Origin of the sequence: Phreatobacter sp. (genome assembly GCF_022843985.1) — a bacterium.
Taxonomy (GTDB): domain Bacteria; phylum Pseudomonadota; class Alphaproteobacteria; order Rhizobiales; family Phreatobacteraceae; genus Phreatobacter.
Genome location: NZ_JALHMP010000022.1, coordinates 1 through 56687 on the forward strand (window position 1 = coordinate 1; position 56687 = coordinate 56687).

The window sequence follows — 56687 nt, forward strand, 5'->3', positions numbered from 1 at the left end:
TGACGTTGCCCCCAGTTTCTATCCAGCCTTGAGTTTGTCCCGGCGGTTGGTTGAAGCGCTACCCGTTTCTAAGCCAGCCGGAGCTGGAATTTTCCGGGGTTAAGGTCATGCCGGCGGGGGTGCCGGAGAGCCGTTCATCAGCGCGATCGGGGGCTTGTTGCCGATGGCGCTGTGTGACCGGACCTCGTTGTAGTCTCTACGCCAAGCCTCCATTTTCGAGCGGGCGTCGTCGAGTCTCTAACCGCCGCTGGATGACAAAGCAGTGGCAGGTCAGCACAACTTCCGTTCGGCGCGGTGCAAATTACTTGATTTCCAACGAAGCCGTCTGAGCCCCAAGCGGACATTCCCAGTTTCCGCTTTGGGCTTAAAAGCTGAACCAACTGGTCGGTTGCTAGTCTGCAGAAGGACCGTTTGTGAGACGCGCGGGGGAGCGGTCTAGGCTGAACCGCCACAGGCCCCTCCCAAGTCTCAAAAGACGTATTGAAATCATCGTCTCATTTCCTCATGCGCCCCACGAGGATTGACACAAACCGAAGCTGCCAACCGGCCTTATGTCTGAGAATCGATCCGGTCTACCTCGCATCTGCCGAGGTAGACGAGGCTTCCAGCTGATCGCATGGATCCCCGCAGGAGCAATTCTGAGTGCGGGACCAACAGGCGCATCGGCCGCCCCGTCCGGCATCTTCGCGCTACCAAGTACGAGCGCGACGGGCCGCATCCGCAGGGTCTTAGGGGCACCGGGATAAAATGGCAGCTTGAGAGGCTTACATCATCATGCGTCTGTGGCTTCGATCGGCGTCATCGCTGTGATCAACGCTTCGATCTCGGCAGATAGCGCTGCGTGAACGTCGACGGGCAGGCCGCGAGCCGACAACGAGACGACCAAAGCGTAGCGACCGTTAAGCGCATACCGCTTGTCCTTTCCTCGGGTCATCCACCACCCCTTCAGGGGGCGCACGCAGATCATGCGACGGCTTAGGAGCGATGCGACATCGCCGTTCCAGACATCGCATTGCAGGGAGCCGGCCCGGCTATGCTTGTTGCCAAGCAGCCAGCCCGAGTCATCTGGACCCTCCTCGTCGCCTTGCGGTTCGGCGGCGTTCGTCCGGGCCATGAAGACTTCTTCCGGTTCACCGGCCCTCTGGAGATCCCATTTGAGTCCATAACTGCGATAGATGTCGGGGTAGCGCGACCCCATCGCCCCGGGATTGGGCTCCACGAACCAAGACAACGTGACCTTGAGCGACACCTGCTCCTTGAAATGCTCTTCGAGAATATTTCTAGGCCATGGCAGCGTGTAGTAATGGGCTTCATTGAGGCCGATGCGGGATGTCTCGGCCCCAGTCTCCTCGTTCCTGCTCCTGATGCGCCTGAAGGGCTTGATCTCGGATTCTGCCAACAGCGCTAGGTCGTTGGTCGTGCTCGCGAGCGCCCGCGCTCGGTCAGGCACGCCGAACCCGAACTGCCGGATCATGGAGGCGCAGTGCTCTTTGGTGGGTCTTCCGCCCAACCGTCGCCGCATCTCGGGCGTCCAGTCAGCGGAATGGACCATCAAGGCGCGGACGGTCTCGGGCCAGAGGCCAGGGTTCGCGCTCAGGATCTCGGCTGCGAAACCTGCGGCTCGCGCGGCGGCAGGGCTTGTCATCTCTGTGCATTCAAGCGGCCGGTTGATAACGTCCCTCCCGGTCGTCAGCATCGACAGGCTGTCGATGCCGCTCACGAAACCGCCGGCAGGATCCTTGGCCCAGTTGCCGGCCTCAAAAACTACTTCGGGCTTCTGCGGTGCCTGGCTGCGATCCCACGCCAAGCTCGCCCTGCTGTAGGGACTGCGGTCGCCGGTTCGCGCCGCGACTTCCCAACCACGCATGGTGGGCTCGGAAATCTGCGTTCTCTCCGTGTAGCCCCCCACGGAAAGGGCGTTCCAGGCCTGCGCCGGGTCTTCAATCGGATGGTCGCGCAAGTCCTCATTTGCGGACCACTCGTGCGGAAGAATATTGCCCACCGCCTGCAACCAGAGACGTCTCGGGCCGATTTCCTCGATTTCGCAGGCCCCTGATGTCGCGGCGTCGATCGCTGCGCTCCACGTTGTGGCCAGGCCTGTCAACGAAGACTGCGCCGTTACTGTGCAGCAGTGGACTCGCTCGCGGTGCGGAGAGGCGACATCCAGATCGGACATCGCGTCCCTGACGACGAGCCCCCACGTCTCAGGCGGGTTGTGGCCGTTGGGCGGCAGCATCTTGTAGGACTCGAGCCGATGCGTTGGACGGATCGGGTCTTGATCCTGGAGCCTGAACTGAAGATCGCCGAAAGCCGCGATGCCGGCCATGTTTGTTCCATGTCCGTCATGATCGTCCGTCGACCATGACTGCGCTCGCGCATGCATGTCGCTCTCATCCAGCAAAGGCCGCAGCATAGGATGAGCCCGGTTCACTCCGGTGTCGTGCAAGGTCACGTAGGGGCCTTCCGGTGCGGCGCCTAGACGACGGACGGCGTCCTCCACCCACTCGATTGGGGCGACGCCATCAGACCTGACCGTCGTGAACACTGAGGCGTCGATCCGTGCGGGTCTGACCTCCGCCACGTAGACGTTCAGCTCGCGGACAAGCCGCCGCAACGAGCCTCCGGTCGCCCTGATGAACCGGACGACGAATTCTGGAAATTTCAGCTTTTCCTGGGAGAGGTGCAAGCCGAGGGCATCCTTGCGCCTGTCCAGATAGGCTTCGGCGTCAGGTGCGTCTTTCTTGGCTTTCCGACGCAGCCAAAGCTCGAACCAGCCGACTTCGTCGTTCCCGGGCAACGGATCAGGCGATGTCCATAAACCGGCAAGGCCATTGAAGGCGATCGCTTCGACCTCATCGAAGCGCTTATGCACGGCGTTCGGCTTGTTGGCCCCTTCGCTGTCGCGATACTGCTTGATCTGCTCCTTAAGACTCTCGCGCATGTCGTCGGGAACGAAGTAGGACACCCGCTCGAGAGTGTCGGCATCGGTGCGGCGCAGCATTTCCGTTACAGCCCCTACTAGAACGCCATAGGATTTCTGTTGCAATTTTTCCTGGGGCAGTTTGGCAGGGCGGTCGACCGATATGTAGGCGCCGGTTTTTCCAAGCTGTTCGGTCACGCCGAGGAGCGTCTTCTCGACGTCGGCCTGGCCGAAGGCCATGACAATCTGATCAAGCAGCCGCTGCCCGAATTCAGCGCGGTTCTCTCGCTTGAACTTGTCCTTGATGTTGACGCCCTGCCCCTTGAAGGCGCGCGTCTGGCGGAGCCGATCAATCCGCAAATGAGCCTTTCGACCACCGCCGCCTGCCGCCCCTTCCGACATCTACCTAGCCCCAACCGCTGCCGAATCGAACAGCCCTTAGGATAGTATAGAGGGTCAGAGCCTCTGAAGCGCGTCCCGCGATAACTTGCGGGCGATAAACGCATCCGCCAGAAGAGTCTCGGAAACCTTGCGGTTGCCGTCGAGAATGGCGTCCTTGATGACGTCATCGACAGCCGTCACAATGTCAGCTTGGGACAAACCAGTGGCCGCCTGCGTGATGCTGGGCCAGTCGAACGCCTTTGAGACGCGCCGGTCGACCAGTGAGGTCACGAGGCTGCAGATCTCCTCCGCCGTGGGGAAATCATATCGTAACACGTCGCCGAACCTGCGGAACAGCGCTCGATCAAGAAGCTCGGGATGGTTCGTGGCCCCGACGATCAAGCTGTCCGTGCCATTATCCTCTTCCAGGAACTGCAGGAACGAGTTCAGCACGCGCCGCATCTCGCCGACCTCGCCGGACTGGTTGCGCTGCGTCCCGAGGGCGTCGAATTCGTCGAAGAGATAAACCCCTCGGACAGAGTGGATCTGGTCGAAAACAAGCCTCAGTTTCGTGGCCGTCTCACCGAGATAGCGCGTAATTAGCGTATCGAGCCGGAGGCGGAACAAGGGAAGATGAAGTTCGCCCGCCAGCGCCGAAGCGGTGAGCGTCTTGCCCGTCCCCGGCGGTCCGACAAGCAGGATATGTGTGATGGGGCGCCGACCATGCTGCCGCAGGACGGCGCGCTGGGACTGATGGCGGATTAACCGCTCCAGGCGAGTCTTGATGTCCGGACCGAGGACGACATCCGTTAGCTTCGTTTTGGGATAGGAGGCAGAGATGATCTCCTCAAGCTCGGCGCGAGGACGCGCCAACGGGATCGGCTTTACCGCAGGAGCTGTTCCACTCCGTCCTTGATCGACCAGCTTCTTGATTTCGTCAGCTACGTCCTGGCGCCCTTGACGGGCTTCCGAGGCAGCAACCTGCAGCGCGAGAGACAAGAATTGCTCATCATCCCGTTGGACATGCCCTCTGATCAGGGCGACCATCTGCTTGGCCGTTGCCATCTCGTTGTGCTCCGCGCCCTCCCGCGCACTGAAGGCACTGTGAACGCTTATCCTCAAAGATCGGTTTCTTAATCGCTTGAATCGTAGCGCGAGAGGCCGGCAAGGAACAGATGCGGAGGTCGAGCGAGCTACGAATTTCGACGCAAGCCTCGCTTTGCTCGCTGGGTGTTGCAGAGATGTCTTGCAATGCCGACGGGTATCAACGCTCATCGCAGTCGAAAGCGTCAGAGGTCCCTCCCTCTGGGCATGTGATCGGCTTGAGCTCGATACGAGGCCCCTTTTTCTCAAGCGCTTCCATTCCCACGAGTTCACGCCGTAAGGCAGGTTTTTGCCGCCTCAAGGCAATTCATCTTATGCCCTAAGGAAATAAATTCCCGGCCCTGACACTCCGGCTGGAACCAGCCGCCGTACTCCAGCGCTCATTCCCGGACGCGGTGAGGAACATCATTCGGGAATTGAGGACACTCTTTCAGCATTTAAGGACAAACTTTCGAGCGCCTGACATTATCCTCAAAGATCGGTTTCTTAATCGCTTGAATCGTAGCGCGAGAGGCCGGCAAGGAACAGATGCGGAGGTCGAGCGAGCTACGAATTTCGACGCAAGCCTCGCTTTGCTCGCTGGGTGTTGCAGAGATGTCTTGCAATGCCGACGGGTATCAACGCTCATCGCAGTCGAAAGCGTCAGAGGTCCCTCCCTCTGGGCATGTGATCGGCTTGAGCTCGATACGAGGCCCCTTTTTCTCAAGCGCTTCCATTCCCACGAGTTCACGCCGTAAGGCAGGTTTTTGCCGCCTCAAGGCAATTCATCTTATGCCCTAAGGAAATAAATTCCCGGCCCTGACACTCCGGCTGGAACCAGCCGCCGTACTCCAGCGCTCATTCCCGGACGCGGTGAGGAACATCATTCGGGAATTGAGGACACTCTTTCAGCATTTAAGGACAAACTTTCGAGCGCCTGACAGTTGCTCCACACCACAATTTGACGCGCATCGCAGTTAGGCTCGCCGAGGTTTGGCGATCGGGGCATTCTGAGCGTGTTCCATTCCTCGCCAAGGGGCCCCGTCGCGCTGTAATTTTCTCACTTTCTGCTCTGATATTCTTACCTTTTGGTTGAGTGACCACCTATGCCGGGCGGGCACTCGGCCCGGATGCGGTGGTCCACGGTTTCCTGGTCGAGGGGGTGATGCGCGGCGCCGCGGAACTGCGGCTGATGCCCGGCCGGACCGGCGAGGTGGCGGTCACCGTCGAGGATGCCTGGCGGCTCACCGGCATCGGCTCGGCGCTGTTCGGCCGCCTGCTGCTCACCGCCCGCAATCGCGGCCTGACCGGACTGGTCATGACCTGCCTGTCCTCCAACCGCGGCATGCAGCGCCTTGCCGCCCGTTTCGAGGGGACGATCACCACCGCCTCCGGAGACAGTTGCGCCACGGTGACGGCGCGGCCGGCAACGCCGCTGTCGCTCTGGCGCGAGGTGGTCGCCGACTCGGCTGCGGCCACGGCGAGCATCATCGACAGGCAGATCGGATTGCTGCGCGAGGGCGCGGCGACGGTGCGCAGGCCGCTCGCCGGGGGCTGAACCCTCAGCGGGCCATGCTGACGGGGGCGCCGGTGGCGGTCGCGCCGGAATAGGCGCCACCGCCCTGCGGGGACAGGCGGGCGGCCACGCGGCCCCCCGGCTGCAACAGGACGATCTCCGCGCCGCGCTGCTCCCAGGCGTTGATCCGGGCGAGCGAGGGCGCCCGGCAGTTCTGCGGGCTGGCGCGGTAGAATTCGAAGAGCGGTGTGGAGGTCAGGGTGATGCGGCAGCGATCGCCCGCATCGGTCACCGTCCAGGTACCGGCAACGCTGGTGGCGCCGGACGCGGCGCGTTCCTGCCGCGGCAGGGCGGAGACGACGGCGGGCGGCGGGGCACCGCGCTGCTGCGGCTCGGGCTGCATGATCTGCGGCTGCGCAGGGGGCGCGCCGGGCGCCAGCGCGGTCTCCACCGCAGGGGGGCCGGTATCCGACCGCCCCGAGACGGAGGGTGGCGCGATCTCCTGGCTCTCGACGGCGCCGCCGGCGCCGGGCTGGCCGCCGGGAATGATGTCGTCGGACGGCGCCGGCCGGATCTGCGGCTGCACCTCGGTCCGCGCCATGGTGTCGGACCGGCCCCAGCCGACGGGTGCGCCGCCGGTATCGCCGAAGCGGGACGAGGAGGTGCATCCGGCGAGGGCGACGGAGCAGAGCAACAGTGCGGCGGGGCGCATACCCATGGAACGGTTCACCCAAGAGAGATCGCGCGGCGCGCGAGTCTGGCCACGATGATGCCCTGCAGCGGCAATTCCGTGGCAGGCCGGCGACAACCGGACGATGTTCAGGTTCTGGTTAACCGACCGTTGAGGCTGATGCAGCCTGTTTCTTGCGGCGGGACTGCGGCCAGGCGCCAGGTCCCGTGGCCGGCCGCGCGTCAGACCTGACGCGCCACCATCATCTTCTTGATCTCGGCGATGGCCTTGGCGGGGTTCAGACCCTTCGGGCAGGCCTTGGAGCAGTTCATGATCGTGTGGCAGCGATAGAGGCGGAACGGGTCCTCGAGATTGTCGAGGCGCTCGCCGGTGGCCTCGTCGCGGGAATCGATCAGCCAGCGATAGGCCTGCAGCAGGATTGCCGGACCGAGATAGCGGTCACCGTTCCACCAGTAGCTCGGGCAGGAGGTCGAGCAGCAGGCGCAGAGGATGCATTCATAGAGGCCGTCGAGCTTCTCGCGGTCCTCCTTCGACTGGCGCCATTCCTTCTCGGGACGGGCGGTCGTCGTCTTGAGCCAGGGCTCGATTGAGGCGTGCTGGGCGTAGAAGCGCGTCAGGTCGGGGACGAGGTCCTTGACCACCGGCATGTGCGGCAGCGGGTAGACCTTCACCTGGCTGCCACTCACCTCGTCCATGCCCTTGGTGCAGGCCAGGGTGTTGGTGCCGTCGATGTTCATGGCGCAGGAACCGCAGATGCCCTCGCGGCAGGAGCGGCGGAAGGTCAGGGTCGGGTCGACCTTGTTCTTGATCCAGATGAGGCCGTCGAGCACCATCGGGCCGCAATCGTCGCGGTCGACGTAGTAGGTGTCGATGCGCGGATTGGCACCATCGTCCGGGTTCCAGCGGTAGATGCGGAACTCGCTCAGACGGTTGGAGCCCGGCGGCTTCGGCCAGGTCTTTCCCTCGGTGATCTTCGAGTTCTTCGGAAGCGTGAACTGAGCCATGTGATATCTACTTGTCGTACGGGCCGAGCAAGGCTGGACTTCCCATCAAGCCTCGGAGGGCCCTTGTCAATCGGGTCTTTTGTCGGGGCCGGTGAGCGCGCCGCCTTCAGCCGCGCATCCACCAGACGACGATCGTTCCCAGAACGGCGGCGACGAGACCGACGACGCGCAATTGCTGGTCGGGCGTCACGCGCATGGTTTCAAGCGCATCCCGTATACGCGAGGGGAAGGCTGCGAGGATCAGCCCCTCGATCACGAGAACGAGACCTATGGCGACGAGAAAGTCTTGCATGGCGTTTGGCTATTGGGACAGGGCCGCCGCGAGGTTGTCGCGACGGCCCTGTCCTGAAGCGGGATCGGCTCAGTTGCCGGTGGCCGGTGCCGGTGTGCCCGGCGCCGGAGCCGGGGACCCGGGCGCTGCCGGGGCCCTCAGACCGTTCCGGCGCCCGGAGGGATCTCCGAAGTAGCGGAAGAAGTCCGAATTGGGCGACAACACCATGCGGGTATCGCCCTGCTTCATGCTCTGCTCATAGGCCTGCATGGTCCGGTAGAAGGAGAAGAAGTCCGGATCGCGGTTGAAGGCCTCGGCAAAGATCTTGTTGCGCTCGGCATCGCCGGCACCGCGCAGCTCTTCCGAACGGCGGTCGGCCTCGGCGAGAATGCCGACGACCTCGCGGTCGGCGCGGGCGCGGATCGTGACCGCGGCCTGCTGGCCGGTGGCCCGCAGGTCGGCCGCTTCCTGACGGCGCTCGGTCTGCATGCGGTTGAACACCGCCTCCTGGTTGACCTGGGGCAGGTCGACGCGGGTCAGACGCAGATCGACGATGGCGACGCCGAGGGTGGTCGCCTCGCGGTTCACCTCTTCCTGGATGCGGTTCATGAGCCGGTCGCGATCCGTGCGGATCAGCTGCGCCATGGTGGCGCCGGCGATGATGTTGCGCATTGAGGAATTGACGAAGCTCGCCAGGCGGGTGTTGGCGTTGGGAATGGTCCGCACCGTCTGGAAGAAGCGGAGCGGCTGGGTGATGCGGTAGCGAGCGAAGGCGTCGACATCGAGGTTCTGACGGTCGGTCGAGAGCACCGTCTGGACCGGCAGGTCGAGGTCGAGGATGCGCTTGTCGACCGTCACCACGTTCTCGATGAACGGGACCTTGAAATAGAGGCCCGGCTCGCTGATCGGCTCGCGCACGACCTGGCCGAAGCGCAGCACGATGGCATGTTGCGTCATCTGGACGATGAAGAAGGCGTTGGCGAGGGCGAAGAGAGCCAGCGCTGTGACGACGCCGAAGACGAGTTTCAGGGAAGAGTTCATCGCGGAGTCCTCGTGGCGGCCGCGCCGCCCGATGTTCCGGCCGCCGGGGCCGGGCGCATGATCTGGTCGAGCGGCAGGAAGGGCTGCACGGGATTGCCGCCGGCCTGGTCGATGATCACCTTCTCGGTGCCACCGAAGATGCGTTCCATCGTCTCGAGGAACATGCGCTCGCGCGTCACGTCCGGAGACAGGCGGTACTGTTCGAAGACCTGGGTGAAGCGGCTCGCCTGACCGCTGGCCTCGGCGACGACGCGGTCGCGATAGGCCTCGGCCTCCTGGAGGATCTGCGAGGCACGACCGCGCGCCTCCGGAACCACCTGGTTGGCATAGGTACGTGCCTCGTTCTGGACGCGCGTCTGGTCCTGCTGGGCCGCGTTGACGTCGAGGAAGGAGTTGCGCACCGGTGCCGGCGGCAGCGCCGACAGCAGCTGAACGACGCGGATGTTCACGCCGGACTGATAGTCGTCCATGATCCGCTGCATGATCTGGCGGATTTCGGCGGCGATCGCCGCCTGGTCGACGGTCAGGATGTTCTGGATGTTGCGCCGGCCGATGGACTCGCGCAACGCGCTCTCCGCCACGGCCTTCACCGTGCCTTCCGGGTTCTGAAGCTGGAAGACGAAACTGGCGACCTGCGCCGCGTTGACGTCCCACTGCACTTCGAGATCGATGTCGACGATGTTCTCGTCGCCGGTCAGCATCAGGCTCTCTTCGGGCACCTCACGGTTGGCGCCACGCGCGCCGCCGCCGGACCGGTAGCCGACCTCGGTGCGCCGCACGTCGGTGACGGGCACCTTGAACACCGCGCCGAAGGGCGCCGGCGGGTTCCAGTTGAGGCCCGGCGCGGCATTGCCGATATGCCGGCCGAAGACGGTGTTCACCGCGACCTCGTTCTGGCTGACCGTGAAGAAGCCGGTGAGGCCATAGATGATGACGCCGAGCACGCCGATCAGGGCGATGCCCTTGGCGCCGATATTGCCACCGCCCCCCGGGAGGACGTTCTTCAGGCGCTCCTGGCTCCGGCGGATCAGCTCCTCGAGGTCGGGCGGCTGGTTACCACCGCCACCGCCGCCACCGCCGCCACCGCCCTGAGGGCCCTGCCCCCAGGGGCCACGTGGCCCGCCGCCGCTGCCGCCGCCACCACCTGCGCCGCCGCCGCCGCCCCATGGGCCGCCGCCGCCTTGATTGTTCCACGGCATGAACTGTCCTCGCTTGAAGGCGGGGCCGAAGCCCCGCTCACGCCCGAAGGCGCGTGAAGTCAGGCACGGATATAGAAGACCGCTTCGCTGCTTTCAACGCGGCGTGGCTGCGCAGGCTGAGGAATAGGCGTCTTGGTGAAGATTGGCGCCTCTGCAGGCGGTTGCGCGGGCCTCAGCGGGCACCGTGTCGGCACCGGGCGTGGCGCCATGCGGCGTTCCGCCGCTGGCCCGGCGATAGGCGACGATGCGGAAAGGATGGTCGTCGTCGGGGCCGGCGGGGTAGCTGGCGCGCGTTTCGCCGGTCCAGACCGCCGGATCGATGGCCGGGAAAAAGGTGTCGGCCTCCGGAGTGGCATCGACATGGGTGATGAGGAGCCGGTCGGCGCGCGGCAGCGCCTGGGTGTAGATGTCGGCGCCGCCGAGGACGGCAATCGCGGGAGCGCCCGACCGCAGCGCCGCCGCATGGGCGATCGCCAGGGCCCGATCCAGCGACCCCGTGACCACCGCGCCCGGCAGTGACAGGCCGGGCTGGCGCGAGGCGACGATGTTGAGCCGCTTCGGCAGCGGCTTGCCGCCGAAGCTCTCGAAGGTCTTGCGCCCCATGACCAGCGGCAGTCCCGCGGTGGCGGCACGGAAATGCGCCATGTCAGCCTTCAGCCGCCAGAGCAGGCGGTTGTCGCGGCCGATGGCGCCGTTGGCGGCGACGGCGGCGATGAGCACGATGGGAGTCAAGTGAACAACCTCAGCGATCCATCTTCAGGATGATCGCCTCCGGGAGAAACACCCCGTTGAACATGCTGTTAGACAGCTGCACCTGACCTCCCGCACCGACCCGCATCATTCGTCCCAACGCATCTAGCGCCTTGTTGTTGGAGGCGACGAGGTCAATGTCACTCGTGTCGATGCCACCAATCTCGTGCTGATGGGCCGCCACAATGCTTGCGATCCGCCGATAAGCCTCCCGCTTGTCGGTAAAGGGCTCCGCAAACTCAAGCCAAAGCCGCCAATTGGACCCTTCCGGGGAAAGAACGAAGACGGCCGCTTTGATGGTGAGTCCATCGGCTTCGAGCAAGGACATCAAAGCACGCGCGCCACCGACGTCGGGGCCTACCAGTGCAATTTCAGCCATGGGAGCACTCCGTGGTCAGGATTGCCGACCGCATCCACCATGCCGGCCGCGGTCAGTTCATCGATCATCTGATACCGACTTTCTTCCGACCATTGTACCACGACAGACCAATTGGCGGCGAAATGGACGTCAGCGTTCTGCTGCCGCCTCATCTCGGCGGTCAGTCCAGCAAGATTGACCAAATCCTTCAGCGAATGGGTATAGACCGCCGTGACGAAACGTCGATCAGGGATAGCGTGAGCCGAAAATTGCAAAGCTATGCAAGCCTTGAGGCCTATCTCAACCGCATACCCCGCCAGATAGTGTGCGTTTGATGGCCGCCTGTGGGACAGAAGCAAGAGCGCATCATCATACTTGGCTTCGGCCAACCGATGGAGATCCGTTCGCTTCAAGCCGAAACTCATGTGGATCGCCTTACACCGCCACCGGCGCCTTGATGGCGGGATGCGGCTCGTAGCCCGTCAGCGTGAAGTCCTCGTAGGTGAAGGCGAAAAGGTCGGTCACATCAGGGTTCAGCGTCATGACCGGCAGGGGGCGCAGCGGCCGGCTGAGTTGCAGTTCGGCCTGTTCGATGTGGTTGGCGTAGATATGGGCGTCGCCGAGCGTGTGGACGAAGTCGCCGGGCTTCAGGCCCGCCACCTGCGCCAGCATGAGGGTCAAGAGCGCGTAGGAGGCGATGTTGAAGGGCACGCCGAGGAAAATGTCGGCCGAGCGCTGGTAGAGCTGGCAGGAGAGCTTGCCGTCGGCGACGTAGAACTGGAACAGGCAGTGGCAGGGCGGCAGCGCCATGGCCTCGACATCGGCCGGATTCCAGGCCGAGACGATGAGGCGGCGGGAATCCGGATTGGTCTTCAGCATCCTCACCAGCTGGGCGATCTGGTCGATGCTGCGCCCGTCGGGGGCGGCCCAGGAGCGCCATTGCTTGCCATAGACCGGGCCGAGATTGCCGTCCGCATCGGCCCATTCGTCCCAGATGCTGACGCCGTTGGCCTTGAGATAGGCGATGTTGGTGTCGCCCTTCAGGAACCACAGGAGTTCGTGGATGATCGACTTCAGGTGCAGCTTCTTGGTGGTGACCATCGGGAAGCCCTCCGACAGGTCGAAGCGCATCTGGTGGCCGAAGACCGAGAGCGTGCCGGTGCCCGTGCGGTCGTCCTTGCGCGCGCCGTGCCTGAGCACGTGCTCCATCAGGTCGTGGTACTGGCGCATCGCGGCCTCCGAGGGGAGCGAATCCGTGGAGGCTTCTTATAGCGCGGTTCGCCACCCGGCGGCAGCAGCGGGGCGGGTGACAAGACCTGCTTCCACACGAAAACGCCGCCCCGGGGGCGGCGCTCGTGGTCTTGGTCGGCTCGTCAGGCCGTCACTTCTTGATGAAGAGGTCGAGTTTCTTGAAATGGTCGGCGAGCAGGTAATAGACGGTGACGCGGTTCTTGGTCTTGTCGGCCTTCATGGCCGCACCGACCTTGGCCAGGGCGGCGTCGATGGCGGCCTCGTCGGTGAGGGCCAGCTTCTTCATGCAGAAATTCTTCTTCACCCGGGCGACCTCTTCCGGGTCGCTGAAGGAGACGAGGGAGGAATCGCGGTTCCTGAGCGCGATACCGAGATAGCGGACCAGACCGGCGACAGCCGCCTCGTCCGCTTTCGGCGCATATTTCTTCACATCGGCCAGCCAGTCGCTCACGTCGATTCTCCCCTGCTCTGTGGCATCGCCCGGCTTCAGCTGCCGGAACGGCAGGAGACTACCATCGGCCCGGTCGCGCCGTCCCTGCCCGCCGCCTCCGTCAAAATCCCGATGGGCGACGCGGTCGCACGGTCAGCGCGCGGCGAGCGTGGGCCATTTGCTGTCGGCGGCGGCGATGAAGCCGGGGACATCGGTGAGCCAGGTCCGATGCACCCGGGCGTCATAATTGAGATAGAGGCGGCCGGCGACGATGTGCCAGTGGCGGGGGTCGCCGGCGGCCCGGTAACCCTGCGCGGCGGCCCAGGCGCAATGGCCGCCATAGGCCGGCGCATAACGCTCCGGTGCGGCGGCGAAGGCGTCGCGCGCAGCGGCACTGGCAAAGCGCCAGGTGGCATTCTTCCAGCGGTGGGTGAACCGGCTGTCGCCACGCACCGGGCGGCCCTCGGTGTGGAAGGCGACGACATCGTAGCCGTCGGCGGCCAGGCTGGACAGGGTGCCGGTATAGATCTCGGGCCCGGCCAAGGAGGACACCGTCGACAGGCCGGACACTGAGAGAACGACGAGGGCGCCAAGGGCGCGGCGGGACAATGTCGCGGTGCCGGTCATGGCGAGGACCTCCGGGCGGTTGCGAGGGCAACATGCCCTCTATCGCCCCTGTTCGGGTCCGGACCGGCCGGTGTTACGCCGCCGCGGCGTGGCGACCGGCGGCGCGCGGGGCGCCGCCGGCGAGGACGGTCACTCGACGAAGACGGTGTTGCGCTTCTTGGTGATCGCCGGCAGGAAGGAGATGACCAGCATCAGCACCGCAATGGCGATCAGGAAGGCCGAGATCGGCCGGTTGACGAAGTCGACGAAGACCGACCAGTCGCCGCGCGACATCAGGATGGAGCGGCGGAGATATTCCTCCATCAGCCTGCCGAGAACGAAGCCGAGCAGCAGCGGCGCGACCTCGAAGCCCATCTTGATGAAGGCGTAGCCGACCAGGCCGAAGAAGGCGGTGATCATGACGTCGAAGGGGTTGTTGTTCACCGAGTAGATGCCGATGCAGCAGAACATCAGGATCGAGGGGAACAGCATGCGGTAGGGCACCTTCAGCAGCTTCACCCAGATGCCGATCATCGGCAGGTTGATGATGAGCAGCATGAGGTTGCCGATCCACATCGAGGCGATCATGCCCCAGAAGAGATCGGGCCGCTTCTCCATGACCTGCGGACCCGGCACGATGCCATGGATGGTCATGGCGCCGACCATCAGCGCCATCACCGCGTTGGGCGGGATGCCGAGGGTCAGCAGCGGGATGAAGGAGGTCTGGGCGCCGGCATTGTTGGCGCTTTCCGGACCTGCGACGCCCTCGATGGCGCCCTTGCCGAAGCGTGAGGGATCCTTGGCGATCTTCTTCTCCAGCGTGTAGCTGGCGAAGGGGCCGAGGACGGCGCCGTTGCCGGGCAGGATGCCGAGCGCAGCGCCGAGGCCCGTGCCGCGCAGGATCGGCGTGACCGACCGTTTCATCTCCTCCCAGTTCGGGAGCAGGCTGCCGATCTTGCTCTTCAGCACATCGCGCGTCTCGGGCGATTCCAGGTTCCGGAGGATTTCCGCGAAGCCGAACATGCCCATGGCAATGGTGGTGAAGTCGATGCCGTCCGACAGTTCCGGCCAGCCGAATGTCATGCGGTCGGCGCCGGTTTCCAGGTCCTGGCCGACGGTTGAGAGCGTCAGGCCGAGCAGCACCATGGCGACGGCCTTGATGACCGAGCCACGGGCGAGCACCACCGCGAAGATCAGGCCCATGACCATGAGCGAGAAATATTCCGCCGGTCCGAAGAGGAGGGCGACGCGGGTCAGCGGCGCGGCGAGGGCGGCGATGACGATGGTGGCGACGGTGCCGGCAAAGAAGGAACCGATAGCGGCGATGCCGAGGGCGGCGCCGGCGCGGCCGTTGCGGGCCATCTGGTGGCCGTCGAGAACGGTGACGATGGAGGTCGCCTCGCCGGGGATGTTGACCAGGATCGCCGTGGTCGAGCCGCCATACTGGGCGCCATAATAGATGCCCGCCAGCATGATGAGGGCGCCGACCGGGTCGAGGCCGAAAGTGATCGGCAGCAGCATGGCGATGGTGGCGATGGGGCCGACGCCGGGCAGCACGCCGATCAGCGTGCCGATCATGCAGCCGAGGAAGCAGAGGCCAAGATTCTTGATGGTGAAGGCGACGCCGAAGCCGAGCGCCAGATTGGCAACCATATCCATGTGACGCGCCTTACCAGCCGGCCCAGGGGGCAACCGGGATCGGCAGCCTCAATGCGACTTTGAACAGGAGGATGCAGAAGGCCGTCATACAGGCCGAGAAGATGAATGTCTGCGTCCAGTTGCGCTCGGTTGAAGCGAGACTTGCGACGATGAGGGTCAGCGGCCCGGCGACAATCAGACCGAGCGGCGGGAGCAGATCCGTGCGGCCAATGCCGGGGATGTTAAGTGTCGTGCCGCGGATCGTCATGGCGAAGATGAGCACCGCGCCAAGGACAAAGACGGGACCGCGGATCGACCAGGCTTCCAGGCGCGGACCGACCACGGTCAAGGCCTGGAAGACGATGATCCCGCCGACCGCCATCAGGAGAAAGGACAGGCCCCGCGGGAAGGAGCCGGGACCGAGATTGGCGCCGCGGCCGCCGCTCAGATTGGAAGAGGCCCAGAGGCATGCCAGCCCAAAGGCGATAATGAAGAGTCCGGCGAACATATCCTGTGGGCTCTTCACCAGCCCACGCGTCTCCGCGACCACGCTCACATTCTCGTCCTGCATCGTCCCCCCACTCCGGAGCATCGTATCGAGACCAGTTGTCACCCCGTGCTCTTGCGCGCGGATGACATCATGTCAACTCCCGGAACACAAGCAGAGGGAGATTCACAGGTCCGATAACAGGCGGAGCAAGTGGTCTGCGGCGGGGGAGCGTCAGCCGGCCGTCGTGCTTCTCGTACGGTAATGGTCGAGGACGAAGAGACGGATGGAAGACGACAGATTGCCATGGGTCCGGCCGCCATCGATCTGGCCGACCAGATCGGACAGGGTCTCGCGGCGTTCGGCGGCAATTTCCTTCAGCGCATTCCAGAATTCATCTTCCAGGCTGACGCTGGTCTTGTGGCCCTCGACGACGATCGAACGTTTGACGACGTGGCTCTTCATGCAGTTTCACTCCGGGCGCTTGTGACCATCCAGACGACGGGCGTCGAGGGCCTCGCGGGCCTCGTCGAGCTTTCGATCGCTGGTTGGACGACCAAAGCGCAGGCGGTTGGCATCGGCGCCAAGGGCCTCGGCCTCGCGGGCCTTGCGTTTGCGTACACGCTTCAAATTGACGATGTCACCCATGGTAACATTCCAAATTCGCAAACAACGTTGCGGTTCCCTCCGATGCCGAAAAATTTCGGCGACCGGTGCCGGCCTTTCAAGGGGAGCGCCGCCGATTGTGTAGCCAGCAGCGGCCGGCAAGGAAACCGTCTCTCAATACCGTCGGGCTGTCCGGGCCGCACGGGCTGCCGAGGACGCGCTGCGACGGTCGGACGAACCGACGAGTCTATTTCTTGCGAAATTTGTCGAGACTGACCACCTCTGCGCCGGTCGACTCCGAGATCGCGGCAGCCGGCTCAGTTTTTTCGGCGTCGGCAGCATCGTCACGGCGGGCCGCGACAGGCGATGGCGCGGACGATCCGGCGGACGCAGGCGCGTCGGGATCGGCCGAAAGACGGGGGGTGATTTCCTTGACCCCGACATCGCCCTTGTCGCGCTCGGCACCGGCGACCTCGAACTGAAGGCCGAACTGCACGGAGGGGTCGAAGAAGCCCTTCACCGAGTCGAAGGGCACGAGGAGACGCTCGGGAATGCCGCCGAAGGACAGGCCGACCTCGAAACTGTGTTCGGTGATGATCAGGTCCCAGTACTGGTGCTGCAGCACCACGGTCATTTCCAGCGGGTATTTCTCCCGCATCCGGTTGGACAGGCGCACGCCGGGAGCGCGGGTGTCGAAGGTGATGTAGAAATGATGGTCGCCGGGCAGGCCGTCGCGCGCTGCGTCGACGAGGACACGGCGGACGACGCCGCGCAGGGCGTCCTGGGCCAGAAGATCGTAGCGGATGAGGTCTGTTGGCATGAGCTGGTCGATCGCAGAACGGACCCGGGGCCTTCTGTCGCGCTGGGCGGGACACCCCCTGGCCGCCGCGCCGCGGACCGGAGAGAAGTGGAGGCTTCTGTTGCCAGGTGCCTCCGAACCCCGCCTTACAGTGCTACCCGCAAGGACTTGATTTCGGTACTATTACCGCATTACGCGGCAACGGCCACCGGAGCATAGTTGTCGTTGGCAACTATTGAGACGGCCCGATAACGGCGGAACCATGCCGAGCAAAAGCCCACCCTTTACACCCTCGTCGATCCTATTTCGCCCCCATCAGAAACGCCCCTGAAGGGCCCTTCTGGTGGAGGCGCCGGGTACTGCCCCCGGGTCCGAAAGGCTTATTGCGATGGCCGTTTATCACCATAGCCGGGTTGCCCCGGCCCGATGAATATAGGGGAGCCCGCGCCTCAGCGAAAGGCCTTCAGCGCCGCATGCCCGGAGCAGGCCCCACGTCGACCGGCGGGGGCAGCGGCGGCAGGATCGACAGCGGCGCGCCGGTGCCGGCGGGCGGGGTCGGGCGGGCGCCGTCGAGCGCCCGGCGTACCAGTCCGGGCAGATCAGTGGCGACCGGCGCGGGGGCGACGCGCGGCGCGGCGGGGCGCGGGGCGGGAACCGGTGCCGTCTCCTGGGGCGGATCCACAGACAGGACTGCGGGAGTCGCGGTCTCCCTGGCCGGCTGCGGCGTCAGGAACATCTCGGCCGCGACCGGCGGCGGCATGGGTGGCAGCGCGATCTGGACCTGGGGCGGCGGCACGGCGGTGAAGCGGGAGAAGGCGCGCTGGCGAGCGCGCTCGAGCCGGTCGCTTTCGGCCAGCCGGATCCGCAGGGCGGCGCGGTCGATCAGCCGCAGGCCGAGCCAGCCGGAGACGTCGTCTGTATCGATGCTGCGGACGGGCGCCCCGATGGGCCCGGCGAACTGCATGGCGATGACCGGCATGGTCTCCGCCTCGGGAATCGGATCAGGCGCGATCCGGACCTGGGCGCCCAGGGTCCCGTCCCTGAGATCGAAGCCGCCGGACCAGGTCAGGCGACCGCCCGGCACGGCAAAGGCGGCTGTGCCGGCACGCGCCGTCAGACCGACAATGCTGAGCGGCGACTGTCCCTCGCCGAGGGGGACGCCGGTTTGCAGCGCCTGGGCGAGGGACGCCCCGAAGGCCATATCGGTCATCGGCCGGTCGAGATCCTGGGCGATCTCCGCCTGACGGGTCACGCGCGCCAGCGCCGCCGGATCGGCGCCGGTGAGGGTGGCCGCACGGAAAGCGAGGCGACCGGTGCCGTTGATGCCGGCGACGAGGGCGGCGGGCGTGGCCCCGTCGGCGGCGAGTTCGGCGGTGACAGCGAGGTCGCCAGTGGCACCCGGCCATGCCAGGGCGGCGGGGATTCCGGCCAGAGCGAGGCGGGCCGAGAGCAGTGTGCGCAGGGCGGAGCGGTCGAGCGTCAGGCTGCCGTCGAGGCGCGCCGCGCCAAGCGCCGCGCTGATGGCGCGCAGCGATGTGGCGCGGCCCTGGCGGACCAGGCGCGCCGCAAGACCGGTCAAGGCCGGGTAGTCGCCGAGGTCGACCCGGGCGATGCGGATGGCAAGATCGGCCTCCACCCGGTCGAGGATCGTGTCGCCGAAGGCTGCCGCGGCGAATTCGCCGGCGCCGGCGTCGATCAGCCAGGCCGGCCCGGACAGCAGCGCCAGCACCGCCTCGCCAGGAATGTCGCCGAGGCTCACCTCGCCGCGGCCCGACCATCCCCGACCGGACAGACGGGCGGCGACCGCCGTGGCGCCGAAGCGGCCCTCCGCCCGCTCGGTGCGCCAGTCAGCCCCCTCCGCGACCGCCGTCAGATCGAAGGTCGCCGGCAGGCGGCCGGCAAGTTCGGCGGGAACTCCGGCGAGCGGCATCAGCGTCGACACGTCGTCGGAGCGCAGCGCGGCAGCGAGCCGGGCTGCGCCGCCGGCGCCGCGATCCGCCTCGAAGGACAGGGTGCTGCCTGCGGAGACCAGCGAGCCCCTGAGCCGCGTCAGGGTCGCGTCGGGACGCTCGATCTGGGCGGAGAGCTGGGTGCGCGCCACCGGCGTCGGGGACGGTGCGGCCGTGCCGCTGACCAGCGCGAAGATCTGGTCGGCGCGCGGCGCGTCGAGGACGAGGGCGACACGCCCGGTCAACCCGGCGGGTGCGAAGGGATCGCCGGCGCCGGCGGCGTCGATCTGGACATTGGCATCGCCGACCCGCCCCTCGATCCTGAGGCCGAGCGCCGAGCGCCCGCTCGCCGCGAAGGTGAGCCCGAGATCGGCATCAGCCAGCGAGGGAGCCCGGTCCCTTATCCATTCCGCCAGAGCCCTCGACCTGTCATCGCGCAGCAGCAGCGCGACCAGACCGTCGGTATTGGCGGCCCGCAGGCGGCCGGAGAGGCGGCCGAGCAGCGGCCCCCCGAGGCCGTCGAGGCGGCCCGTCAGGTCGAGGCCGAAGCCGGCGAGATCGCCCACCCGCAACCTTTCCGCCTCGAAGGTGCGCCCGTCGGTGGCGACGGCGAGATCGACGTCACGGGCGAGGAATCCGGCGAAGCGGGCCTGGCTGGCCCGCAACTGGATGCGGGTGTCGGTGGCCGGGTCGAGCCGGGTGCCAGCGCCGCGGGCGATGCGCAGCATGAGGTCGAGATCGAGCGCATCGGCTGTGAGTTCGGCCTGGAAGGCGTGGCGGCCGAGCGCCGGAACGTCGAGCGCGATGCGGCCCGCGGTCTGCCCGGCCGCCGTCTGCGCGGTGATGTCATCGAGCAGCAGGCGGCCGGCATCGACCGTCATGCGGGTGGTCAGGCGGAGGGGATCATCGAGGGTCCCCGGCGGCGTCGGCTGCCCGTCGAGCCAGGACAGCAGCACGCCGGGGCGCGCGGCATTGACCGAGACGGTGCCGCTAAAGCCCATCTCGCCGGCGAGCGTCACCTCCCCGGTCGCCTCGACCGCCGCATCGCCGGGCAGGCGGCCGGAAAAGGCCTTGACCAGCCAGCGGCCGCCGTCGGCCGCCATGTCGCCGCTGATGTCGCCGAGCGGCGCCCCGCCGAGGGTCGCGCCGGCAATGTCGAAGCCGACCGTCACGGGGAGGGTGCCACCGGCCAGCCGCGGCACCTCGGCCAGAAGCTGGGCGAGCACGTCGCGCGCTGTGCGCGGCGGGCCTTCGATCAGCCGGTCGAGATCGACCTGCCGGGCGGAGACGACGACGTCGAGGCCGCCCTGCGGGCCGAAATCCTGGCGCAGCGAGCCTGTCGCCCGGGCGATGCGGTCACCGGAGCCGACCTGCGCCTCGGCGCGCTGCATGACGAGGGCCTGGGCGGTGACCGCGGCCGGGCCCGAGAGCCGCCAGGGCAGACGGCCGGTCCGGCCGGTGAGGATGAGGGTGCCGTCGAAGCGCTGCCGTCCCTCCGCGCCGATCGTCCCCTCCGCTTCCAGTCCGGGGCCGTCGCGGCGCTCGGGAACCCGCAGCCGCAGCAGCAGGTCTCCCTGGTCGGCCAGACTCATCATCAGATGCAGCGGCAAGACGCTCTCGCCGACCGTCGCCGAGCCCTCCAGGCGCACCGGTCCGCTGACGCCACGGGATTCGCCCGCGAGCATCATGCGCTCGGCCACCAGGGTGGCGGGCCCGCTGCCCTCGGCGACGGACAGGCGCGCATTCTCGACGGTGAGCGCCTCGATGGGGAAGACGCGGCCGGGTACCTGGCCGAGCAGCAGCCGCACGTCGGCGTCGCGCAGGTGCAGGGCGTTGAGCGAGGCCTCGCCGCGCAACAGCGGCGCGACGCGCAATTCGCCATGCAGCCGGCCGATCCGCGCGCCGCTGCGCTCGGTGCCGATGACCACGTCCCGCGCATCGATGCGGATCGTGGGCAGAAGGCGGATGGAGAGGTCGCCACCAATGCGGACGGGCGTGCCGAAGAGACGCGTGGCCTCCGCCTCGATCTGCGGCTTGTAGCCGTTCCAGTCGACCAGCCAAGGCCCGACCACCGCCGTGACGATGGCGGCGATGAAGGCGAGGGCGACGGCGAGCAACGAATTCTGCAAGGCGGCACGCTCCGTGCGGACGGCGGCTTGCCGGAATGTAGGGGATGCGGCGGGGGACCGAAAGGCTGCCGCAGCCGATCGGGCCTCAGCGTGTCAGCAGGCCCCGCTGGCTCATGCCGAAGCCGAAGGCACCGGCGGGGGCGGCGGGCTGCAGCATCTGCACCGTCTCCGGCCGCGGCCGGCAGACCCGGCGCGTCCAGCGCGGGTCGTGGCGGGCGAGGTCGAGGTGGAAATGGTCGTAGTGGAAGGCATCGGCGCCCGGCCCGAGGACCGTGGTGAAATGATCGCAGGCCCGCACGAAGACCTCGCGCAGGAAGCCGGATTCGGCCGTGTCACCGCGCCAGTGCTGGCGGATCACCACGGTATGGCCGCTGCTGAGGATGAAGGCGAAGACATCGAGGGCATTGCCGAAGGCGTGTTCCGACATGCGGCCCGAGCGGCCGCCGCGGATGCCGCGGCAGGCATAGGAGCCGGCCTTGACCTCGACCACGGCGGCACCGAACCAGCGCTGGGCCGCCGGCTGCACCACAGTGTCGATCCAGCGGTCGACCGTCGGCACCATCTGGCAGGCGAGCGTCTGCGGCCGGTCATAGGCGACCTGCCCGCGCGCCTGGGCGGCGACCCGCAGCGGATAGTCCATGCCGCAGGTGCCGGGGCCGTTGATCGTGGTGGTGCGCTGGACATAGCGCGACATCTGCACCGCCCCCGAGGCCATGCAGCGGCTCTCGAGTTCGGAGCGCCACTGCTCGCGCCGCTCATAGGCATAGCGACCGCAGGCGGCCATCGTCAGGGCGACGGTGGCCAGGGCGAACCAGGTGAAGGCCCGGCGACCCGGGCGCTGTGTGCCGAACGCAACACTCATCGGCTTTTCCGAAAATGCGTGGAATGTCCCTAACGCTGTGTTCATCATCGCCGAGCCGGGTGAACAGCCTGCCAAGAAAGGCGGTGAAGAAAGTGTTGCGCGGATGTCGCCGGACGAGACACTTCCTTCGCGGCGGCGCATCGCCTAGTCAGACAAGATGGACAGCATCTTTCAGGACGCAGGCCTGCTCGACGCGCTCGGCACCCTGGCGAGCGAGGCAGGGGCGGCCATCATGGCCCATTACGGCGGTGTCGCGACGGTGAAGGGCGACGGGTCGCCGGTGACGGCGGCCGACACCGCGGCCGAAGCGGTGATCCTCGCCGGCCTCGCCCGGCTGCTGCCGGGCGTCCCCGTTCTCGCCGAGGAGGCCGCCGCCGCCGGCCATTGGCCGGTCTGCGAGGGAACGCTCGTCGCCGTCGATCCGCTCGACGGCACGCGGGAGTTCATCAGCCAGAATGGCGAGTTCACCGTGAATATCGGGCTTGTCACTGCCGGGCGACCAGTGGCCGGCATCGTCTATGCGCCGGCGCGCGCGCGGCTGTGGATCGGGGCCGGCCGGCGGGCCGAGGCGATGGACCTGCCGCCGGGCGTGCCGATCGGCGCGGCGACCGGACGCCGCGTCATCCGCACCCGCCCCCTGCCCGCCAGCGGCCCGGTGGCACTGGTCAGCCGGTCCCATGCCGACGCCGCGACGAGCGCCTACTATGCGGCGCGCGGCATCGCCGCCCAGCGCCCGGTGGGGTCCTCGCTGAAATACACGCTGATCGCCGAGGGCGAAGCCGATGTCAGCGCCCGCTTCGCCTCCATCACCGAATGGGACATCGCCGCCGCCCATGCGGTTCTCGCCGCGGCGGGGGGCGAGATGACCCGCCCCGACGGCGCCCCGCTGGTCTATGGGCGGGCCGACCGGCAGTTCCGCACCGATCATTTCGTCGCCTGCAGTGCCGCCTATGCGGCCGCCGGTCGGCGTTGATTTGAGCAGGCTGCGCGTTTCGGTCGCAGTCTTTCGAGTGCGCCGGTCCCGGCAGCGAACGCCCTTGAGCCACTGCAAGCGGCCGAGCGCCGAATATCAACCTGACTTAAACAATCAACAATTCACAAAGATTGGAGCCATTCCAATTCATTTTTTGGAGTCATTCCAATCTTTCGGCCGCATCTTGCTGCGAATGGGCCGTGCGATAGGATGGGAGCCAGTGAATGCCGCGCCAAACGCGTGGTTTTCGTGATCCCGTCTGTTCGACGCAAGCCCGCTGGAGACTCCAATGCTATCCTCGCCGACCCGTCGCGCCCTTCTCGGTGGCGCCGCCCTCCTTGTCGCCAGCCCGGCCCTGCTGCGCGCCCAGACGCGCACGCTCAACCTCTATTCCTCGCGGCACTACGACACGGACGAGGCGCTCTACAACGACTTCACCCGGCAGTCCGGCTTCGCCATCAACCGGGTCGAGGCGGGCCCTGACCAACTGCTCGCCCGCATGCAGAGCGAAGGCACCAATTCGCCTGCCGACGTGCTGATCACCGTCGATGCCGGGCGCATCGAGCGGGCCTCCTCCCTGGGTCTGCTGCAGCCGTTCGCCTCCCAGACGCTGGCCAGCCGTATCCCGGCCAACCTGCGCGACCCCGACGGCAACTGGTACTCCTTCTCGACCCGCGCACGCGTGTTCTTCGTCGCCAAGGACAAGGTCGCGGAGGGTGCGATCCGCACCTACGAGGATCTCGCCGACCCGAAGTGGAAGGGAAAGGTGCTGACGCGCTCCTCCACCAACATCTACAGCCAGTCCATGACCGGCGCGATGCTTGCCGCCCATGGGCCGGAAAAGACCGAAACCTGGGCGAGGGGCCTGGTCGCCAACCTCGCCAGGCAGCCGCGCGGCGGCGACACCGACCAGATCCGGGCGGCGGCCGCCGGCGAGGGCGACGTGGCGATCTCCAACACCTATTATTTCGGCCGACTGGCGCTGTCCCAGAAGCCGGAGGACAAGGCGGTCGTGGAGAAGCTGCGGCTGGTTTTCCCCAACCAGGCCGATCGCGGCACCCATCTCAACGTCTCGGCGGCCGGCATCGCCCGTCACGCCAAGAACCTCGACGCGGCAAAAGCTTTCCTGGAGTACTTGTCGACTCCTGCCGCGCAGCGCTATTTCGCCTGGGGCAATTCGGAATATCCGGTCGTGGCCGGCGTCGAGCCGCCGCCGCAGGTCGCCGCCTGGGGCACCTTCAAGGCGGATCCTCTGAATGCCCGCGTGTTCGCCCGTAACAATGCCGAAGCCCTGAAGATCATGGATCGCGCCGGCTGGAAGTGACGACCTGTCTTGACCGATGCCCTTCTCGGCCAGCCTTCCCTGACCGACCCGCGCCCGGCCTTCATGGCCGGGCGTCGTGCGTTGCTGGCCGTGGCGCTGGTTCTCGCGACCGTCGTGATCACGCCCATTCTGGCGGTCGCCATCAGCGTGGTGCAGCAGAGCGGCGGCGCCATCGCCCATCTGGCGGAGACGGTCCTCACCGAGATCGTCCTGAACACGCTGGGGCTGATGCTGATGGTGGGGGCCGGGACCGCCGTGATCGGCGTCGGCACCGCCTGGCTGGTGACGCTGTGCCGGTTTCCCGGGTCGCGGGCGCTGGAATGGATGCTGCTGCTGCCGCTGGCCGTTCCCGCCTATATTATCGGCTATGCCTATACCGATGCCATGGCCGTTGCCGGGCCCGTCCAGAGCAGCCTCCGGGCATTCTTCGGCTGGTCGCGCAGCGACTACTGGTTCCCGGACATTCACAATCTGCCGGGTGTCAGCCTGATGCTGACCCTGGTGCTCTACCCTTACGTCTATCTCCTCGCCCGCTCCGCCTTCCTCGACCAGTCGACCTGCGTGCTCGAGGCGGCCCGGACACTGGGGGCGAGCCCCCTGTCGGCCTTCCTGCGCGTCGGACTGCCGATGGCCCGGCCGGCCATCGCCGCCGGCGTCGCGCTGGCCCTGATGGAGGCCCTCGCCGATTTCGGCACGGTGCAGTATTTCGGTGTCACAACCTTCACGACGACGATCTACCGGACCTGGTTCGGCCTCGGCGACCGCGTCGCCGCCGGCCAGCTCGCCACAGGTCTTCTCGGTTTCGTCCTGCTGCTGGTGGCTGTCGAATTCCTGGCACGCCGCGGCCGCCGCTTCGGTGCCGGCGGCCGGCGCCACCGCACCATCGCGCCGCTCCAGCTGAGGCCGCGTGCCGCCGCGGCGGCCCTCGCCGCCTGTGCCCTGCCGGTGCTGCTCGGCTTCATCCTGCCGATCGCGGCGCTGCTGCGCCTGCATGCCATGGACGGCGACTCCCTGGTCAACCCCCGCTTCCTCGCCTATGCGCAGAATTCCTTCGTCCTCGCCGGGGCCGCCGCCCTCGTCGTCGTGACCGCCGCGACCATGGTCGCCTATGCCGGACGGATCGCACCGGGCCTGTTCACCAGTGCGGTGATCCGCGTCGCCAGCATCGGCTATGCCGTACCGGGCACGGTCATCGCCGTCGGTATCCTCACGGCGCTCGGCGGGCTCGACGGGGCCCTCGACGGCTGGTCGCAGGCGACGTTCGGCGCGGGGACCGGACTGCTGTTCTCCGGCTCGGCCGTCGCGCTGCTCTATGCCTATCTCGTCCGCTTCCTGGCGGTCGCGGCGGGCCCTGTCGAATCCGGGCTGCACCAGATCCCGGCCTCGCTCGACGCGGCGGCGCGCACGCTGGGTGCCAGCGCCACCAAGGTGGCCGCCGCGATCCATGCGCCGATGCTGCGACGCTCGCTGCTGACCGCGGCGCTGCTCGTCTTTGTCGACGTGCTGAAGGAACTGCCGGCGACGATCATCGTCCGGCCGTTCAACTTCGATACGCTGGCCATCCGCGTCTACAATCTCGCCTCGGACGAACGCCTCGCCCAGGCCTCGACCGGGGCGCTGGTGATCGTCGCGATCGGCATCGTGCCGGTCATCATCCTGACGCGCATGATCGCGCGCGACACGCGCCTCGGCTCGCGGCCGGGCGCCTGAGCTTCAGCGCCGGTCGCGGAAGAAGTCGCGCAGCAGTTCGGCTGCGGCCGTCTCGCTCAGTCCCCCGTAGACCTCCGGGCGGTGATGGCAGGAGGGGCTCGCGTAGAGCCGGACGCCGTTCTCGACGGCGCCGCCCTTGATGTCGGCAGCGCCGAAATAGAGCCGGCGGATGCGCGCGAAGGAGATGGCGGCGGCGCACATCGGACAGGGTTCCAGCGTCACATAGAGATCGCAGCCGGGCAGCCGCTCGGAGCCGAGCGCCGTACAGGCGAGGCGGATCGCCAGGATCTCGGCATGGGCGGTCGGGTCGCGGTCGGCGAGCGTGCGATTGCCGGCCCGGGCGATCACGACACCGTCGCGGACGATGACCGCACCGACAGGGACCTCGCCGCGGGCGGCCGCCCGGCGGGCCTCCTCGAGGGCCGCCGCCATGGGGGAAGGGGCGGCGTCTGGTTGCTGCGAATCACCGGCTCTCGCCATTTCGCCCCGATCGTGCTAAAGGCCCGCGTTCCTGCCGGGGCACCCGGCCGCGCACGCCGGATGGCGCCGCGACAACCCGATCTCACGAGAACCCCATGCCCCGCAAGCGCGACGATGACCGTCCGGCCCCCGGCCGGACGCGGAAAGCCGATTCGAAAGCCGCTCCGAAGACCGCCGAGACCAAGCCCGCAGCCGCCAGGAAGGCCAGCAAGGCCGCCGCCGCCGCCGATGCAGCCGCCTCCGTGAAGGCTCCCGCGGCACCGTCCAAGGCCGCCAAGGCGGCGACTCCGGCACCGGCCAAGACCGTGAAGGCCGCGCCGGCCAAGGCGGCGGCCACTGTTGACGCCGCCAAGCCGGCGAAGACCAAGGCGGTGGCTGCGAAGAGCGCCAAGGCGGTGGTCGAAGCGGCGCCGGTCGTGACCGCCCCCAAGGCGACGAAGACAAAGGCGACAAAGGCCGAGGCGCAGAAGGCCGAGACGACCAAGACCACGGCGACCAAGACCACGGCGACCAAGACCAGGGCGACCAAGACCAGGGCGACCAAGACCAGGGCGACCAAGACCAAGGGCGCCACGCAAGCGGCAGCCGTGATACCCACGACGACACCGGCGGAAGCAAAGCCCGCCAAGGCGCCCAAGGCGAAGGTGGCCAAGGACACGCCCGCCGCCAAGACGGCGACGGCCAAGACGACCAAGACGGCCAAATCCAAGGCGCCGAAGGCCGATACCGCTGCCACCATGTCCGTGGCGCCTGCCGCCGACGTCGCGGTCCCAGAGGTCGAACCCGCTGCGGCGTTGCCGGCCAAGGCCGGGAAAGCCGCCCGCAAGGCCAAGGCGCCACGCGGAGCGAGCTACGATCCCATCGATCTCGACCTCGACCTGTCCGACGATGCGCCGGCCTTCCTCGAGGACATCGACGAGGATCCGGTGGTCAAGGCGCTGGCCCGCGAGGCCGGCATCGACAAGAAGCCGCGCGGCGAGCGTTCGCGCGACGAGCGTCCCAAGCGCGCCTTCGGCGACGACCGTGGCCAGCGTGACCGCAACACCGTGCCGCGCGAGCGCGACCGTTCGTTCGAGCCGGTCAACCGCGGCGAGGAGCGCATCGCCCGGGTGCTCGCCCGCGCCGGCCTGTGCTCGCGCCGCGAGGCCGAGGAATGGATCGAGGCGGGCCGCGTCAGCGTCAACGGCACGGTGCTGACCTCGCCGGCCATGAACGTCACCGAGCGCGACATGGTGCTGGTGGACGGCGAGAAGCTGCCCGAGCGCGAGCGCACGCGGCTGTGGCTCTATCACAAGCCCGCCGGCCTGGTGACCACGAACAGCGATCCCGAGGGACGCCCGACCATCTTCGACCGCCTGCCCGACGACCTGCCGCGGGTGGTGACGGTCGGCCGCCTCGACATCAATACCGAGGGCCTGCTGCTGCTGACCAATGACGGCGGCCTCGCCCGCGTCCTCGCCCTGCCCGCCACGGGCTGGCTGCGCCGCTACCGCGTCCGCGCCCATGGCAGCGTCGACCAGGCGACGCTCGACCGCCTGCGCAAGGGCATCGAGGTGGACGGCATCGAATATGGGCCGATCGAGGCCGAACTCGACCGCGTGCAGGGCGCCAACAGCTGGCTGACCCTGTCGCTGCGCGAGGGCAAGAACCGCGAGGTGAAGAACGTCCTCGGCGCCATCGGCCTCGACGTGAACCGCCTCATCCGCGTCTCCTTCGGCCCCTTCCAGCTGGGTGAGCTGCCGGAGGGCGAGGTCGACGAGATCCGCACCCGGGTGCTGCGCGACCAGCTCGGCGACGAGCTGTCGGAACTGGCCGGCGTCGAGTTCGACCGCCCGGTCTTCGAGCAGGTGGGCGCCCGCGAGGACCGCTCCGCCCGCAAGGGTCGCCCCGAGGCGCGGCCCGACCGCGATGCCCGTCCGGCCCGCTTCGAGGCCCGCGGCGAACGCCCGGTCCGCAGCGACCGTCCTGCCCGGTTCGGCGACCGTGACGAGCGTCCCGGCCGGTTCGGCCGCGACCGCGACGACGGCGACCGGGGCGCCTCAAAGACTCCGGAGCACCGGTTCGGCAACCGTCCGCGCGTCTGGCGCGACGGCGAGGCGACCGATTTCGGACCGCGCAACAAGGCCCGCCCGGCCTTCAAGGGCGGTCGAACGGGCGAGGAGGACGGCGCGCGCGACTTCAAGCGCGGGGCGCCAGTCACCGATTCCCGCGGCCGGCGCGTCCGCGTCGAAAAGATGGGCGGCGATGGACCGGCCGCCGAGCGGCAGGAGCGTTTCGAGAGCCGCCAGGCCCGCCAGGCCGAGGATGCCGGCGACCGGCCGTTCCGCAGCCGCGACGGCGACCGGCCGCGCGGCGACTTCAAACCCCGCGGCGAGTTCAAGCCGCGTGGCGACCGCCCGTTCCAGGACCGTGACGGCGACGCCCCGCGCGGCGAGTTCAAGCCCCGCGGCGAGTTCAAGCCGCGTGGCGACCGCCCGTTCCGGGACCGTGACGGCGACGCCCCGCGCGGCGAGTTCAAGCCCCGCGGCGAGTTCAAGCCGCGTGGCGACCGGCCGTTCCGCGATCGCGACGGCGACGGCCCACGCGGCGAGTTCAAGCCCCGCGGCGAGTTCAAACCGCGTGGCGACCGGCCGTTCCGGGACCGTGACGGCGACGCGCCGCGCGGCGAGTTCAAGCCCCGCAGCGAGTTCAAACCGCGTGGCGACCGCCCGTTCCGCGATCGCGACGGCGACGCGCCGCGCGGCGACTTCAAGCCCCGCGGCGAGTTCAAGCCGCGTGGTGACCGGCCGTTCCGCGATCGCGACGGCGACGCGCCGCGACGCGACTTCAAGCCCTGGGGCGACCGCGAGGACCGCGGTGGTGGCGGCCGGGACTTCAAGCCGCGCGAGCGCAGCTTCGGCGACCGCAGCGAGCGCCCGGACGGCGACCGCCCGCGGGGCGGCAAGCCTTTCGGTGATCGCCCGCCGGGCGGCCGTTCGTTCGGCGACCGTCCCTCCGGCGGCAAGAGCTTCGGCGGTGCCCGCGGCGAGCGGTCCTTCGGCGACAGGCCGTCGGGGGGCAAGAGCTTCGGCGGCGCCCGCGGCGAGCGGTCCTTCGGCGACAGGCCGTCGGGGGGCAAGAGCTTCGGCGGCAAGTCCTTCGGGGGCAAACCCGGCGGCAAGCCCTTCGGGGGCAAGCCCGGCGGCAAGCCCTTCGGGGGCAAGCGGGACCGCTGAGCCTTGCGGATCGTCGGCGGCAAGTTTCGCGGGCGCAGCCTGCTCGGACCGAAGTCGGACGCGATCCGCCCGACATCGGACCGGCTGCGCGAGAGCCTGTTCAACGTGCTCGCCCACGGCTATGGCGATCCGTGCGACGGCGCAAGGGTCATCGACCTCTTCGCCGGTACGGGGGCCCTCGGTCTCGAGGCCCTGTCACGGGGCGCCGCCTATGCCGCCTTTGTCGACCAGAGCGCCGAGGCGCGCGGGCTGATCCGCGGCAATGTCGACGCGATGGGGCTGGCCGGCGTGACCGGGCTCCTGAAGCGCGATGCCACGAAGCTCGGCGCCTTGGCGCCCTTCGAGCCCTTCACGCTGGCCTTCTGCGATCCGCCCTATCGCAAGGGCCTCGGCGAACGGGCGCTGGCGAGCGCGCGCGCGGGCGGCTGGCTCGCCGCCGGTGCGCTCGTGGTGCTGGAGGAGGCGGCGGACATCGCCGTCGCCCTTCCCGAGGGCTATGCGCTGGAGGAACGGCGCGAGGCCGGCGAGACGCAGCTCGTGTTCCTGCGTCCCGCCTGAGGTCCGCCGCTATTTCTTCAGAAGATCGCGGATCTCGGTGAGCAGCATGACATCGGCCGGCGGTTCAGCCGGCGCGGCCGGCGCCGCCGCTTCCTGCCGCTTCAGACGGTTCATGCCCTTGACCACCATGAACATGACCGCGGCGATGATCATGAAATTGATGGCGATGGTGATGAAGCGGCCATAGGCGATGACCGCGCCCTGCTTCTGGGCATCGGCAAGGTTGGTGGCGGTGACCGACTTGCTCAGGGCCAGGAAATAATTGGTGAAGTCGAAGCCGCCGATGGCGCCGAGGATCGGCATGAACAGGTCGCCGACGATGGATTCGACGATGCGGCCGAAGGCGGCCCCGATGATCACGCCGATCGCGAGATCGACGACATTGCCCTTGAGGGCAAATTCCTTGAATTCCTTGAGCATGATCCGCCCCCTCATCTCTTGTGCCTGCGATGGAATCGCCACAGGAGGATTGGACAGACATTGAGGGAATGCAATGTATTTCCCTTACGGCATGTCGCAAGGCCGTGGACAGGCCCCTGCCCGCATGATCAAGTCTTGGCCCTCGACGGGATCGCCATCACAGTGCTCCCATGACAATGTTTGCGTGACAGGGCTGCCATGAGCATGGGTCTGGTCATCATTCTGACCGCCTTCGCCTATCTCGGCGCGCTGTTCATCGTGGCCTATTGGGGCGACAGGCGCCGGGCCCAGGAAAAGGCGATCCGGCAGAGCCGGACATGGATCTATCCCCTGTCGCTCGCGGTCTACTGCACCTCCTGGACGTTCTTCGGATCGGTCGGCCTCGCCTCGCGCTCGGGCTTCGATTTCCTCGCCATCTATATCGGACCCATGCTGCTCTTCGGGCTGCTCTGGCCGCTGGTCCGCCGCGTCGTGCGGATCACCAAGGCGCAGAACATCACCTCCATCGCCGACTTCATCGGCGCCCGCTACGGCAAGAGCCAGGCCGTCGCCGGCATGGTCTGCCTCATCGTCACCTTCGGCACGATCCCCTATGTGGCGCTCCAGTTGAAGGCGGTGTCCGCATCGCTGATGACGACGATCCGTCCCGACGAGATCGTCAACGTGACGCAGGACCTGCCGTTCTTCGGCGATCTCGCCCTCGTCGTGGCCGTCTCCATGGCGGTGTTCGCCATGCTCTTCGGCACCCGGCACGCCGACGCCACCGAGCACCAGGACGGGCTGATCCTGGCGGTGGCGGCGGAATCGATCGTCAAGCTTGTCTGTTTCCTCGCCATCGGCTTCTACGTCACCTATGTGATGTTCGGCGGTTTTGCCGATCTGTTCGGCCAGGCCATGGCGCGGCCGGATATCGTCGGCTCGGTGCTGCGCTGGCCGGATCCCTCCACCTTCATCGCCATGAGCGCCCTGTCCTTCTGCTGCGCCATCCTGCTGCCACGCATGTTCCATGTCGGCGTGGTGGAGAACCATTCGGAGGCCGAGATCCGCCGGGCCTCCTGGCTCTTTCCGCTTTATCTCGTGCTGATCAACCTCTTCGTCATCCCGATCGCGATCGCCGGCCTTCTGGTCTTTCCGCCGGGCTCGATGGACAGTGACATGACGGTGGTGGCGCTGCCGATGTCGCGCGGCAACGAGATTCTGACCCTGGCGGCCTTCATCGGCGGCCTGTCCGCCGCCACCGCCATGGTCATCGTCGCCAGCGTCGCCCTGTCGATCATGATCTCCAACGACGTGGTCATTCCCTCGCTGCTGACGCTGCGCGGTCGGCTGCTGGCGACGGAAGGCCCGGCAGACGAGCGGACCGATCTCGGGCCGACCATCCTGATGATCCGCCGCACCATCATTCTGGCGGTGATGATCGGCGCCTATCTCTATTACCGCGTGGCGGGCGAGGCGCAGCTGGCCTCGATCGGCCTCCTCTCCTTCGCGGCGGTGGCGCAACTGGCGCCGGCCTTCTTCGGCGGGCTGTTCTGGCGGCGCGCCAATGCCGGCGGCGCGGTGGCGGGGATGGCGGCGGGTCTTGCGGTCTGGGCCTACACGCTGCTCGTCCCCATGCTGGCGACGACGGGAGCGCTGCCCTCCAGCCTCGTCGCGACGGGGCCCTTCGGCATCGAGTGGCTGCGGCCGCAGAACCTGTTCGGCATGGTCGACCTGCCGCCGCTCGCCCACGGGGTCTTCTGGTCGCTGCTGCTCAATGTCGTGCTGCTGGTCGGGATCTCGCTCCTGCGCCGCGCCTCGGCGATCGAGGTCATGCAGTCCAAGGTCTTCCTGCCATCGCCACCGTCGGACTATGCGCCGAGCTTCCGGCTCTGGCGCAGCGCGGTGACGGTGGAGGACGTGCGCTCGACGGTGGCGCGCTATCTCGGGGCCGAGCGCACCCATGCGGCCTTCGAGAGCTATGCCATGGAACAGGGCATTCCGCTGGAGGGCGGGGCCGAGGCCGATATCGGCCTGCTGCGCTATTCGGAACGTCTGCTCGCCTCGGCCATCGGCACGGCCTCGTCGCGGCTGGTCCTGTCATTGCTCCTGAAGAAGCGCTCGGTGTCGACGACCGACGCGCTGAAGCTGCTCGACGATGCCAATGCGGCGATGCAGTACAACCGCGAGGCGCTGCAGACGGCCCTCGAACATGCCCGCCAGGGCGTCAGCGTCTTCGATGCCGACGGCAATCTGATGGTGTGGAACCGGCCCTTCGCCGAGGTCCTCGCCCTGCCTGCCGAGACGCTGCATATCGGCGTCGGCTTCGACCGGATCCTGCGGGCGCTGGCGGTCCGCGGCGAATTCGGACCGGGCGATGTCGACGACCTCGTCGCCGAGCGCGCCGACCGCCTGCTGCGCGCCGACGAGCCGCAGATCGAACGCCTGGCCATGCTTGGGCTGTTCATCGAGGTGCGCGCCGCCCGCCTGCCGGACGGCGGTATCGTCACCACCTATACCGACGTCACCGCCTCGGTCGCCGCGGCGGAGGAACTGGAACGGGCCAACGAGACCCTGGAGCGCCGGGTTCGCGAGCGGACGGAAGAGCTGACGCGGCTCAATGCCGAACTGGCCAAGGCCAAGCAGGAGGCCGACGAGGCCAACCTCTCCAAGACGCGCTTCCTGGCGGCCGCCAGCCACGACATCCTGCAACCGCTGAACGCAGCCCGCCTCTACACGACCAGCCTGGTCGAGCGTGGCACCGACGGCGACGAGCGCCGGCTGGTGGACAATGTCGACGCCTCGCTCGAGGCGGTGGAGGAGATCCTGGCGGCGCTTCTCGACATTTCGCGGCTCGATGCGGGCGCGATGAAGCCGGAATTCGGCAGTTTCCGCATCGACGAGCTGTTCCGGCAGCTTGCCGTCGAATTCGCCCCGATCGCCGAGCAGAAGGGTCTCAGCCTCACCTTCGTGCCGACGGCATTGGCCATCCATTCCGACCGGCGGCTGCTGCGCCGGCTGCTGCAGAACCTCATCTCCAACGCCATCAAGTACACCGCCAAGGGCGGCGTTCTCATCGGCTGCCGCCGCCGCGGCAAGAAGCTGTCACTGGAGGTCCATGATAGCGGCCCCGGCATTCCCCAGGCCAAGCAGCGGATCATCTTCCAGGAGTTCCAGCGCCTGGAACAGGGCGCCAAGGTCGCCCGCGGCCTCGGCCTCGGCCTGTCCATCGTCGAACGCATCGCCCGTGTGCTCGAACACAAGCTGTCGGTGAAGTCGAAGGTTGGACGCGGCTCGACTTTCGCGGTCGTGGTGCCCGTCGCGCCCGCCCTGCCGGCCGTTGCGCCGGGGCCCGCTCCGCCGCCGCTGCCGGCGGCGCCGCTCGACGGCCTGACGATCCTCGCCATCGACAACGAGCCGAAGATCCTTGAGGGCATGGATGCACTGCTGTCCGGCTGGGGCTGCCGCACGCTGCTGGCCGACGGCTGGGCGGCGACCCATGACGTGCTCAATGCCAGCCAGACGCCGCCCGACGTGGTCATCGTCGACTACCACCTCGACCACGGCAACGGCCTCGACGTCGTCACCCAGTTGCGCTGGCGCTTCGGAGCCGCGCTGCCCGCCATCCTGATCACCGCGGACCGCAGCCAGGAGGTGCGCGACCGGGCGCAGGCGAAATCGGTGCACCTCCTGAACAAGCCGGTGCGGCCGGCGGCGCTCCGGGCGCTGCTCGCCCAGTGGCGCGTGCGCAAGATCGCCGCGGAGTAGAGCGGCTGCGTGTCACTCCGCGCAGGCGGCCGCCATGAAGGTCTCGATCTGCGTCAGGCAGCGGTCGGCGTTGGAGCCGGGGAAACTGATGAAGACGTGGCAGCCGCCGGCATAGATATCGAGCGAGGCGCTGTTGCCGGCGGCGGCCCAGCGCGGCGCCATGAACAGCGTGTCGTCGACCAGGGGATCGACGGACCCGACGGTGAAGAGGGCCGGCGGCATGCCCCGGAGGTCGGCATGAAGCGGCGAGATGTCGGGGTCGCGCACGTCGCCGCCCTGGACCAGGAAATGGCGCACGAACATCTCGATGTCGCGGGTGTTGAGCACCAGCTTCTCGCTCCCCCAGCGCCGCACCGAGGGGGTCAGGGCGAGATCGTAGCAGCCGGCATGGAGATTGGCGGCGCGGAAAGGCATGATGCCATGCCGGTCGCGCAGGCGCAGCAGCGTGACGGCAGCCAGATGGGCGCCGGCGCTCTCGCCGCCGATGACCAGTCGGTCGGTACCGAACAGCGCCTTGGCCTCGCGGGTGATCCACAGCGCGGCGGCCTCGCAGTCGTCAGGCCCCTGGGGATAGGGATGTTCGGGTGCGAGACGATAGTCGACGGAGACGCAGGCCATGCCGGCCCGGTCGGCGAAGCGCTCCAGCCACTGGTCCTGCTGGTCGACACTGCCGAGGACCCAGCCGCCACCGTGGATGTGGAGATAGACGCCTTTCGGGCTCGCGGGCGCGATGATCCTGAGGTCGATGGGTCCATGCGGTCCCGCCATGGTGATGGTCCGCGCCCGCGGCGAGGGCACCGGTGCGGGAAAGGCGCCGCGCCCCTCGCGCCGCATCTGCCGGATGATGGCGGGGGCGAAGGCCCAGTTGTCCCAGGTTTCGAGCCTCTTGATGATGGCCGCATTGACCGCGAGGGCATCGGCGGGCGCCTGGCCGGGGGCGAAGGAGGTGGCGATGGCGCTGGACAGGTCGATCATGATTCATCCGCCTCGGGGTGCCGCGATGAAAGCCCGGCGGGACGGCGAGGGCAAGTCAGCGAACGGGCTCCCGCCATGCGGCCGGCTGGGCTAGACTTGGTGACATGGCTCCACCCGTTCGCGCGCCGCGTTTGACACCGTCCCACGACTTCGCCCTGGTCCTCGGCGGCGGCGGTGCCAAGGGCCTCGCCCATATCGTGGTGATCGAGGCGCTGGACGAACTCGGCATCCGCCCGCGCGAGGTCGCCGGCACCTCCATCGGCGCCATCGTCGGCGCCTGCTACTGCGCCGGGATGAGCGGCGCCGAGATGCGCGACCATGCCCTCGGCGTGCTGCGCATGAAGCCCGACGTGCTGCGGGCGCTGTTCGCGGCACGGGTCGGGCGCTTCTCCGACATTCTGCGCGGCGGCCTGACCAACCCGGTGCTGGTCGACGCGGAGAAGCTGCTCGCCGCCTTCCTCCCGCCGGCCGTGCCAGAGACTTTCGAGAGCCTCGTCACGCCGCTGACGGTGGTGGCGACCGACTATTATGCCCGTGTCGATGTCGGCTTCGCCGACGGACCGCTGGTGCCGGCCGTCGCCGCCTCGATGGCGATTCCCGGCGCCATTCGCCCCGTCCGCCACCGCGGCCACGTGCTGATCGACGGCGGCACCATCAACCCCGTGCCGGTGGACAGGGTGACGGCCGCGGTGACTCTGGCCGTCGACGTGTTGAGCGAATCGGGGACGGAACGCCAGATCGACGACATCATCCCCGAGCCCTGGGACGCCATATTCGGCTCGGTGACGCTGATGATGCAGGTCCTCAGTGCGATCCGGCTGGCGGAACATCGTCCGACCATCCACCTGCGCCCGCCGGTCGATGCGTTCCGCGTGCTGGATTTCCTGCGCGCCGGGGAGATCATGACAGCCTGCGAGCCGGTGAAGGACGAGGTCAAGCGCCGGCTGACCCTGGCGCTGGAGGCGATTCCCGCCGAACCCGCCATCGGCGAGAGCCTCTGACCTCAGCGCCGTCCGAAAAGCCGCTCCACGTCGGCAAGCGACAGGCTCACCGATGTCGGCCGCCCGTGGTTGCACTGGGCCGATCCCGGCGTCGCCTCCATCTCGCGCAGCAGCGCGTTCATCTCGGCGGGCCGCAGCAGCCGCCCGGCCCGGACGGAGCCGTGGCAGGCCATGGTGGCGGCGACCGCCATGAGCCGCTGCTCCAGCGGGCCCGTGCTGTCCCATTCGGCGAGGTGCTCGGCGATGTCGCGGGTCAGCGCCTCGGCATCGACCTCGCCGAGCATGGCCGGGGTCTCGCGCACGACGACGGCGCCCGGCCCGAAGCCCTCGACGACGAGGCCGAAGGCGGCGAGGTCGGCGGCGCGCTCAAGAAGGCGGGCGGCATCGGCCGGGTCGAGTTCGACCACGACGGGGATGAGCACCGCCTGGCGGGCGATGCCGCTCTCCGCCATCTGCCGCTTCAGCCGCTCGTAGACGAGGCGCTCATGGGCGGCGTGCTGGTCGACGATGACGAGGCCGCCGCGGGTCTGCGCCAGGATGTAGGTGCCGTGGACCTGGGCCCGCGCCACGCCCAGCGGCCGGTCGAGATCATCGTCGGGCGGGGCGCCCTCGCCCGCCCGCGCATCGGCTGATGGCGCGAGGTCGAGCGCGAAGCCGGCCTGCGCCGTCTCGCCGAAGCCCTGAGGCGCAGGGGACGGGAAGGGGCGGGACGGCGAGGCGCGCCAGTCCCAGCCGCGCGCCGGAACCGACGGCCCTGCCGGGCGGAAGGCGGCGAGGGTGGCCGCGCCGATGGTCGTCGCGGTCGTCGGCGAGGCCGCCGCGATGACCTCGCGGACCGCCGCCACGATGAGGCCGCGGACGAGGGCGGCATCGCGGAACCGGACCTCGGTCTTGGCGGGGTGGACATTGACGTCGACCTCATGGGGATCGAGCTCGAGGAAGAGGGCGACGGCCGGGTGACGGTCGCGCGGCATGGTGTCGGCATAGGCGCCGCGCAGCGCGCCGAGCACCAGCCGGTCGCGGATCGGCCGACCGTTGACGAAGAGAAACTGGCTCGCCGCCGTGGCCTTGCCGAAGGTCGGCAGGCCGGCGAAGCCGAACAGGCGCACCGCACCGCGCCACACGTCGATCGGCAGGGCGTTCTCGGCGAAGTCGCGGCCCGCGACGTCGGCGATGCGGGCGAGGAGTCCGGCCTCGCCGAAGGCCTGGGCGGGAAAATGACGTGTCGACCCGTCGGCATCGGCGACCGAGAAGGCAACCGTCGGATGGGCCAGGGCCAGGCGCTTCACCACCTCGGCGACGGCGGCGGCTTCGGCGCGGTCACTCTTGAGGAATTTCAGCCGCGCGGGCGTCGCCGCGAAGAGGTCGGCGATCTCCACCCGCGTCCCGGCGGCAAGGGCTGCCGGGCGGCATTCGCCCTTGCGGCCGGCATCGACGGTCAGCGACCAGGCATGGGCCTCGGCGGCATGGCGGGTGGTGAGGGTGAGACGGGAGACGGCGCCGATGGAGGGCAGCGCCTCACCGCGGAAGCCGAGAGTACGGATGTCGAGAAGGTCCTCGTCGTCGAGCTTCGAGGTCGCGTGCCGCTCGACACAGAGGGCAAGGTCGTCGCGGCTCATGCCGGAGCCGTCGTCAGCGACGCGGATGAGCCGGCGGCCGCCGGCCTCGATCAGCACGTCGATGCGGGAGGCGCCGGCATCGAGGGCGTTCTCGACCAGTTCCTTCACCGCCGCGGCGGGACGCTCGATCACCTCGCCGGCGGCGATGCGGTTGACGACACCTTCAGGAAGCTGGCGGACGACCATGGGGGATCCTAGCGCCCGGCGGCCGGGACGTCAGGACCGGTCACGGATCAGGGCCCGGAGCCCGGAGCCGACGGCCGGCCGGCGTGATTCCCGCGCCACCACGCCCTGGGCCAGGACGGCGGCACCGAGGGTCTGCGGCCGGACTTCGGGCCGCGGTTCCGGCCGCTGGTCGGCGCGGACGCGGGTGGCCGGAGCCGCCGCGGGAACCGGCGCCGCGGCGGGCTCGGCCGTGGACATGACCTCGGCGCGCACCGGACGCGGCTGGGAGAACAGCGCGCCCTGGGCGAGCTTCACCTCGTAGTCCAGCAGGTCGACGACGACCGCCTCCGTCTCGACATCCTCGACCACGAGGTCGATGCCGTAGCGCAGGAAGAGGCCGGAGAGATCGGCGACATGGATGGCGGCGCCAGTCTCGGCGGACCGCGCGAGCATCAGGGAGGCCGGCACCTTGACCAGGCGAATGCCCTTGTCGGCGAGGTCGCGCGGCTCGACGCGCAGGTCGCGGACGCCGTCCATGGCGAAGCGGAAGCCCTTGTCGGAGAGACTGCGCAGGGTCTCGACGTCCAGCGCGTTCATCGCGCGCACCGTCGCCTGGCTGAAGCCGAGCACCAGCGAGCCGGCGATGCTGCGTGCGGCCTCGAGCGAGGCGATGAGCTCGGTGGCGAAGGCCGCATCCGCCAGCGAGGACCCGGAGAGGTCGCAGACCAGGCCGACGTCGCGGTTGCGGGCAGTGAGGCGGCGGACGATCTGCACGCAGCGGCCGAGCACCTCGGCGTCGAGCCCCGGCATGAGGCCGGCATCATCGGCGAGGCTGCGATAGTCCTCGGGCAGCAGCACCTCACCCTCGGCCGTGCGCAGGCGCACCGAGGCCTGGTAGGAACGCACCTTGCGCTGCGGCAGGGTGACGATGGGCTGCAGGAAGAGCTCGTAGCGCTTGGCGGAGATGGCCTCGTCGATGAGGCGGATGGCGTCGGAGCGTGCGAGACCGGCGAACACCTCCGGCAGGTCCACGGCAGGCTGGCGCGCCTCGGCCTGGCGGCGCAGCTGGGCGGCCTGCCGCTGCAGGACCTGGACGGGAGGCGGCGGAGGCGGCGGGGCCACCGCGACCGGCGGCGTGGCAGGCACTGGTTCCGGCGCGTAGCCGGCGGACTGGAGGATCGCTTCCTCGTGCAGTTGCAGGGTTTCGGCAAACTGCTTGACGATGCCGCCAAGTTCGGCGACCTCGGCCACGAGCGGATCCGTCGCCGGACGCGACCGGTCTTGCGCCAGCGCCTCGAAACGCTCGAACCGCTCGGTGAGGGCAGCGAGGTTGCGCGTCGCCTCGCCGCTGGCGCGGGTCAGCTCGGCGAAACGTGCCTCCGCGGCAGCCCGGTCGGCGCCGATCTGGCCGCCGAAATGGCCGATGACCATGGCGAGCAGAAGTGTCAGCCCGACCGCGGCCGCCGTTCCCGCGCCGACCGCTCCCACGGTGAAGGCGAGCACCGACGCCGACCCGGCGATGGCCACCATGCAGAGCGCGATGAAATAGGAACCCGATCGGGGCATGTTGTGCCGAATGTGATCCGTTGGCCGTTGAACCGTGCCGGAGAATGCATTGCGCGATGCTGATTCGTCTCGCATTTCCATGCGGCGAACCGGCTCAGGCGCGCTTCCCCACAGGACAGTGCCGCGATCTGCCGGAACCGTGGCGCCTTCAGCAAAAGGTCTTATTGCGCTGCATCATCACGCTGGCGAAAGTTTGCGCCCGCGAAGGAGGTGCGCCCATGCCGATCCGTTCCATCCGGTCCCTCGCCTATGAGGACCTGAGGCCCGGCCTGTCCGAGATGGTGCTGAAGACCGTGACGGATCAGGACGTCGTCGGTTTTGCCGATATTTCCGGTGACCAGAACCCGATTCATCTCTGCGACGTCTATGCCGCCAAGACCCGGTTCGGGCAGCGCATCGCCCATGGCCTCTATACGGCGAGCCTCATCTCGGCGGTGATCGGCACGCGCCTGCCGGGCCCGGGGGCCGTTTACCTGTCGCAGACCTTGAACTTCCGGGCGCCGGTGAAGATCGGCGACGTCGTCAGGGTCCATGTCGAGGTCGCCGAGCTGATCCCGGCGCGTCAGCGGGCGCGCCTCGTCTGCGAATGCGCCGTCGATGCCGCGGTGGTCCTTGAGGGCGAGGCCTGGGTCCGGGTTCCCTCGCGCGCCGAACTCGATGCCGCGGCCTGAGACCGCACAGGCTGCTTGACGGGCCGGGCCGGCATCGGCAGGGTCCGCCGCGCCAAGCCCATGCCCATTGAAGCCCCGCGCCCACCATGTCCCTGATCCTGCCGCCGCCACGGCCGACCACCGCTTTTCCGGTCCTGGCCCGCGGAGACACCGTGCCAGGCTCCCTGCGCGGCGCGGTCGTCGCCATCGGCAATTTCGACGGCGTGCATCGCGGCCACAAACATGTGGTGGCAGCGGCCCGGGCGGCGGCCGGAGGGCGGCCGGTGGTCGTCATGACCTTCGAGCCGCATCCGCGCGTCTATTTCCAGCCGGAGGTCCCGCTGTTCCGCCTCAGCGACGCCGCCGCCAAGGCCCGTCTTCTGGCCGGGCTCGGGATCGACGCACTGGCGGTTCTGCCCTTCGATCGCAGCCTCGCGGAAACCTCCGCCGACGCCTTCGAGACGGACCTGCTCGTCGACTGGCTCGGCGCCGCCGAGGTGATCGTCGGGCGTGATTTCCATTATGGCGCGCGGCGCGGCGGCCATGTCGAAACCCTGCGGCAGGCAGGGCGCGCCAAGGGGTTCGGCGTGGTCCAGGTCGAGGCGCTCGACAGCGCCAGGGGCACCATTTCATCCTCGGCGATCCGCGAGGCCCTGGCCGCCGGCGATCTCGACGAGGCCAACGGCCAGCTTGGCCATGCCTGGTTCATCTCCGCGACCGTCATCCACGGCGAGAAGCGCGGCCGCACACTCGGCTATCCGACGGCGAACCTGCGGCTCGATCCCGCCTGCGGGCTGCGCCACGGCATCTATGCGGTGAAGGTCGGGCTCGCGGGACGCTGGCTCGACGGCGTCGCGAGCTTCGGCCGCCGGCCGACTTTCGACAATGGTGCGCCGCTGCTGGAGGTCCATGTCTTCGACCTCAACGAGAACCTCTACGACCGCACCCTCGACATCGCCTTCGCCGGCTACCTGCGCGGGGAAGCGAAGTTCGATTCCCTCGAGGCGCTGGTCGCACAGATGGACCAGGACAGCCGGGATGCCCGGATGATCCTCGACCCGGGCTAAACCATAGGTTTTTTCTGCAGTTTGGCAGAATTTGGAACCACATTCCCCTATTGTTGATCTGATCTTAACCACAAGGCCGTCCTACTCGGACACCATTCATTTTCAAGGACGGCTCCTCATGCTCTCCCGCCTTCCGGCACTCAAGATCGGCGGCAAGTCCGTCGCCTTCGTGATTTTCCTTCTCGCCATCACCGCTGTCGTCACGGTTGTCGCCGGCTGGTCGCTGATCCAGTCCCGCAACAACGAGGAGGCGCAGCGCGACGCGCAGACCAACCTGCGCAGCCTGGCGGTCCTGTTCTCCATGACCCATGCCGACAGCCGCTTCGCCGTGGTCGGCGACCGGGTGACGGATCTGCGGGCCGGCGCCATGCCGACCTTCAACGACCACACCATCGTGGACCGTACGGTCCAGGCGGTCGGCGGTGTCGCCACGATCTTCGTCACCGACGACAAGGGCCTGTTCATCCGTCGCACCACCAATGTGAAAAGGGAGAACGGTGACCGGGCCGTCGGCACGGCGCTCGCCGCCGATCATCCGGCGCAGACCCCGCTGAAGGCCGGCCAGCCCTATTACGGTCCGGCGATGCTGTTCGGCCGCTCCTTCTACACGGCCTACCAGCCTGTGCTCGACACGGCCGGGCGGGTCATCGGCGTTCTGTTCATCGGCATTCCCACCGCGGAGATGCAGGCCGAGGCGCTGCAGACGCTCTACGGGATGGTCGCGGCTCTGCTGGCCATCGTCGTGGTACTCGGCGGTCTCGCCGCCTTCGTCGTGCGCCGGGCGGTGAAGCCGCTGGTGGCGGCCACGAAGTCGCTCGAGCGCGTCGCTGCCGGAGACCTCGATACCCCGATCGCCGCCTCCGCCCGCAGCGACGAGATCGGCGACCTGACGCGCGCCCTGCTGGTCCTGCGCGACAATGCCCGCGCGGCCAAGACGGCCGAGAGCGAACGCCTCGCCGAGGCGGAAGCCCGGGCGGAACGCGGTCGCCGGCTCGAAGCCGCGGTTGTCGGCTACGAGAGGAACATGGCGGCCCGCATCGCCGATGCCAACGCTGCCGTCAGCGGGCTCGACACCAGTGCTTCCGCGCTCAACGCGGCCTCGGCCGCCATGGCGGGCAAGGTCAGCAATGCGTCGGGCGCGACCGACGAGGCCACCACCAACATGCATGCGGTGGCGAGCGCCGCCCACCAGCTCGCCGCCTCCATCACCGAGATCGGCCGCCAGGTGTCGGCCTCCTCCGAAGTCGCCGGCCGGGCGGTCAAAGAAGCGGGGGAAACCGGTTCGCGTGTCGCCGAACTGGACGGCGCGGCGCGCAAGATCGGCGAGGTCATCAGCCTGATCAATGCCGTGGCCGAGCAGACCAACCTGCTCGCCCTCAATGCGACGATCGAGGCGGCCCGCGCCGGCGAGGCCGGCAAGGGCTTCGCCGTCGTCGCCTCCGAGGTGAAGCAGCTTGCCGGCCAGACCGCCAAGGCGACCGAAGAGATCGCTTCCCAGGTCAGCCGGATGCAGGCAGCCACCAATGCCACGGTGCAGGCCATCGGCGTCATCACCGAGACGATCGGCTCGATGGACCATATCACCACGGCCATCGCCGCGGCGGTGGACGAGCAGCAGGCCTCCACGGCAGAGATCTCGCGGGCGATCTCCCAGGCCAACAGCCATGCGGATCTGGCCCGGCGTTCGATCCTCGACGTCAGCGGTGCGGCCGCCGGCACCGGACAGTCCGCCGCCGAGGTGAACGAGGCGAGCCGCCGGCTGGCCGGCTGCTCGGCCAGCATCGAGGATGCGCTGAAGTCCTTCGTCACCGAGGTGCGCGCCGCCTGATCAGCGGGGCTCATGAGCCCCATGACCATGTTCCATTGGACCGGCCGGAACGATGACCCTATCGTTCCGGCCGGTCTCGTTTGGGGGAAGAGGTTGCCGCCATGTATGTGCCGCCGCTCTTCGCCATGGGAGACCAGACAGAGGTGATGGCCTTCTGCAGGGCCCATCCCTTCGCGCTGCTGGTGACGCATGGCCGCGACGGCCTTTTCGCCACCCATCTGCCGGTGATCCTGAAGGAGAGCGGCGAGACGGGAGCGACTTTCTTCGGGCATATCGCCCGGGCCAATCCCCATTGGCAGAACACCGATCCGGGGGCCGAGGCACTGCTCGTCTTTTCCGGCCCGCAGGCCTATGTCACCCCGTCCTGGTACGCCACCAAGAAGGAAACCGCGAAGGTCGTGCCGACGTGGAACTATGCCAGCGTCCATGTCCGCGGCCAGGTGTTCTGGCCGCATGATGCCGACTTCCTGCGCGAGAACCTCTCCGACCTGACCGACCGCCACGAGGCCGGCCGGGAGCACCCCTGGGCGATGGCGGATGCGCCGGAGGATTTCCTGGGCATGCAGATGCGGGCGATCGTCGGGATGCGGTTTGCCGTCTCCGCCTTCGACGCCAAGATGAAGATGAGCCAGAACCGCCCGGCCGTGGATGTCGACGGCGTCATCTCCGGCCTCGCGGCCTCGGGCGAGGCGGGCGACGCCGCGGTGGCGGACCTCGTTGCGGCACGGCGCGCCGACAGGCTCAGGTGACGGCGGCCAGAAGCGCGGCCACCATCAGGCCGGCAAGGACAATCAGCCCGGCATCGCGGTTCGACTTGAACAGCCTCAGGCAGAGATCGGGATCGGCGATGTCGAGGGAGCGGACCTGCCAGGCCAGGTGGGCAGCGAAGGCCGCAAGCCCGGCATAGGCGAGGACGGGCGCCGCCAGGCTCCAGAGCGCGGCGGCGAAGAGCCCCACCGCTGCGGCATAGAACAGCGACAGGAAAAGCGGGGTCCTGTCGCCGAAGAGCAGCGCCGTCGACTTGACGCCGACGATGGCGTCGTCCTCGCGGTCCTGGTGGGCGTAGATCGTGTCGTAGCCGATGACCCAGAGGATGGAGGCGGCATAGAGCAGCAGCGCGGGCGGGTCGAGCCGCCCGAAAGCCGCCGCCCAGCCCATCAGCGCCCCCCAGGAGAAGGCGAGGCCGAGCACCGACTGGGGCCAGGAGGTGATGCGCTTCATGAAGGGATAGATCGCCACCACCGCCAGGGAGGCGATGCCGACCGCCCAGGCGAAGGGCTGCCAGAGCGCCAGCAGGACCAGCGCACCGAGGCCGATCTGCGCCGCGAGGAACAGCTTGGCCTGCCGCGCCGTGACCTGGCCCGACGGCAGCGGCCGCGACCGGGTGCGCTCGACCATAGCGTCGATGTCGCGGTCGACGAGGTCGTTATAGGTGCAGCCGGCGCCGCGCATGGCCACGGCGCCGACGGCGAAGAGCAGCATGTGCCAGAGGTTGGGGAGCGGCTGTCCCGTTGCCAGCGCGGCGAAGGCCGCCGACCACCAGCAGGGCAGGAGCAGGAGCCAGGAGCCGATGGGCCGGTCGGCGCGGGCGAGCCGGAGATAGGGCCGCCAGGCGCGAGGCGCGTGGGTATCGACCCAGGAGCCGCGAACAGCGTCGGCGACCCGTCCGTCGGCGGCGGTCATCGCCGGATCAGAGCGCGCCGGGCGTGCGCAGGTCGAGCTGCGGCCGGCGGCCGGCATTGGGCGCGAAGGGATTGCCGCCGCCCGCCTCGGCCTGGCGGCGCTGGCGCTCGAGTTGGGCGACGCCGTTGCAGGCCTGGGTCCGGTTGCGGGTGATGTTGGCGACGCCGGTATTGACGTCGTTGATGATCTGCTCCGGCAGGCGGCAGAAATCGGCGTTGGTGGTCATCCACTGCTGCAACCGGCGGAAGGAGGTCTGGGCGGTGGTCAGGGCCTGGCAGGCGCGCTGGGCATTGGCAATGGCCTGTTCGAAGGTCGTCGGACGGCCGCGCGGAATCGCCGCCTGGGTCTGCTTCATGACCTCCTGATGGGCGGCGATCATCGGCTGGAACTCGGCCTGGCAGATCTCGTTGGCCCGCGACGCGCTGCCACCCGCCAGGAGGGCGGTGAGTCCGAGAACGGCCAGGGAGGTCTTCAACGCGTGGCGACGGTACATCGTTCGGCCCCTGAACACGTCCGCAGAGCGAGCGAGGTTGAGTGAAATCGAGACGTTACATATCAATCCGCCAGCATCGTGGCAATGTGACGGCACGTGCCCCTCAGGGGACCGTCGACGGCCGCGGGGCGGTGCAGGCAGCGGCGGCAGTCGATCGGCGCGGAATGGGACGGGACCATGGCGGCTTATGATTTCAAGGCGATCAGGCTGTTCGTGGCCGGCCCCCTCGCGGCCGGCGCCGTCCTGCCCTGTGACCGCGACCAGGCCAATTATCTCCTCAACGTGATGCGGCTCGACGACGGTGGCCGCATCGCCGTCTTTGACGGGGTCCACGGCGAATGGGCCGCCCGCCTCCAGCGCAACGGCAAGAAGGGTCTGTCCCTGGTCGTCGAGACACGGCTGCGGCCGCAGCCGGAAGCCTGCGACCTCTGGCTGCTGTTCGCGCCGCTGAAACATGCCCGTCTCGACTATATGGTGCAGAAGGCGGTGGAGATGGGCGTCTCGCGCCTCGTTCCCGTCATCACCCGCCACACCCAGGCGGCGCGGGTCAATCTCGATCGCATGAAGGCCAATGCCGTCGAGGCGGCGGAACAATGCGGCATCCTGACCGTTGCCGCCTGCGATGAGACACAGTCGCTTGCCGCCGCCCTGGCCGCCCTGCCAGCCGACCGTCTCCTCGTCTTCTGCGACGAGGGCGCGGCGACGGCGAACCCCGTCGCGGCGCTGCAGGAGGCGGGAACAGCAGATGGCGGCCTCGCCGTCCTCATCGGCCCGGAAGGTGGCTTCTCCGATGAGGAACGCAGCCTCATCGCCCGGCGGCCGCGCACGCTCGCCCTGTCGCTCGGTCCACGCATCCTGCGGGCCGATACCGCGGCGGTGGCGGCGCTGGCGGTGGTGCAGGCGAGCCTCGGCGACTGGCACTGAGCCACGCTCTGCCGCCACGACGCGGCCCGTCCACGACCTCGCAACAGCCCCGACGACGGCTTTTCGGGCCGAAGTCAACGGATTTAAGTTCACGCGATCTTTCAATATGTTACGAAATCGTGGCGTCCCGTGACCGGATCAGGCCACATTTTCGCCCCGCGGCCCGCCAGCCTCTGCGCCACCGGACAGCGCCCCGGACTGGGAGGGGCGCCCCGGCGAGCGGCCGCCTCTCGCCCGCTGCAACCATCACGTGACGTCGATCTTGTCGGCGTCGGTTCATGGAGACCAACATGTCGGACACCCGCCGATTTGGCATCGAGGAAGAATTTTTCGTGGTCGATGCCGAGACCAAGGCCGTGATGCGGCGCATGCCGCAGGGGTTCTTCAGCGCCGCCAAGGACCGGCTCGGCGACAGGGTCGGCAGCGAGATGCTGCAGTCCCAGATCGAACTGACGAGTTCCGTCCATTCGTCCGCCGCTGCGGCGCGCAACGAGCTGCAGGCCATGCGCGGCATGCTCGGCGAAGTGGCGGCGCGCCACGGGCTTACCGTGCTCGCCTCCGGCACCCATCCCACCGCGATGTGGGCAACCCAGCGCGCCAGCGAGGCGCCGCGCTACGACAGCGTCATGCACGACCTGCAGATGCTCGGACAGCGCAACATCGTCTGCGGCATGCATGTCCATGCCGAGTTCGAGGACCTGTCGCGGCGCATCGACGTGATGGGCCGGCTGATGCCGACCATCCCGCTCATCATCGCCCTGTCGACCTCCTCGCCGTTCTGGCAGGCGCGGGCGACGGGTCTGATGGGGTACCGCCTCGCCGCCTATGACGAACTGCCGCGCACCGGCCTGCCCGAGATGTTCAAGACCCAGGCCGAATACGACGACTATGTCTCGCTTCTGGTCGAGGCACGGATCATCCAGGATTCGAGCTATGTCTGGTGGGCCGTGCGACCGTCCCGCCGCTTTCCGACCCTCGAGCTGCGGGCGCCCGATTCCTGCACCAACCTCGACGATTCCATGGCGATCGCCGCACTCTACCGGTCGATGGTGCGCTATCTCATCCGCCATCCCGACTATCGCTCCGATCTCTCGCCGCTGTCGCGGGCGGTGGCGCAGGAGAACAAGTGGCGGGCCCAGCGCTACGGCATCCACGGTTCCTTCGTCGATGAGGAGCGGCGCGCGACCGTCTCCATCGCCGACCTCGTGCAGGAGACCGTGACGCTGCTGGAAGAGGATGCCGAAGCGCTCGGCTGCGCCGAGGATCTCGCCCGCTGCCTCGACATCTGCACGCGCGGCACCAGCGCCGACGGCCAGCTGACGGTCTGGAAATCGGCGCTCGGCCTCGCCGAGACGCCGCATGACGCGCTGCGGGCGGTGAAGACCTGGATCGCCCAGCAGACGCTGCAATAGCCGGGACGCCGTCAGAACAGGCTGCCCTGCCCCTCGCCACTCTTGCGACCCCTAGGCTCGCCGCTGCGCGCCGGTTTCGGTGCGGCAGGTGGTGCCTCGCCCTCGGCGGTCGCCTTGATGTGGCCGTCGGCGAATTCAAGCGCGAGAACCGTGCCCGGCGCGATGGCGCTCGCGCTGCGCAGCGGCCTGCCCTCGCCGTCGCGCACCAGGGCAAAGCCGCGCGCGAGGACGCCCTGGTAGGAGAGCGCGGCGAGGAGCTTGTCGGCGCCGGCGAGCCGGTCGCGGCTGCGGCGCAGGATGAGCGCAAAGGCCCGGGGGGCGCGGGCGTGGAGGTTGTCGAGGCGCTCGCGCGACCGCGCGATCCGGTCGGCCTGGGTCCTGGCATAGACGCCGAGTGAGCGCTTCAGCCTGTCGGAGAAGGTGATGAAGGTCTGGCGGCGCAGTTCGGCCCGCTGCGTGAGGGACATGGTGGCGCGCGCCGCCAGCGTGTCGATCCGGTCCCGGGAGCGGGCGATCCGCCCGGCCAGCAAGGCTGGCGCCAGCCGCCCCGCGGCCCGGACCAGCCGGGTCCGATGGGCGCTTGCATTGGCGGCGAGCGCATTGGGGAGCCGTTCGGAGGCCGTGTCGAGGCGTTGACGCGCCGTCTCCAGCAAGCGCTCGGCATCGGGCAGGGCACGGGCCGCGCCACGCAGTTCGGTGCGCCTGGCCTCCATGCCGCGGGCGATCGACAGGGCGAGCCGCCGGCCGAGGCCCGTCGTCTCGGCCACCAGGTCGGCGCGCACCGGCACGGCCATCTCGGCGGCAGCGGTCGGGGTGGGGGCGCGGCGGTCGGCGGCGAAATCGATGAGGGTCGTGTCGGTCTCGTGGCCGACCGCGGAGATCAGCGGAATGGCACTCTCGAAGGCGGCACGGACGACGATCTCCTCGTTGAAGCCCCAGAGGTCCTCCAGCGAGCCGCCGCCGCGGGCGACGATGATGACGTCCGGGCGCGGCAGGTCGTCCTCGGGGCCGATGGCGTTGAAGCCGCGGATGGCCGCCGCCACCTCGGCGGCGCTGCCCTCGCCCTGGACGCGGACCGGCCAGACGAGGACGGTGCGGGGGAAGCGGTCCGCAAGGCGGTGCAGGATGTCGCGGATGACGGCGCCGGTCGGCGAGGTGACGACGCCGATGACCTGCGGCAGATAGGGCAAGGGGCGCTTGCGGGCGGGGTCAAAGAGGCCCTCGGCGGCGAGTTTCCGGCGTCGCTCTTCCAGCAGCGCCATGAGCGCGCCGACACCGGCGGGTTCCAGGCTCTCGATCACCACCTGGTATTTCGACGAGCCCGGGAAGGTGGTGACCCGGCCGGTGGCGATGACCTCGAGGCCCTCCTGCGGCTTGAACTTCAGCCGCCCGTAGGTGCCCTTCCAGATCACCGCCTCGATGGCGGCGCCCTCGTCCTTGAGGCGGAAATAGCAGTGCCCCGAGCCGCTCGGTCCCTTGAAGCCGGAGACCTCGCCGCGCAGGCGCACATAGCCGAAGGCGTCCTCCACCGTCCGCTTGATGGCGGCGGAGAGATCCGAGACCGAGATCTCGGGCGTGTTGGACGGGACGGTGTCGGTCATGCGCAGCGAATCCGTTGCCGGACGGGGCACTCTTGTCTAGACGCTGCGGGACGAGGGTTGAAGGGGCGGTCTGCATCGGCGGCGTGCAGGATGCCGGCTACCGGGCGGGGACCACCATGAACGTGCTTCTGATCGGCGGCGGCGGCCGCGAACATGCCCTCGCCTGGGCGCTGTCGGCGAGCCCTCTGCTGACGACGCTGCACTGCGCGCCCGGCAATCCCGGCATCGCCGAGGTGGCGACGCTGGCGGCGCTCGACGTCACCGACCACCCCGCCGTCATCGCCTATTGCCGCCGGCACGCCATCACCTTCGTGGTGGTGGGGCCCGAGGCGCCGCTGGTGGCTGGCATCGCCGACGATCTCGCGGACGCCGGCATCAAGGTGTTCGGCCCGTCGCGGGCGGCGGCCGAACTCGAGGGCTCGAAGGGCTTCACCAAGGACCTCTGCCGGGAATTCGCCATTCCCACCGCCGCCTATGAGCGCTTCACCGCGGCCGGCCCGGCCAAGGACTATGTGCGCCGCATGGGCGCGCCGATCGTCGTCAAGGCGGACGGTCTGGCCGCCGGCAAGGGCGTGGTCGTCGCCATGACCCTCGACGAGGCGCTGGCGGCCGTCGACATGATGTTCGATGGCGGCATGGGGGCGGCCGGCGCGGCGGTCGTCGTCGAGGCGTTCATGACCGGCGAGGAGGCGTCGTTCTTCGCCCTCTGCGACGGCGAGACGGCGCTGGCGCTCGCCACCGCGCAGGACCACAAGCGGGTCGGCGACGGCGATACCGGGCCGAATACCGGCGGCATGGGCGCCTATTCGCCGGCCCCGGTGATGACGCCCGCCATGGTCGAGCGCACCATGGCGGAGATCATCCGGCCGACCCTCGCCGCGATGAAGGCCAGGGGCCGGCCGTTCAAGGGCGTGCTCTTTGCCGGCCTGATGATCACGGCGGAGGGGCCGAAGCTGATCGAATACAATTGCCGTTTCGGTGATCCCGAATGCGAGGTGCTGATGATGCGGCTGAAGGACGATCTCCTGACGCTGCTGCTCGGGGCCGCCGATGGCCAGCTTCGGACGATGAGTGCCCGCTGGTACGACGAGGCCGCACTCACCGTGGTGATGGCGGCGCGGGGCTATCCCGGGACGCCGGAAAAGGGCAGCGTCATCCGTGGCATCGAACGGGCGCGGGCGCTTGGCGGCGTCGAGGTCTTCCATGCGGGAACGGCGGTGAAGGACGGCGAGATCGTGGCCGCCGGCGGCCGCGTTCTCGCTGTCACCGCCACCGGGCGCAACGTGACGGAGGCGCAGGAGAAGGCCTACCGCGCCGTCGATCTCATCGACTGGCCCGGCGGGTTCTGCCGCCGCGACATCGGCTGGCAGGCAGTGGCGCGGGAGCGGACGCCCGGACAGGATTGAGCCGGGCCGCGGCCGGCGAAATCGGCTATGCTCGCTGCCGCCGATGACCCAGGAGCGCCCATGGCCAGCTTCGATCTGTTCCCCGGTTTCGAATCGCACTGGATCGATACGTCCATCGGCCAGATCTTCGCCCGCTCCGGCGGGGCGGGGCCGCCGCTGCTGCTGATCCACGGCTTTCCGCAGACCCATGTCGAATGGCACAGGATCGCGCCCGAACTGGCGAAGCGGTTCACGCTCGTCATGCCGGACCTGCCCGGCTACGGCTGGTCGACGGCGCCGCGCGGCGGCGCCGGTCATTTCCCCTATGCCAAGCGCGACATGGCGCAGGTCCTGATCGAGGTGATGGAGGCGCTCGGCCATGTCCGTTTCATGGCCTGCGGGCATGATCGCGGCGCGCGGGTGACCTACCGCATGGCGCTCGATCATCCCGGCCGGCTCGAGCGTATCGCGCTCCTCGACATCGTGCCGACGCTCGTCATGTGGGAGCGCATCCGCGCCGCGCCGTCGCCGAAGACCGAGCACTGGATCTTCCTGTCCGCAGCGGACGGGGTTCCCGAGGCGGAGATCGGCCGCAATCCCACCGCCTATCTCGAGGAGAAGCTGGCGCTGTGGACCAAGACCGGCACGCTCGACGCCTATGACAACCGCGCGCTGCAGCACTATCGCGACTTCTTCAACGACCCCTCGCGCATCCATGCCTGCTGCGAGGACTATCGCGCCGGCGCCACGGTCGATCTCGCCGCCGACATGGCCGACAAGGCGGCGGGCCGCATCATCGCCGTGCCGGCCCACGTGGTCTGGGGCGATGCGGGCATTCCCTCGGCGGGGGCGAGCCCGCTCGATGCCTGGGCGGTCTTCGCGCCAAAGGCCACAGGCGAGGCGGTCGATTCCGGCCATTTCATCCCGGAGGAAAATCCCGCAGGCTGTCTTGCCGCCCTGCTGCCCTTCCTGACGTCGACGACCCTCGCCTGACGGCGACGCGGCGGCGCGCTTGACCCTGCCGCCGCCGCCGCTTAACCCCGCTGGCATGACCGACGCCCTCGCCGCTCCCGCCCTCGCCCCGCCCGCGCTCATCACGGGGCTTTCCACCATTGCCGAGGGCTACGACCTCGTCTTCTCCGATGTCTGGGGCGTGCTGCACAATGGCATGAAGGCGCATCCCGCCGCCTGCGAGGCGCTGGTGGCCATGCGCCGGCGCGGGGTTCCGGTGATCCTCATCACCAATGCGCCGCGCCAGGCGCCGGTGGTGGTCGGCCAGCTCGACCGGCTCGGCGTGCCGCGCGCCGCCTACGACGCCATCGTCACCTCGGGCGACGTGTCGCGCGACTACATGCGCACGCGCCCGGGCGCGCCGGTGCACCATGTCGGCCCGCAGCGCGACCTCGTCGTCTTCGAGGGGATCGACACCCGCCTCGTCGGCATCGAGGAGGCGGACTACGTCGTCTGCACAGGCCTTGTGGACGACCGCACAGAGACGCCCGACGATTATCAGGAGCGGCTCGAGCGCATGAAGGCACGCGACCTGTTCTTCCTGTGCGGCAATCCCGACAAGGTGGTGGAGGTCGGCCACGACCTGATCTTCTGCGCCGGCGCCATCGGCGACCGCTACCAGTCCATGGGGGGCGACGTGCTCTATGCCGGCAAGCCCTACGAGCCGGCCTATGAGGCCTGCTGGCGCTATGCCGAGCGTATCCTCGGGCACCGTCCCGACGACCGCCGGGTTCTGGCCATCGGCGATGCCATGCGCACCGACGTCGCCGGTGCCGCACGCATGGGCTATGATTGCCTGTTCCTGGCGGAAGGCATTCATGCCGAGGTGCTGCTGGATAGTGCCGGGGTCAGGCCTGAGGGCCTCGCGGCGCTGGTCGCGGAGACGGGACAAAGCCCCCGTCACGTCATGCGCAAGCTGGTCTGGTAGGGACGGCGACGCTTCCGCGGTAGACCACCGCCGGGATCAGGCGTCGCTGGTCTGCTTGGAGCCCTTCTTGGCGGGCTTGGCGAAGAGGGCATCGACATCGCTCTGGTCCACGCCCTCGCCGTCGAGCTGGGGACCATGGAGGATGTTCTTCATCTTGCGCTCCTCGCGCCGGCGCTCGTCTTCCGACAGGTAGCCGTCGGCATCGGCGGCGCTGATGGCATCGGCGAAGCGGGTGACGCGGGCCTCGATGTGCTTGAGCGTGTCGATGACCTTGGCGACGCGCTGGCCGGTAATGTCTTGGAACGAGCAGGCCTCGAAGATGAGCATCATGCGCTCGTCGACCATCGCCTTGTAGGCGACGGGATCGGAGGCGTCGGCCGCCATGAGTTCCTCGGCGGCACCCATGATGGTGTCGGTGGCCTTCTCGGTCGCCTTGACGATGGCGTCGAGTTCCATGCCGGCGGCCGGGATGCGGCTGTGCTTGAGATCGTTCGGCTGCAGGCGGCCGACCTCGACCTTCATGTTGGTGATGAAGGAGGCGATGTCCGAAAGCTCGCGATAGACCGACATGTCGATCGAGCGGAAGAAGCTCGACAGCGATTCGACGGTCACCTCGGCGAGAGCGACGACGTCACCGAGGGACACATCCCCGTTGCCCTTCGTCCGGATGAACTGGACGATGCGGTCGAGATGTTCGGTGGAAACTTGCTTCATGGTCGCCCATCCCCCAGGGACATCGGCCGTGGCCTCCGTCCGGTCGGTCGATATGTCCTCCCGGGAGCCGGCCGGAAGCCGGCCCGCCCGGGCGGTCGAACGTCAGGCCGATCAGTCGGCGAAGACCGCGTCGATCTTGGCCTTCAGCGTCTGGGCGTTGAACGGCTTGACGATGTAATTGTTCACGCCGGCCTTCTTGGCGGCGATGACGTTTTCCGTCTTCGATTCGGCCGTGACCATGATGAAGGGGGTGCGCGACAGCGACCCGTCGGAGCGGACCTCCTTGAGGAGCTCGTAGCCGGTCATCGGCTCCATGTTCCAGTCGGAGATCACGAGTCCGTACTTCTTCTCCTTCATCTTTGCGAGAGCGGCCGAGCCGTCCGACGCGTCGTCGATGTCGTCGAAGCCGAGTTGCTTCAGGAGGTTACGGATGATGCGGATCATCGTGTTGTAATCGTCGACCACGAGGATCGGCATCGAAAGGTCAACAGCCATCACACTGCTCCAAGCGCCGGCGCCATACTTGTGGCACCGTTCCGGAAAGTTGTTCAAACCGCACGCGTCGCGGCGATCGGCATGAAAATGCCTGTCAGCCTTGAAGAAGCGGTTAACGCAGCGTCTGGACGACCTGGAAAATACGACAGCAACGGCGCCGCCGACCTGCAATGCCGGACAGGGTTAGAAAAGGGTTTGGAGGCTGCGGCGCAACAGGCTGTGTTTCGGCCAGGGCATCCATGACCGATGACGAGGAGCAATCGGCCGTCGTGACAGGCGTTCGCGGCCGCTGCCCGCGCTGGCGCGAGGGCTATCTCTTCGCGGAGTTCCTGACGGTGAAGCTGCGATGCAGCGCGGGTGGCCTCGATTTCGCCTTCGCCGATTCCGGCGATGGCCCTGCGGTCTTCGTCATCCTCTTCGCCGGATTCCTCATCTGTGACATGGCCCTGGTGGTGGATGTCCGCTGGGCACCGCTCATGTGGGTGCGTGCCGTGATCTTCGGGCCGCCGGCGCTGGTGGTCTGCCTCGGGCTGCTGCGACCGATGAAGGGACTGATGGTCGCGCTGCAATATCGCCATGGCGCAAGCGAGGGCCGCCTCGACAGGGAGTGAGGCAGCACCTATCTGCTCAGCATGACCGCGACACCCAGCAGCCCCGCCCCCGCCCTGCCCCTCGCCGCCCGGCTCAGGACCCTCGTCGTCCCCGGCATCGCCGCTTCGATCGCTCTGGCCATCCTGGTCGTCCTCGGCACCTGGCAGCTGTCGCGGCTTGCCTGGAAGAACGGCCTCGTGGCGCAGGTCGAGCAGCGCACGCGGGCGCCGGCCATCGCGCTTCCCGGTCGCGAGGCCTGGCCGCGCATGACCCCCGCGCGGGACGACTATCGCCGGGTGACAGTCACCGGCCGCTTCCGCCACGACGCGGAGGCCTATCTCTATCATGTGGCCGGCGACAGCCGGCAGGCCGATGCGACGCGCCCGCGGGGTCAGGGCTTCTTCGTCCTGACGCCGCTGGTGACGGCGACTGGAGATACGGTCATTGTCAACCGCGGCTTCGTTCCGACGGACCGGCGCGATCCCGGCACGCGCACCGCCGGCCAGGTGGACGGCATTGTCAGCGTCACTGGCCTGATCCGCTATCCCGAGGAGCGCGGGGCGCTGGCCGCGCCCGACGACCCGGCGCGGCGGACCTTCTACACCCGCGACCTCGCCGGGATCGGTCGGACGCTTGGTCTCGATGCCGCTGCAACGGCACCCTTCTCCGTCGACGCCGATGCGACGCCGGTGCCGGGCGGCCTGCCGGTCGGCGGCGAGACCCGTCTCGTCTTCACCAACCGCCACTTCGAATATGCGCTGACCTGGTTCGGCCTCGCCCTGACCCTGGTCGGTGTCTTCGGCGCCTATGCGTTCCAGCGCCTGCGCGGACGCTGAGCGGGCTTCACATCCCCTCGGGCTTGCCGACCACGACGACCAGCATCTTCGGATCGCCGAACAGCCGGCGGGCGACACGGCGTACGTCGTCGAGGCTGACCGCATCGATCAGGCCGTTGCGGCGGTCGAGATAGTCAGGCTGGAACCCGTCGAGCTGCAGGCGGATGAGGTTGGAGGCGATCTGCGTGGAGGTCTCGAAGCGCAGGGCCCAGGAGCCGATCAGGTAGCGCTTGGCCTGTTCCAGTTCGAGCTCGGTCGGCCCCTCGGCGCCGAGGCGCTTGAGTTCCGCCGTGATCACCGCGAGGCTCTCGGCGGCGCGGTCGTTGCGCGTCGAGGTCCCGCCCGTCACGAGGCCCGCGGCATCGAAGGCGGCGAGGCCGGAGGAGACGGAATAGGCGAGGCCGCGCTTCTCGCGCACCTCCTGATAGAGGCGCGAGGAAAATCCGCTGCCGCCGAGGATGTGGTTGAGGACGAAGGCGGGGATGAAGTCCGGGTCGTCGCGCTTCAGGCCGGGCAGGCCGAAGGAGATGGTCGCCTGCGGCACGTCGAGCGGAATGACCCGCCGCTCGCCGGTTCCGGCGATGACGGCCTCGGGCACGGGCGTGAGCTCGGCTTTCGCCGGCAGGTCGCCGAAGACCATGTCGAGCAGAGGGGCGAGCTCGGCGGCGGTGATGTCGCCGACCACGGCAATCTTCAGATGATCGCGCGCCAGCAGGCGGCGATGGAGCGTGGAGAGATCGGCGGCGGTGATGGCGGCGACGCTGTCGAGCGTGCCGGCGCCGCGCCGGCCATAGGGATGGCCGGGAAAGGCCGTCGCCCAGAACGTGTCGCTGGCGATGGACCCGGCATTGGTCGAGGCGCGGCGGACAGAGGCGAGGACCGCCTGGCGCATGCGCTCCAGCGGTGCCGGGTCGAAGCGCGGGCGGGTCAGGGCGAGCCGTAACAGGTCGAGGGCCTCGGCGCGGTGCTCGGTCAGCGTGCGCAGCGAGCCCGAGAAGAGATCCCGGCTGGCAGAGAAGCTGACCTCGATGGCGCGGTCCTGGAGGCGGCCGTTAAAGGCCTCCGAATCGAGGTCGCCGGCGCCTTCGTCGAGCAGGGCGGTCATCAGATTGGCGGTCCCCTCGCGGCCGGGCAGGTCCTGGGCCGTGCCGCCCCGGAAGGCGAAGGACACGGCGAGGATGGGCAAGTGCGTCTGGCGCACGAGCCAGGCCTCGATGCCGCCGGGCGAGACGACACGCTCGATGCGGCTCGCCTGGCTCGCGGGGACCGCAGTCTGTGCCGCAGCGGGCGCTGTCAGGGCGGGCGTCATCATCAGGATTCCGGCGGCGAGACACAGAAGGGCGCGGCG

The 56687-nt window shown here is 68.4% G+C and carries 50 protein-coding genes, 1 other RNA gene and 1 pseudogene (1 of these 52 running past the window's edge); 19 read left to right on the forward strand and 33 right to left on the reverse strand.

The window, feature by feature from the left end:
• Nucleotides 1-105: 105 nt before the first annotated feature.
• The 3 genes and pseudogenes from Q0C57_RS14980 to Q0C57_RS14990 all read right to left on the reverse strand — a co-directional run.
• Nucleotides 106-234 (reverse strand): annotated as a pseudogene (locus Q0C57_RS14980) (integrase core domain-containing protein); the annotation flags it as partial.
• Nucleotides 235-772: 538 nt separating this feature from the next.
• The gene (locus tag Q0C57_RS14985) at nucleotides 773-3322 is read right to left on the reverse strand and encodes a S8 family peptidase (protein ID WP_296577241.1); all 2550 of its coding nucleotides are present in this window, start codon (nucleotides 3320-3322) and stop codon (nucleotides 773-775) included.
• 54 nt (nucleotides 3323-3376) lie between these two features.
• Nucleotides 3377-4366, reverse strand: a complete 990-nt coding sequence (locus tag Q0C57_RS14990) for an AAA family ATPase (RefSeq protein ID WP_108179766.1) — start codon at nucleotides 4364-4366, stop codon at nucleotides 3377-3379.
• 1114 nt (nucleotides 4367-5480) lie between these two features.
• On the opposite strand from Q0C57_RS14990, the gene Q0C57_RS14995 reads away from it, so the two are divergent.
• Complete coding sequence (locus Q0C57_RS14995; RefSeq protein WP_296577242.1) at nucleotides 5481-5942, forward strand: GNAT family N-acetyltransferase; 462 nt, start codon at nucleotides 5481-5483, stop codon at nucleotides 5940-5942.
• Between the two features lie 4 nt (nucleotides 5943-5946).
• Here Q0C57_RS14995 and Q0C57_RS15000 read toward each other — a convergent pair whose 3' ends face one another.
• From Q0C57_RS15000 to Q0C57_RS15090, 19 genes are all read right to left on the reverse strand, one after another.
• Nucleotides 5947-6618 (reverse strand): AprI/Inh family metalloprotease inhibitor, encoded by a 672-nt coding sequence (locus tag Q0C57_RS15000; RefSeq protein ID WP_296577243.1) that lies wholly within the window; start codon nucleotides 6616-6618, stop codon nucleotides 5947-5949.
• 194 nt (nucleotides 6619-6812) lie between these two features.
• Nucleotides 6813-7595, reverse strand: a complete 783-nt coding sequence (locus Q0C57_RS15005) for a succinate dehydrogenase iron-sulfur subunit (RefSeq protein ID WP_296577244.1) — start codon at nucleotides 7593-7595, stop codon at nucleotides 6813-6815.
• Between the two features lie 106 nt (nucleotides 7596-7701).
• Nucleotides 7702-7887 (reverse strand): DUF2065 domain-containing protein, encoded by a 186-nt coding sequence (locus Q0C57_RS15010; RefSeq protein WP_296577245.1) that lies wholly within the window; start codon nucleotides 7885-7887, stop codon nucleotides 7702-7704.
• Between the two features lie 69 nt (nucleotides 7888-7956).
• Nucleotides 7957-8907 (reverse strand): protease modulator HflC, encoded by a 951-nt coding sequence (gene hflC / locus Q0C57_RS15015; RefSeq protein WP_296577246.1) that lies wholly within the window; start codon nucleotides 8905-8907, stop codon nucleotides 7957-7959.
• Entirely contained in the window at nucleotides 8904-10106 is a 1203-nt protein-coding gene (gene hflK / locus Q0C57_RS15020) for an FtsH protease activity modulator HflK (protein WP_296577247.1), read from the reverse strand. Before hflK ends, hflC begins: the two co-directional genes overlap by 4 nt.
• A 93-nt stretch (nucleotides 10107-10199) precedes the next feature.
• Complete coding sequence (locus Q0C57_RS15025) at nucleotides 10200-10838, reverse strand: dihydrofolate reductase (protein WP_366937834.1); 639 nt, start codon at nucleotides 10836-10838, stop codon at nucleotides 10200-10202.
• A gap of 10 nt (nucleotides 10839-10848) precedes the next feature.
• A complete protein-coding gene (locus Q0C57_RS15030; protein ID WP_296577248.1) occupies nucleotides 10849-11235 on the reverse strand; it encodes a hypothetical protein in 387 nt (128 codons plus the stop codon).
• Complete coding sequence (locus Q0C57_RS15035; protein ID WP_296577249.1) at nucleotides 11214-11639, reverse strand: hypothetical protein; 426 nt, start codon at nucleotides 11637-11639, stop codon at nucleotides 11214-11216. Before Q0C57_RS15035 ends, Q0C57_RS15030 begins: the two co-directional genes overlap by 22 nt.
• Nucleotides 11640-11649: 10 nt before the next feature.
• Nucleotides 11650-12444 carry a thymidylate synthase gene (locus Q0C57_RS15040; RefSeq protein WP_296577250.1) on the reverse strand — a complete coding sequence of 265 codons (795 nt, stop codon included), beginning with the start codon at nucleotides 12442-12444 and terminating at the stop codon, nucleotides 11650-11652.
• 151 nt (nucleotides 12445-12595) lie between these two features.
• Nucleotides 12596-12916 (reverse strand): DUF2853 family protein, encoded by a 321-nt coding sequence (locus Q0C57_RS15045; protein ID WP_296577251.1) that lies wholly within the window; start codon nucleotides 12914-12916, stop codon nucleotides 12596-12598.
• A 132-nt stretch (nucleotides 12917-13048) separates the two neighbouring features.
• Entirely contained in the window at nucleotides 13049-13522 is a 474-nt protein-coding gene (locus Q0C57_RS15050; RefSeq protein ID WP_296577252.1) for a YHS domain-containing (seleno)protein, read from the reverse strand.
• 129 nt (nucleotides 13523-13651) lie between these two features.
• Entirely contained in the window at nucleotides 13652-15160 is a 1509-nt protein-coding gene (locus tag Q0C57_RS15055) for a tripartite tricarboxylate transporter permease (protein ID WP_296577253.1), read from the reverse strand.
• Nucleotides 15161-15170: 10 nt separating this feature from the next.
• Nucleotides 15171-15710: a tripartite tricarboxylate transporter TctB family protein gene (locus tag Q0C57_RS15060; protein WP_296577254.1), complete on the reverse strand. Its 540-nt coding sequence runs from the start codon at nucleotides 15708-15710 to the stop codon at nucleotides 15171-15173.
• Between the two features lie 150 nt (nucleotides 15711-15860).
• Nucleotides 15861-16091, reverse strand: a complete 231-nt coding sequence (locus Q0C57_RS15065) for a ribbon-helix-helix domain-containing protein (RefSeq protein ID WP_296577255.1) — start codon at nucleotides 16089-16091, stop codon at nucleotides 15861-15863.
• Nucleotides 16092-16097: 6 nt separating this feature from the next.
• On the reverse strand, nucleotides 16098-16274 hold the full coding sequence (locus Q0C57_RS15070; protein WP_296577256.1) for a DUF4169 family protein: 177 nt from the start codon (nucleotides 16272-16274) through the stop codon (nucleotides 16098-16100).
• A 205-nt stretch (nucleotides 16275-16479) separates the two neighbouring features.
• Nucleotides 16480-17052: a ClpXP protease specificity-enhancing factor SspB gene (locus tag Q0C57_RS15075; RefSeq protein ID WP_296577257.1), complete on the reverse strand. Its 573-nt coding sequence runs from the start codon at nucleotides 17050-17052 to the stop codon at nucleotides 16480-16482.
• A gap of 86 nt (nucleotides 17053-17138) precedes the next feature.
• Nucleotides 17139-17493, reverse strand: a transfer-messenger RNA (tmRNA) gene (ssrA, locus tag Q0C57_RS15080).
• Nucleotide 17494: 1 nt separating this feature from the next.
• A complete protein-coding gene (locus Q0C57_RS15085) occupies nucleotides 17495-21109 on the reverse strand; it encodes an AsmA family protein (RefSeq protein WP_296577258.1) in 3615 nt (1204 codons plus the stop codon).
• A gap of 85 nt (nucleotides 21110-21194) precedes the next feature.
• Nucleotides 21195-21971 (reverse strand): extensin family protein, encoded by a 777-nt coding sequence (locus Q0C57_RS15090; RefSeq protein WP_296577259.1) that lies wholly within the window; start codon nucleotides 21969-21971, stop codon nucleotides 21195-21197.
• Nucleotides 21972-22128: 157 nt separating this feature from the next.
• On the opposite strand from Q0C57_RS15090, the gene Q0C57_RS15095 reads away from it, so the two are divergent.
• The 3 genes from Q0C57_RS15095 to Q0C57_RS15105 all read left to right on the forward strand — a co-directional run bounded on the left by Q0C57_RS15095 (nucleotide 22129) and on the right by Q0C57_RS15105 (nucleotide 25978).
• A complete protein-coding gene (locus Q0C57_RS15095; protein ID WP_296577260.1) occupies nucleotides 22129-22944 on the forward strand; it encodes a 3'(2'),5'-bisphosphate nucleotidase CysQ in 816 nt (271 codons plus the stop codon).
• 289 nt (nucleotides 22945-23233) lie between these two features.
• Nucleotides 23234-24268: a Fe(3+) ABC transporter substrate-binding protein gene (locus tag Q0C57_RS15100; RefSeq protein ID WP_296577261.1), complete on the forward strand. Its 1035-nt coding sequence runs from the start codon at nucleotides 23234-23236 to the stop codon at nucleotides 24266-24268.
• A gap of 9 nt (nucleotides 24269-24277) precedes the next feature.
• Complete coding sequence (locus Q0C57_RS15105) at nucleotides 24278-25978, forward strand: iron ABC transporter permease (RefSeq protein ID WP_296577262.1); 1701 nt, start codon at nucleotides 24278-24280, stop codon at nucleotides 25976-25978.
• A gap of 3 nt (nucleotides 25979-25981) precedes the next feature.
• On the opposite strand, the gene Q0C57_RS15110 is transcribed toward Q0C57_RS15105, so the two are convergent.
• Nucleotides 25982-26410: a nucleoside deaminase gene (locus Q0C57_RS15110; protein WP_296577263.1), complete on the reverse strand. Its 429-nt coding sequence runs from the start codon at nucleotides 26408-26410 to the stop codon at nucleotides 25982-25984.
• 143 nt (nucleotides 26411-26553) lie between these two features.
• Here Q0C57_RS15110 and Q0C57_RS15115 point away from each other — a divergent pair, with 143 nt between their 5' ends.
• Both Q0C57_RS15115 and rsmD read left to right on the forward strand, forming a co-directional pair.
• Entirely contained in the window at nucleotides 26554-29673 is a 3120-nt protein-coding gene (locus tag Q0C57_RS15115) for a pseudouridine synthase (RefSeq protein WP_296577264.1), read from the forward strand.
• 3 nt (nucleotides 29674-29676) lie between these two features.
• Nucleotides 29677-30231 (forward strand): 16S rRNA (guanine(966)-N(2))-methyltransferase RsmD, encoded by a 555-nt coding sequence (gene rsmD, locus Q0C57_RS15120; RefSeq protein WP_296577265.1) that lies wholly within the window; start codon nucleotides 29677-29679, stop codon nucleotides 30229-30231.
• Between the two features lie 9 nt (nucleotides 30232-30240).
• On the opposite strand, the gene mscL is transcribed toward rsmD, so the two are convergent.
• The gene (gene mscL / locus Q0C57_RS15125; RefSeq protein ID WP_296577266.1) at nucleotides 30241-30651 is read right to left on the reverse strand and encodes a large conductance mechanosensitive channel protein MscL; all 411 of its coding nucleotides are present in this window, start codon (nucleotides 30649-30651) and stop codon (nucleotides 30241-30243) included.
• Nucleotides 30652-30849: 198 nt separating this feature from the next.
• On the opposite strand from mscL, the gene Q0C57_RS15130 reads away from it, so the two are divergent.
• Nucleotides 30850-34395, forward strand: a complete 3546-nt coding sequence (locus Q0C57_RS15130) for a NahK/ErcS family hybrid sensor histidine kinase/response regulator (protein ID WP_296577267.1) — start codon at nucleotides 30850-30852, stop codon at nucleotides 34393-34395.
• A gap of 12 nt (nucleotides 34396-34407) precedes the next feature.
• Here the strand turns inward: Q0C57_RS15130 and Q0C57_RS15135 are convergent, their stop codons facing one another.
• Nucleotides 34408-35370 carry an alpha/beta hydrolase gene (locus Q0C57_RS15135; RefSeq protein WP_296577268.1) on the reverse strand — a complete coding sequence of 321 codons (963 nt, stop codon included), beginning with the start codon at nucleotides 35368-35370 and terminating at the stop codon, nucleotides 34408-34410.
• A gap of 104 nt (nucleotides 35371-35474) precedes the next feature.
• Here Q0C57_RS15135 and Q0C57_RS15140 point away from each other — a divergent pair, with 104 nt between their 5' ends.
• Nucleotides 35475-36371: a patatin-like phospholipase family protein gene (locus Q0C57_RS15140; RefSeq protein WP_296577269.1), complete on the forward strand. Its 897-nt coding sequence runs from the start codon at nucleotides 35475-35477 to the stop codon at nucleotides 36369-36371.
• Nucleotides 36372-36373: 2 nt separating this feature from the next.
• Here Q0C57_RS15140 and mutL read toward each other — a convergent pair whose 3' ends face one another.
• Both mutL and Q0C57_RS15150 read right to left on the reverse strand, forming a co-directional pair.
• Nucleotides 36374-38176, reverse strand: a complete 1803-nt coding sequence (gene mutL / locus Q0C57_RS15145) for a DNA mismatch repair endonuclease MutL (protein ID WP_296577270.1) — start codon at nucleotides 38174-38176, stop codon at nucleotides 36374-36376.
• A 30-nt stretch (nucleotides 38177-38206) separates the two neighbouring features.
• Nucleotides 38207-39721 carry an EAL domain-containing protein gene (locus tag Q0C57_RS15150; protein WP_296577271.1) on the reverse strand — a complete coding sequence of 505 codons (1515 nt, stop codon included), beginning with the start codon at nucleotides 39719-39721 and terminating at the stop codon, nucleotides 38207-38209.
• A gap of 218 nt (nucleotides 39722-39939) precedes the next feature.
• Between Q0C57_RS15150 and Q0C57_RS15155 the strand changes: the two genes are divergently transcribed.
• The 4 genes from Q0C57_RS15155 (at nucleotide 39940) to Q0C57_RS15170 (ending at nucleotide 44015) form a co-directional block, all read left to right on the forward strand.
• Entirely contained in the window at nucleotides 39940-40392 is a 453-nt protein-coding gene (locus Q0C57_RS15155) for a MaoC family dehydratase (protein ID WP_296577272.1), read from the forward strand.
• 152 nt (nucleotides 40393-40544) lie between these two features.
• The gene (locus Q0C57_RS15160) at nucleotides 40545-41438 is read left to right on the forward strand and encodes a bifunctional riboflavin kinase/FAD synthetase (protein ID WP_296577273.1); all 894 of its coding nucleotides are present in this window, start codon (nucleotides 40545-40547) and stop codon (nucleotides 41436-41438) included.
• A 118-nt stretch (nucleotides 41439-41556) separates the two neighbouring features.
• Nucleotides 41557-43266, forward strand: coding sequence for a Cache 3/Cache 2 fusion domain-containing protein (locus Q0C57_RS15165; protein ID WP_296577274.1), 1710 nt, complete (start codon nucleotides 41557-41559; stop codon nucleotides 43264-43266).
• 101 nt (nucleotides 43267-43367) lie between these two features.
• A complete protein-coding gene (locus Q0C57_RS15170) occupies nucleotides 43368-44015 on the forward strand; it encodes an FMN-binding negative transcriptional regulator (RefSeq protein ID WP_296577275.1) in 648 nt (215 codons plus the stop codon).
• Here Q0C57_RS15170 and ubiA read toward each other — a convergent pair.
• Nucleotides 44008-44949, reverse strand: a complete 942-nt coding sequence (gene ubiA, locus Q0C57_RS15175; protein ID WP_296577276.1) for a 4-hydroxybenzoate octaprenyltransferase — start codon at nucleotides 44947-44949, stop codon at nucleotides 44008-44010. The two genes, Q0C57_RS15170 and ubiA, sit on opposite strands and share 8 nt — an antisense overlap.
• A 7-nt stretch (nucleotides 44950-44956) precedes the next feature.
• A complete protein-coding gene (locus tag Q0C57_RS15180; protein ID WP_296577277.1) occupies nucleotides 44957-45442 on the reverse strand; it encodes a hypothetical protein in 486 nt (161 codons plus the stop codon).
• 177 nt (nucleotides 45443-45619) lie between these two features.
• Between Q0C57_RS15180 and Q0C57_RS15185 the strand changes: the two genes are divergently transcribed.
• Together Q0C57_RS15185 and Q0C57_RS15190 are read left to right on the forward strand one after the other, a co-directional pair.
• Complete coding sequence (locus Q0C57_RS15185) at nucleotides 45620-46366, forward strand: 16S rRNA (uracil(1498)-N(3))-methyltransferase (RefSeq protein ID WP_296577278.1); 747 nt, start codon at nucleotides 45620-45622, stop codon at nucleotides 46364-46366.
• Nucleotides 46367-46656: 290 nt separating this feature from the next.
• Nucleotides 46657-47778 carry a carboxylate-amine ligase gene (locus Q0C57_RS15190; protein ID WP_296577279.1) on the forward strand — a complete coding sequence of 374 codons (1122 nt, stop codon included), beginning with the start codon at nucleotides 46657-46659 and terminating at the stop codon, nucleotides 47776-47778.
• 11 nt (nucleotides 47779-47789) lie between these two features.
• Here the strand turns inward: Q0C57_RS15190 and xseA are convergent, their stop codons facing one another.
• Entirely contained in the window at nucleotides 47790-49379 is a 1590-nt protein-coding gene (gene xseA, locus Q0C57_RS15195; RefSeq protein WP_296577280.1) for an exodeoxyribonuclease VII large subunit, read from the reverse strand.
• A gap of 116 nt (nucleotides 49380-49495) precedes the next feature.
• Here xseA and purD point away from each other — a divergent pair, with 116 nt between their 5' ends.
• From purD to Q0C57_RS15210, 3 genes are read left to right on the forward strand one after another with little or no spacing between them, the layout of a single operon-like run.
• Nucleotides 49496-50785: a phosphoribosylamine--glycine ligase gene (gene purD / locus Q0C57_RS15200; RefSeq protein WP_296577281.1), complete on the forward strand. Its 1290-nt coding sequence runs from the start codon at nucleotides 49496-49498 to the stop codon at nucleotides 50783-50785.
• A 60-nt stretch (nucleotides 50786-50845) separates the two neighbouring features.
• Nucleotides 50846-51757: an alpha/beta hydrolase gene (locus tag Q0C57_RS15205; RefSeq protein WP_296577282.1), complete on the forward strand. Its 912-nt coding sequence runs from the start codon at nucleotides 50846-50848 to the stop codon at nucleotides 51755-51757.
• A 55-nt stretch (nucleotides 51758-51812) separates the two neighbouring features.
• Nucleotides 51813-52703: a TIGR01459 family HAD-type hydrolase gene (locus tag Q0C57_RS15210; protein ID WP_296577283.1), complete on the forward strand. Its 891-nt coding sequence runs from the start codon at nucleotides 51813-51815 to the stop codon at nucleotides 52701-52703.
• Between the two features lie 36 nt (nucleotides 52704-52739).
• On the opposite strand, the gene Q0C57_RS15215 is transcribed toward Q0C57_RS15210, so the two are convergent.
• A complete protein-coding gene (locus Q0C57_RS15215) occupies nucleotides 52740-53417 on the reverse strand; it encodes a protein phosphatase CheZ (RefSeq protein WP_296577284.1) in 678 nt (225 codons plus the stop codon).
• Nucleotides 53418-53528: 111 nt separating this feature from the next.
• Nucleotides 53529-53912 (reverse strand): response regulator, encoded by a 384-nt coding sequence (locus tag Q0C57_RS15220; RefSeq protein ID WP_106746950.1) that lies wholly within the window; start codon nucleotides 53910-53912, stop codon nucleotides 53529-53531.
• Nucleotides 53913-54151: 239 nt separating this feature from the next.
• On the opposite strand from Q0C57_RS15220, the gene Q0C57_RS15225 reads away from it, so the two are divergent.
• The gene (locus tag Q0C57_RS15225; RefSeq protein WP_296577285.1) at nucleotides 54152-54523 is read left to right on the forward strand and encodes a DUF983 domain-containing protein; all 372 of its coding nucleotides are present in this window, start codon (nucleotides 54152-54154) and stop codon (nucleotides 54521-54523) included.
• Between the two features lie 21 nt (nucleotides 54524-54544).
• Nucleotides 54545-55339 carry an SURF1 family protein gene (locus Q0C57_RS15230; RefSeq protein WP_296577286.1) on the forward strand — a complete coding sequence of 265 codons (795 nt, stop codon included), beginning with the start codon at nucleotides 54545-54547 and terminating at the stop codon, nucleotides 55337-55339.
• 7 nt (nucleotides 55340-55346) lie between these two features.
• Here the strand turns inward: Q0C57_RS15230 and Q0C57_RS15235 are convergent, their stop codons facing one another.
• Nucleotides 55347-56687, reverse strand: partial view of a pitrilysin family protein gene (locus Q0C57_RS15235; RefSeq protein WP_296577287.1) — the 3' portion only. It continues 3 nt past the right edge of the window; the window shows 1341 of its 1344 coding nt (coding positions 4-1344); its start codon lies off the right edge, out of view; its stop codon occupies nucleotides 55347-55349.

Coding starts and splice junctions, on each gene's coding strand:
- Q0C57_RS15030 (WP_296577248.1), bottom strand. CDS start 11,235: ATGGCTGAAATTGCACTGGTAGGCCCCGACGTCGGTGGCGCGCGTGCT.
- Q0C57_RS15090 (WP_296577259.1), bottom strand. CDS start 21,971: ATGAGTGTTGCGTTCGGCACACAGCGCCCGGGTCGCCGGGCCTTCACC.
- Q0C57_RS15115 (WP_296577264.1), top strand. CDS start 26,554: ATGCCCCGCAAGCGCGACGATGACCGTCCGGCCCCCGGCCGGACGCGG.
- ubiA (WP_296577276.1), bottom strand. CDS start 44,949: ATGACCGCCGCCGACGGACGGGTCGCCGACGCTGTTCGCGGCTCCTGG.
- Q0C57_RS15010 (WP_296577245.1), bottom strand. CDS start 7,887: ATGCAAGACTTTCTCGTCGCCATAGGTCTCGTTCTCGTGATCGAGGGG.
- Q0C57_RS15005 (WP_296577244.1), bottom strand. CDS start 7,595: ATGGCTCAGTTCACGCTTCCGAAGAACTCGAAGATCACCGAGGGAAAG.
- Q0C57_RS15055 (WP_296577253.1), bottom strand. CDS start 15,160: ATGGATATGGTTGCCAATCTGGCGCTCGGCTTCGGCGTCGCCTTCACC.
- xseA (WP_296577280.1), bottom strand. CDS start 49,379: ATGACCGACACCGTCCCGTCCAACACGCCCGAGATCTCGGTCTCGGAT.
- Q0C57_RS15180 (WP_296577277.1), bottom strand. CDS start 45,442: ATGTACCGTCGCCACGCGTTGAAGACCTCCCTGGCCGTTCTCGGACTC.
- Q0C57_RS15100 (WP_296577261.1), top strand. CDS start 23,234: ATGCTATCCTCGCCGACCCGTCGCGCCCTTCTCGGTGGCGCCGCCCTC.
- mscL (WP_296577266.1), bottom strand. CDS start 30,651: ATGCTCAAGGAATTCAAGGAATTTGCCCTCAAGGGCAATGTCGTCGAT.
- hflK (WP_296577247.1), bottom strand. CDS start 10,106: ATGCCGTGGAACAATCAAGGCGGCGGCGGCCCATGGGGCGGCGGCGGC.
- Q0C57_RS15190 (WP_296577279.1), top strand. CDS start 46,657: ATGTCGGACACCCGCCGATTTGGCATCGAGGAAGAATTTTTCGTGGTC.
- Q0C57_RS15035 (WP_296577249.1), bottom strand. CDS start 11,639: ATGAGTTTCGGCTTGAAGCGAACGGATCTCCATCGGTTGGCCGAAGCC.
- purD (WP_296577281.1), top strand. CDS start 49,496: ATGAACGTGCTTCTGATCGGCGGCGGCGGCCGCGAACATGCCCTCGCC.
- Q0C57_RS15185 (WP_296577278.1), top strand. CDS start 45,620: ATGGCGGCTTATGATTTCAAGGCGATCAGGCTGTTCGTGGCCGGCCCC.
- Q0C57_RS15225 (WP_296577285.1), top strand. CDS start 54,152: ATGACCGATGACGAGGAGCAATCGGCCGTCGTGACAGGCGTTCGCGGC.
- Q0C57_RS15140 (WP_296577269.1), top strand. CDS start 35,475: ATGGCTCCACCCGTTCGCGCGCCGCGTTTGACACCGTCCCACGACTTC.
- hflC (WP_296577246.1), bottom strand. CDS start 8,907: ATGAACTCTTCCCTGAAACTCGTCTTCGGCGTCGTCACAGCGCTGGCT.
- Q0C57_RS15210 (WP_296577283.1), top strand. CDS start 51,813: ATGACCGACGCCCTCGCCGCTCCCGCCCTCGCCCCGCCCGCGCTCATC.
- Q0C57_RS15060 (WP_296577254.1), bottom strand. CDS start 15,710: ATGCAGGACGAGAATGTGAGCGTGGTCGCGGAGACGCGTGGGCTGGTG.
- Q0C57_RS15155 (WP_296577272.1), top strand. CDS start 39,940: ATGCCGATCCGTTCCATCCGGTCCCTCGCCTATGAGGACCTGAGGCCC.
- Q0C57_RS15165 (WP_296577274.1), top strand. CDS start 41,557: ATGCTCTCCCGCCTTCCGGCACTCAAGATCGGCGGCAAGTCCGTCGCC.
- Q0C57_RS15110 (WP_296577263.1), bottom strand. CDS start 26,410: ATGGCGGCGGCCCTCGAGGAGGCCCGCCGGGCGGCCGCCCGCGGCGAG.
- Q0C57_RS15095 (WP_296577260.1), top strand. CDS start 22,129: ATGGACAGCATCTTTCAGGACGCAGGCCTGCTCGACGCGCTCGGCACC.
- Q0C57_RS15135 (WP_296577268.1), bottom strand. CDS start 35,370: ATGATCGACCTGTCCAGCGCCATCGCCACCTCCTTCGCCCCCGGCCAG.
- Q0C57_RS15050 (WP_296577252.1), bottom strand. CDS start 13,522: ATGACCGGCACCGCGACATTGTCCCGCCGCGCCCTTGGCGCCCTCGTC.
- Q0C57_RS15040 (WP_296577250.1), bottom strand. CDS start 12,444: ATGCGCCAGTACCACGACCTGATGGAGCACGTGCTCAGGCACGGCGCG.
- Q0C57_RS14985 (WP_296577241.1), bottom strand. CDS start 3,322: ATGTCGGAAGGGGCGGCAGGCGGCGGTGGTCGAAAGGCTCATTTGCGG.
- Q0C57_RS15130 (WP_296577267.1), top strand. CDS start 30,850: ATGAGCATGGGTCTGGTCATCATTCTGACCGCCTTCGCCTATCTCGGC.
- Q0C57_RS15065 (WP_296577255.1), bottom strand. CDS start 16,091: ATGAAGAGCCACGTCGTCAAACGTTCGATCGTCGTCGAGGGCCACAAG.
- Q0C57_RS15205 (WP_296577282.1), top strand. CDS start 50,846: ATGGCCAGCTTCGATCTGTTCCCCGGTTTCGAATCGCACTGGATCGAT.
- Q0C57_RS15000 (WP_296577243.1), bottom strand. CDS start 6,618: ATGGGTATGCGCCCCGCCGCACTGTTGCTCTGCTCCGTCGCCCTCGCC.
- Q0C57_RS15230 (WP_296577286.1), top strand. CDS start 54,545: ATGACCGCGACACCCAGCAGCCCCGCCCCCGCCCTGCCCCTCGCCGCC.
- Q0C57_RS15150 (WP_296577271.1), bottom strand. CDS start 39,721: ATGCCCCGATCGGGTTCCTATTTCATCGCGCTCTGCATGGTGGCCATC.
- Q0C57_RS14990 (WP_108179766.1), bottom strand. CDS start 4,366: ATGGCAACGGCCAAGCAGATGGTCGCCCTGATCAGAGGGCATGTCCAA.
- Q0C57_RS15215 (WP_296577284.1), bottom strand. CDS start 53,417: ATGAAGCAAGTTTCCACCGAACATCTCGACCGCATCGTCCAGTTCATC.
- Q0C57_RS15220 (WP_106746950.1), bottom strand. CDS start 53,912: ATGGCTGTTGACCTTTCGATGCCGATCCTCGTGGTCGACGATTACAAC.
- Q0C57_RS15070 (WP_296577256.1), bottom strand. CDS start 16,274: ATGGGTGACATCGTCAATTTGAAGCGTGTACGCAAACGCAAGGCCCGC.
- Q0C57_RS15075 (WP_296577257.1), bottom strand. CDS start 17,052: ATGCCAACAGACCTCATCCGCTACGATCTTCTGGCCCAGGACGCCCTG.
- Q0C57_RS15170 (WP_296577275.1), top strand. CDS start 43,368: ATGTATGTGCCGCCGCTCTTCGCCATGGGAGACCAGACAGAGGTGATG.
- mutL (WP_296577270.1), bottom strand. CDS start 38,176: ATGGTCGTCCGCCAGCTTCCTGAAGGTGTCGTCAACCGCATCGCCGCC.